A 57,671-nucleotide genomic window follows, 5' to 3' on the forward strand; every position below is an offset into this window, starting at 1 on the left:
TATTCCGCTCTTTGTACCGTTATTTTATGCTGACAAACGTGCTTTTTTTTGTTTATCTATAGTGAAAAGCAGAATATTATCTTTTCTTAATCGACTGAAATATAGAGATTTTAGTCTGATTTTGCTTAAAAAACTGCGCTAACCCATTAATGAGACTGGTAAAAATAGTGCAGTTCAAAAAAAGCACAGTCTGCTTTTTAACCACATAAATACAAAATATTAATTACGTCACGAATGGGGATTCAGTTAATGAAACGGAATGCGAAAACAATCATCGCAGGGGTGATAGCACTGGCAATGTCGCATGCTGTCATGGCAGAAGATATCAAGGTGGCTGTTGTCGGGGCGATGTCGGGTCCGGTCGCGCAGTGGGGTGATATGGAATTTAATGGCGCACGTCAGGCCATTAAAGATATCAATGCCAAAGGCGGGATCAAAGGCGACAAGCTGGTGGCCGTGGAATATGACGATGCTTGCGATCCAAAACAGGCCGTTGCCGTAGCAAACAAAATCGTCAACGACGGTATTCAGTATGTTATTGGCCACCTGTGCTCATCTTCGACTCAGCCAGCGTCAGACATCTATGAAGACGAAGGGATCCTGATGATTTCCCCGGGCGCCACTAACCCGGAACTGACACAGCGCGGTTACGCACACATTATGCGTACTGCGGGTCTGGACTCCTCTCAGGGACCAACCGCCGCGAAATACATTCTGGAGAAGGTGAAGCCGCAGCGCATCGCCATCATCCATGATAAACAGCAATACGGCGAAGGCCTGGCGCGTTCGGTACAGGACAGCCTGAAAGCGGGCAAAGCCAACATCGTCTTCTTTGATGGCATCACCGCCGGGGAAAAAGATTTCTCTGCGCTGATTGCCCGTCTGAAGAAAGAAAATATCGACTTCGTCTATTACGGCGGCTACTACCCGGAAATGGGGCAAATGCTGCGCCAGGCGCGATCCGTTGGCCTGAAAACGCAGTTTATGGGGCCAGAGGGTGTGGGTAATGCCTCTCTGTCTAACATCGCCGGTGATGCCGCAGAAGGCATGCTGGTGACGATGCCAAAACGCTATGACCAGGATCCGGCGAATAAAGCGATTGTCGATGCGCTCAAAGCTGACAAGAAAGATCCAAGTGGACCATACGTGTGGATCACTTATGCAGCCGTCCAGTCACTGGCGAGCGCAATGGATCGCAGCGGAAGCAAAGAGCCGCTGGATCTGGTGAAAGATCTGAAAGCACACGGGGCTGATACCGTGATTGGGCCGCTGAAATGGGACGAAAAAGGCGATTTGAAGGGATTTGAGTTTGGTGTCTTTCAGTGGCACGCAGATGGTTCATCAACCGTCGCGAAGTAATACCTGAAGACGAGTTATCCCACCGCCCGTGCAAAACGGGCGGGTTAAGAAAGGTTACCTTATGTCCGAGCAGTTCCTCTATTTCTTGCAGCAGATGTTTAACGGCGTCACGCTGGGAAGCACCTACGCGCTGATCGCCATCGGTTATACGATGGTGTACGGCATTATTGGCATGATCAACTTCGCCCATGGCGAGGTGTATATGATCGGCAGCTATGTCTCCTTTATGATCATCGCTGCGCTAATGATGATGGGGATTGATTCCAGTTGGCTACTGGTCGCGGCGGGTTTCGTCGGCGCGATTGTGATTGCCAGCGCCTACGGCTGGAGTATTGAACGGGTGGCGTATCGGCCCGTGCGCAGCTCCAAGCGCTTGATCGCGCTGATTTCCGCTATCGGGATGTCCATCTTCCTGCAAAACTACGTCAGCCTGACGGAAGGTTCACGCGACGTGGCGCTGCCCAGCCTGTTTAACGGCCAGTGGACTGTCGGCAGTAGTGATAACTTCTCTGCATCTATCACCACTATGCAGTTGGTTATCTGGATTGTAACCTTCCTCGCGATGCTGGCACTGACGCTGTTTATCCGCTATTCGCGTATGGGACGTGCCTGCCGCGCCTGTGCGGAAGATCTGAAAATGGCCAGCCTGCTCGGCATTAACACCGACCGTGTGATTGCGCTGACCTTTGTGATCGGTGCGGCAATGGCGGCGGTTGCGGGCGTGCTGCTCGGTCAGTTCTATGGCGTAATTAACCCTTACATCGGCTTTATGGCCGGGATGAAAGCCTTTACCGCGGCGGTACTGGGCGGCATTGGCAGCATTCCTGGCGCGATGATTGGCGGCCTGATTTTGGGCGTTGCCGAAGCGCTTTCCTCTGCTTATCTGAGTACGGAATACAAAGACGTGGTGTCGTTCGCGTTGCTGATTCTGGTACTGCTGGTGATGCCGACCGGTATTCTGGGTCGTCCGGAGGTAGAGAAAGTATGAAACCGATGCATTTTGCAATGGCGCTGCTCTCTGCCGCCATGTTCTTCATCCTGGCGGGCGTCTTCATGGGCGTCCAGTTAGAGCTGGACGGCACCAAACTGGTGGTGGACACCGCTGCGGATATCCGCTGGCAGTGGGTGTTTATCGGCACTGGCGTCGTGTTTCTTTTCCAACTGTTGCGTCCGGCGTTCCAGAAAGGTCTGAAGAGCGTCTCCGGGCCGAAGTTTATTCTGCCAGCGATTGACGGCTCCACCGTTAAACAGAAACTGTTTCTGGTGGCGCTGCTGGTGATTGCCGTGGCATGGCCGTTTATGGTCTCGCGCGGCACGGTCGATATCGCCACGCTGACGATGATTTATATCATCCTCGGCCTCGGCTTAAACGTGGTGGTGGGGCTTTCCGGCCTGCTGGTGCTGGGCTACGGCGGCTTCTATGCCATCGGCGCTTATACCTTTGCGCTGCTGAACCACTATTACGGCCTCGGTTTCTGGACCTGTCTGCCGCTGGCGGGGCTGGTTTCTGCCGCTGCGGGGTTCCTGCTCGGCTTCCCGGTCCTGCGTCTGCGCGGTGATTATCTGGCGATTGTGACCTTAGGCTTCGGCGAAATCGTCCGTATCCTGCTGCTCAACAACACCGAAATCACCGGCGGCCCGAACGGTATTAGCCAGATCCCGAAACCTACTTTTTTCGGTCTTGAGTTCAGCCGCAGCGCGCGTGAAGGCGGCTGGGATACCTTCAGCAACTTCTTTAACGTGAAGTATGACCCGTCCGATCGCGTGATTTTCCTCTATCTGGTGGCGCTGCTGCTGGTGGTGTTCTCGCTGTTTGTCATCAACCGTCTGCTGCGCATGCCGCTGGGACGTGCGTGGGAAGCGCTGCGTGAAGATGAAATCGCCTGCCGTTCGCTGGGCTTAAATCCTACACGCATCAAGCTGACCGCCTTTACAATCAGCGCCGCGTTCGCGGGTTTTGCCGGCACGCTGTTTGCCGCGCGGCAGGGTTTTGTCAGCCCGGAATCGTTCACCTTTGCCGAGTCGGCCTTTGTATTGGCGATTGTGGTACTGGGTGGAATGGGCTCGCAGTTTGCGGTCATTCTCGCAGCTATCCTGCTGGTGGTGTCACGCGAACTGATGCGTGATTTCAATGAATACAGCATGTTAATGTTGGGTGGTTTGATGGTACTGATGATGATCTGGCGTCCGCAGGGCTTGTTACCGATGACCCGTCCGCAGTTGAAGCTGAAAAACGGGGACGCAAAAGGAGAGCAGGCATGAGTCAGCCATTATTATCCGTTAACGGCCTGATGATGCGCTTCGGCGGTCTGCTGGCGGTGAACAACGTTGAGCTGGAACTGAGACCGCAGGAAATCGTCTCGTTAATCGGGCCGAACGGCGCGGGAAAAACCACGGTCTTTAACTGCCTGACCGGTTTTTATAAACCGACAGGTGGGACGATTAAGCTGCGCGACCAGCATCTGGAAGGGCTGCCGGGTCAGCAAATTGCGCGTATGGGCGTGGTGCGTACTTTCCAGCACGTACGCCTGTTTCGCGAAATGACGGTGATTGAAAACCTGCTGGTGGCGCAACATCAGCAATTGAAAACCGGTGTCTTTTCCGGTCTGTTAAAAACACCGTCGTTCCGTCGCGCGCAGAGTGAAGCCCTGGATCGCGCCGCTACCTGGCTTGCGCGTATTGGTTTGCTGGAGCATGCCAACCGCCAGGCCAGTAACCTCGCCTACGGTGACCAGCGTCGTCTGGAGATCGCCCGCTGCATGGTGACGCAACCGGAGATCCTGATGCTTGACGAGCCTGCCGCTGGCCTCAACCCGAAAGAGACCAAAGAGCTGGACGAGCTGATTGCCGAGCTGCGCAACCATCACAACACCACCATTCTGTTGATTGAGCACGATATGAAACTGGTGATGGGCATTTCCGACCGTATTTACGTGGTGAACCAGGGCACGCCGCTGGCGAACGGGACGCCGGAACAGATTCGTAATAACCCGGACGTGATCCGCGCCTATTTAGGTGAAGCATAATGGGGGCGAGGCATAATATGGATAAGGCGATGTTATCGTTCGATAAAGTCAGCGCCCACTACGGCAAAATTCAGGCGCTGCACGAGGTGAGCCTGTATATCAATCAGGGTGAAATCGTAACGCTTATCGGTGCCAACGGCGCGGGGAAAACCACCCTGCTCGGTACATTATGCGGCGACCCACGCGCGACCAGCGGACGCATTGTCTTTGATGGTAAAGACATTACCGACTGGCAAACGGCTAAAATCATGCGTGAAGCGGTGGCGATCGTCCCGGAAGGGCGTCGTGTGTTTTCGCGCATGACGGTGGAAGAGAACCTGGCGATGGGCGGTTTCTTTGCCGAGAAGGACCAGTTTCAGGAACGTATCAAATGGGTGTATGACCTGTTTCCGCGCCTGCATGAGCGTCGCATTCAGCGTGCGGGTACCATGTCCGGCGGTGAACAGCAGATGCTGGCGATAGGTCGTGCGCTGATGAGCCAGCCCCGGCTATTGTTGCTTGATGAGCCGTCGCTGGGTCTGGCGCCGATTATCATCCAGCAGATCTTTAATACCATCGAGCAGTTGCGCGAGCAGGGGATGACCATCTTCCTCGTCGAGCAGAACGCCAACCAGGCGCTGAAACTCGCCGACCGCGGCTACGTGCTGGAAAACGGTCATGTGGTACTGGAAGACACCGGCGATGCGCTACTGGCGAATGAAGCGGTGCGTAGCGCTTATCTGGGCGGTTAAGATTTCTCTTAAGAGTTAAGGGGCCTGATGGCCCCTTTTTATCGCGTTATGTTATTATTGAGAATGGTTATCAATAATAACATGAACATGGAGAAAGGATGATACGTTCAGGTACCTGCATGATGATTGGAACTCTGTTATTGGCGTTTGCATCTGGTGTTCAGGCACTGGAACCGCAAACGTTCGACCCGCGCGATCCGTCTATCTGGGAAGAGAAACCGGCCAACCCGTTGGCACAATCCAGCTCGCCCTGCGAAGTCTTCACCAGCTCGGTATGCCCTGGCTGGGAAGATGAAAAATCAGATATCCAACGTGAACGTGAGCGGCGGGAACAGCAGCGTTTACAGAATGAATTTGAGCGACGCTGGCGTCGGGATTAACGTTACCGGAGTCAATGGGCAGCGTGTCAGGTAACGTCGCTAGCTAAATCTGCAGGTATTGCGAGCCTTGTCCCAGCAAGTATAGGTTATTTGCTGCATAATCAAAGGCTTGATGTATATCTTGAGTCAATGGTAATTGAATGAATGATTTACCGCGTCAAACTGACGTGCTGCCCATGCCCGCAATAGACGGTGTCACGGTCTCTTTTAATGGACTGCACTATCTGCGCCCCGAGCTACTTCTGGATTTCGTGAGTATCAGTAGCGCGCCGTTGCTTGCCGTTACGCCTGTTGCATTGCTGTACTCTTCTGTTGGTGTGCTGCAGCAGGTCGACTTACGCAAGCTGCCGGTTGAAGTCGTTGGCCGTGTGGTTTATCCCATCACTTCGCTGAAGCTTCCTGCGTTACGAGGAAAGCTCATCATTAACGCCCAGTCGCGACGGCTCAAGTTTCTGGAAAGTCTGGTGGCGATATCGCCGGAAGATAATATCCACGGTATGCAGGTCCTGGGACTGGCGCTGGAGTTTACGTTCGCACAGCCTGAGTGATCTCATCTGTACGGCAAATCTTTTTATGGGCCGGGTAAGGCACCTCCCCGGCTTTGTTGTGCTCCACCCCGCATTTTCCTGTCACTCCGCTTTCACCGCCTTGCCATCTGTTTGTCGCCTTACTATCTTTTTTTTGTAATAAAAAAGTTATTTTTCTGTCATTCGAGCATGTCATGTTACCCCCGCGAGCATAAAACGCGTGATATCGCGCATCCGGCACAACAAGAGAGATAACCGATGATATCGTTACGACATACAGCTTTAGGACTGGCACTTAGCCTGGCATTTGCAGGTCAGGCGCTGGCAGTCACCACCATCCCGTTCTGGCACTCAATGGAAGGCGAACTGGGTAAAGAAGTTGATTCACTGGCGCAACGTTTTAATGCCGCCAATCCCGACTACAAAATTGTTCCACAGTATAAAGGCAACTATGAGCAAAGCCTGAGCGCAGGTATTGCTGCCTTCCGTACCGGAAACGCGCCTGCGCTGCTGCAGGTTTATGAAGTGGGGACGGCAACGATGATGGCCTCGAAAGCCATTAAACCGGTCTATGAAGTATTCAAAGAGGCCGGTATTAACTTTGATGAATCTCAGTTCGTGCCGACGGTTTCCGGTTATTACACTGACTCGAAAAGCGGACATTTACTCTCCCAGCCGTTTAACAGCTCCACGCCGGTGCTGTATTACAACAAAGATGCCTTCAAAAAAGCCGGTTTAGATCCTGAGCAGCCGCCAAAAACCTGGCAGGATCTGGCGGAATACACCGCGAAGCTGAAAGCCGCAGGTATGAAGTGTGGCTATGCCAGCGGTTGGCAGGGCTGGATCCAGATTGAAAACTTCAGCGCCTGGAACGGTCTGCCGGTCGCCACCAAAAACAACGGTTTTGACGGTACTGATGCGGTGCTGGAGTTCAATAAACCGGAGCAGGTGAAACACATTGCACTACTGGAAGAGCTGAATAAAAAGGGCGACTTCAGCTACTTTGGACGTAAAGATGAATCCACCGAGAAGTTCTACAACGGGGATTGCGCCATTACTACCGCTTCTTCAGGTTCTCTGGCCGACATCCGCCACTACGCCAAATTCAACTATGGCGTCGGCATGATGCCGTACGATGCCGATGTGAAGGGCGCACCGCAGAACGCGATTATCGGTGGAGCCAGTCTGTGGGTGATGCAGGGTAAAGACAAAGCCACCTACGAAGGTGTGGCGCAATTCCTTAATTTCCTCGCAAAACCAGAGATTGCTGCCGAATGGCATCAGAAGACCGGCTATCTGCCGATCACCACCGCCGCGTACGATCTGACTCGCGAGCAGGGCTTCTATGATAAGAACCCCGGGGCCGATATCGCCACCCGTCAGATGCTGAACAAACCGCCGTTGCCGTTCACTAAAGGGTTGCGTCTGGGCAACATGCCGCAGATCCGTACCATCGTGGATGAAGAGCTGGAAAGCGTGTGGACCGGAAAGAAAACCCCACAGCAGGCGTTGGATGCCGCGGTTGAGCGTGGCAATCAGTTACTGCGCCGCTTTGAGCAATCGACCAAATCGTAATGTGAAATGCCGGGTGGCGGCTGCGCCTTACCCGGCCTACAAATGCGCGTAGGTCGGATAAGCGTAGCGCCATCTGGCGCTGTTCAGGAATCAAACCTCAATGTCCTCATCCCGTCCGGTGTTTCGCTCGCGCTGGCTTCCCTATTTACTGGTGGCCCCGCAGTTGGTTATCACCGTTATTTTCTTTATCTGGCCCGCCGGTGAAGCGCTGTGGTACTCGCTACAAAGCGTTGATCCTTTTGGCCTTTCCAGCCAGTTTGTCGGACTGGAAAACTTTGTCGCGCTGTTCCATGACCCGTACTACCTTGATTCGTTCTGGACGACGATAAAGTTCAGTACGCTGGTTACGGTAAGCGGCCTGCTGGTGTCGCTGTTTTTTGCTGCGCTGGTGAATTATGTCGTGCGCGGTAGCCGTTTTTACCAGACGTTGATGCTGTTGCCCTACGCCGTTGCGCCCGCCGTTGCCGCCGTACTGTGGATCTTCCTGTTTAACCCGGGTCGCGGGCTGATCACCCATTTGCTCGCTGAGTTTGGCTATGACTGGAATCACGCGCAAAACAGCGGTCAGGCAATGTTTCTGGTGGTGTTCGCGTCGGTCTGGAAGCAGATTAGTTACAACTTCCTGTTCTTCTTTGCCGCACTGCAATCTATTCCCCGGTCGCTGATCGAAGCCGCCGCGATTGATGGCGCAGGACCGGTTCGCCGCTTCTTTAAATTAGCGCTGCCGCTGATTGCGCCGGTCAGTTTCTTTTTGCTGGTGGTGAATCTGGTGTATGCCTTCTTTGACACCTTCCCAGTGATCGACGCCGCCACGGCAGGTGGGCCGGTACAGGCGACCACGACGTTGATTTATAAGATCTATCGTGAAGGCTTTGTCGGCCTGGATCTCTCTGCGTCAGCCGCGCAGTCGGTGGTGCTGATGTTCCTGGTCATTATTTTGACGGTGGTGCAGTTCCGCTATGTGGAAAGTAAGGTGCGTTACCAATGATTGAGAACCGTCGTGGGCTGACAATATTCAGCCATACCATGCTGATGCTGGGAATCATGGTGATCCTGTTCCCGTTGTACGTCGCGTTTGTCGCGGCGACGCTGGACAACAAAGCGGTATTTGAAACGCCGATGACGCTGATTCCCGGCACGCAGTTGCTGGAAAACATGAAATACATCTGGGTCAACGGCGTGGGCGTCAACAGCGCACCGTTCTGGCTGATGATGCTCAACAGTTTCATCATGGCGTTCAGTATTACGGTGGGGAAAATCACCGTATCTATGCTCTCCGCATTCGCCATCGTCTGGTTTCGCTTTCCGCTGCGCAATCTGTTCTTCTGGATGATTTTTATCACCCTGATGCTGCCGGTTGAGGTGCGTATTTTCCCGACGGTAGAAGTGATCGCCAACCTGAAAATGCTCGACAGCTACGCGGGCCTGACGCTGCCGCTGATGGCGTCGGCTACCGCGACCTTCCTGTTCCGTCAGTTCTTTATGACCCTGCCGGATGAGCTGGTTGAAGCGGCGCGTATTGACGGCGCGTCACCGATGCGCTTTTTCCGCGATATCGTGCTACCGCTGTCAAAAACCAATCTGGCGGCGCTGTTCGTGATCACCTTTATTTACGGCTGGAACCAGTATTTGTGGCCGTTGTTAATTATTACCGATGTCAACCTGGGCACTGCGGTAGCGGGCATCAAAGGCATGATCGCCACCGGCGAAGGTACCACCCAATGGAATCAGGTGATGGCAGCCATGCTGCTGACGCTCATCCCTCCGGTAATCATCGTGTTAGCCATGCAGCGTGCCTTTGTGCGTGGTTTAGTGGACAGTGAGAAATAAAATGGCAGGACTCAAACTACAGGCAGTAACCAAAAGCTGGGACGGCAAAACCCAGGTGATTAAACCGCTGACGCTGGACGTTGCGGACGGGGAGTTTATCGTGATGGTCGGGCCATCCGGCTGCGGCAAGTCTACGCTGCTGCGGATGGTGGCCGGGCTGGAGCGGGTCAGCGGCGGCGATATCTGGATCGATAATAAGCGCGTCACCGAGATGGAGCCGAAAGATCGCGGCATTGCGATGGTGTTCCAGAACTATGCCCTCTACCCGCATATGAGCGTAGAAGAAAACATGGCCTGGGGGCTGAAGATCCGTGGAATGGGTAAGGAGCATATTGCCGAGCGGGTGAAAGAGGCGGCACGTATTCTCGAACTGGGTGAACTGCTCAAACGTCGCCCACGCGAACTTTCCGGCGGCCAGCGTCAGCGCGTGGCGATGGGACGGGCGATTGTTCGCGATCCGGCGGTATTCCTGTTCGATGAGCCGCTTTCTAACCTCGATGCCAAGCTGCGCGTCCAGATGCGTCTGGAGTTACAACATCTGCATCGCCGACTGAAAACCACCTCGCTGTATGTGACGCACGATCAGGTTGAAGCGATGACCCTTGCCCAGCGGGTGATGGTGATGAACAAAGGCATTGCCGAGCAGATCGGTACGCCGGTTGAAGTGTACGAGAAACCTGCCAGCCGCTTTGTGGCGAGCTTTATCGGCAGCCCGGCGATGAACCTGCTGGATGGGCGTATTAGCGCTTCGGGTACGCATTTTGAACTGGATGACGGCATGGCTTTGCCCATCGGCAGGAGCGTCCGGGAGTGTATTGGGCGTAACATGACGCTGGGTATCCGCCCGGAGCATATTGCGTTAAGCTCGCAGGCCGATGGCGGTGTGCCGTTGGTTGTCGACACGCTGGAAATGCTGGGTGCGGATAACCTGGCACACGGGCGCTGGGGCGAGCAAAAGCTGGTGGTGCGACTGGCGCATCAGCATCGCCCGACGGCAGGCAGTACGCTGTGGCTGCATCTGCCAGAAAATCATTTGCATCTTTTTGATGGCGAAACAGGACAACGCGTATGAGTAACTGGCCTTATCCCCACATTGTCGCCCATCGCGGCGGCGGTAAGCTGGCTCCGGAAAACACCCTGGCGGCGATCGACGTGGGGGCGCGATACGGGCATACCATGATTGAGTTTGACGCTAAGTTGTCGAAAGACGGCGAGATCTTTTTGCTGCACGACGACAATCTCGAACGGACCAGTAACGGCTGGGGCGTGGCGGGTGAACTGAACTGGCAGGATCTATTACGCGTGGACGCAGGCGGTTGGTTTAGCGGCGAGTTTAAAGGCGAACCGCTGCCGCTGCTCTCGCAAGTGGCCGCGCGCTGCCGTCAGCACGGCATGATGGCGAATATTGAAATTAAACCCACTACCGGCACCGGAACGCTAACCGGCAAAGTCGTGGCGCTGGCCGCGCGTGAACTGTGGGCGGGAATGACGCCGCCGCTGTTGTCGTCTTTTGAAATTGACGCGCTTGAAGCGGCGCAGCAGGCGGTTCCAGAACTGCCGCGCGGTTTACTGCTTGATGAATGGCGTGACGACTGGCGCGAACTCACTACCCGGCTCGGCTGCGTCTCGATTCATCTTAATCATAAGCTGCTGGATGAAGCGCGCGTGGATGCGTTGCGCGACGCGGGGCTACGTATTTTGGTTTATACCGTCAACCGACCCCAGCGCGCGGCAGAGCTGCTGCGCTGGGGAGTGGACTGCATCTGTACCGATGCTATTGATACGATAGGACCGGATTTTCAACCCTATTAAGGCCCAATCGTTTTTAACGGAACGTTAGGCTGCGGCGTGCTGGAGGGCTTCAGCATGTCGCCGTTCTTTTTCTCCGACAGCATATGTTGCTGTTTATTCAGCGAACTGTCCGGGTTGCGGGTTCCGTTCAACATGCCACCGTTGCTGTTGGGCAGCATCTGCTGTTGACCCGAATTCAACTCTCCAGGCTGGGACTGAAGGACTCGCTGGGAATTGGTGTTGATTTGGTTTTCCATGTGCTGTTGCTGCATGCGGGTTTGCGTTTGCAACTGCTGGTTGAGCATCCCTTTTTGCTGAATTTGCTGCGTTTGCATTTGGGTTTGCATACGCTGCTGGCTCGGGATCTGGTAACCCGGTTGATTCGGGTTATTCATGGTGTTGATGGGCTGTGCAAAGCCTGCAAACGGCAATAGCATGGCTAAAAGTAAGAGTCGTTTCATCGCTTTTCTCCTCTCGGGGATCGCTTAAGTTTACTCCTTTCTCGCCGTTACGATGATTATTTCAGAGTTATGCACCAGGCTTAGTGGGGGCCGACCCCATACATCTGGAGAATAACGATGATAAAACCGACGTTTTTACGCCGGGTAGCCATTGCTGCTCTGCTCTCAGGAAGTTGTTTTAGCGTTGCTGCCGCGCCGGCAGCGCCACCGCCGGTATCCTACGGTGTCGAGGAAGATGTGTTCCATCCCGTGCGTGCGCAGCAGGGAATGGTGGCCTCGGTGGATGCGTTAGCCACCCAGGTCGGGGTGGATATCCTCAAACAGGGGGGCAATGCCGTTGATGCCGCCGTCGCCGTTGGTTACGCGCTGGCGGTGACGCATCCTCAGGCGGGGAACCTGGGCGGCGGTGGTTTTATGCTGCTGCGCACCAAAGACGGTAACACTACGGCGATTGATTTTCGTGAAATGGCGCCTGCTGCCGCGACCCGTGATATGTTCCTCGACGATCAGGGTAACGCCGATGCGAAAAAGTCGCTGACGTCGCATCTGGCATCCGGTACGCCGGGTACCGTGGCGGGTTTCTCGCTGGCGCTGGAGAAATACGGCACGATGCCGCTGAATAAAGTAGTGCGTCCGGCGATGAAGCTGGCGGAAGAGGGTTTTGTGGTTAACGATGCGCTGGCCGACGACTTAAAAACTTACGGCAGCGAAGTGATCCCTAATCATGAGAACAGCAAAGCCATTTTCTGGAAAGACGGCGAGCCGCTGAAGAAGGGCGATAAGCTGGTCCAGAAGAATCTGGCGAAAAGCCTGGAAATGATTGCCGAAAATGGCCCGGATGCGTTTTATAAAGGGGCGATTGCCGACCAGATTGCCGGCGAAATGCAGAAGAACGGCGGTCTGATGACCAAAGAGGATTTAGCCAGCTATAAAGCCGTTGAGCGTACGCCCATCAGTGGTGACTATCGCGGGTATCAGGTCTTCTCCATGCCGCCGCCATCCTCGGGCGGTATTCACATCGTGCAAATTCTCAATATTCTTGAAAACTTCGACATGAAGAAGTACGGCTTTGGCAGTGCCGATGCCATGCAAATCATGGCGGAAGCGGAAAAATACGTCTATGCCGACCGTTCAGAGTATCTGGGTGACCCGGACTTTGTGAAAGTGCCGTGGCAGGCGCTGACCAACAAAGCCTATGCGAAAACGCTGGCCGATCAAATTGATATCAACAAGGCCAAACCTTCCAGCCAGATAAAACCGGGCAAGCTCGCCCCGTATGAAAGCAACCAGACCACCCACTTCTCGGTGGTGGATAAAGACGGCAATGCCGTGGCGGTGACCTATACCTTGAATACAACCTTCGGCACCGGGATTGTGGCGGGTAATACCGGTATTCTGCTCAATAATGAAATGGACGATTTCTCTGCCAAGCCGGGCGTGCCGAACGTATACGGACTGGTGGGCGGCGATGCCAACGCGGTCGGGCCGAAGAAGCGTCCGCTGTCGTCGATGTCGCCGACTATCGTGGTAAAAGACGGGAAAACCTGGCTGGTGACCGGCAGCCCTGGCGGGAGTCGAATCATCACTACCGTGCTGCAAATGGTAGTGAACAGCATTGATTTCGGAATGAACGTCGCCGAAGCGACCAACGCGCCGCGCTTCCATCATCAGTGGTTGCCGGATGAGCTTCGCGTCGAGAAGGGCTTCAGCCCGGACACGCTCAAGTTGCTGGAGCAAAAAGGACAGAAAGTGGCGCTGAAAGAGGCGATGGGCAGCACGCAAAGTATTATGGTTGGGCCGGATGGCGCCCTGTATGGCGCGTCCGACCCGCGTTCCGTGGATGACTTAACGGCGGGATACTAATTTTTACTACCAGGCCCGGTGTCAGGCACCGGGCTATTTGCAGATTATGCCGTGAGTAATCGGGCTGGATTATCAATACAGAGTTTGCGAAGAGTATCTTTGTCTACTCCACGGGCAGCCAGATAGGCGAGGAAGACATTCGGTACAAACCCCCAGCCATTTCCACCATTTTTCGCCCACATCTGTTTGAGAAAAACGTCATGGCTTAAAACGATTTGGTCGGCATAACCTAACTCAATCAGATGTGCTACCGCATCAGCTGTCTCCTGAACGCCCGGCGCGACACCTTCTTTTGGGAAGGTAATGTCCAGACCAATCATGTCAAATTCAAGCCATACGCCGCGGTCGAGCATTTTACGTTGATAGACGACATCTTTTCCTGAAGGGTCCGAATGCGCCAGCGAGACTTTTGCCGGAGAGACGTTCATTTCTTCCAGCACAATATCCAGCACCTCATCCCCCAGTCTCAGCCACCCCGGCATATGGATATTCATCGCCGTGTGGGGGTTGTTACATTGTGCCAGAGACGCTGCTCGCAGGCTGTTACGCTCCGCTTGGGTAAAAGCAGGTGATACGCCGATTTCACCGATCATGCCAGCACGAATATCCGTCTCGCCAATACCCTGATTCAGTTCTTTATCAATGAGTGAGGCTAACAGCTCGACAGGTTTATGGATCCGGGTGCTTTCAAATTTCTCCAGATAAGGCCCCGATGACGCAACGATATTCAAACCCGTTTTTAAGGCAACTTCTCGTAGCGCTGAGGCGTCCCGCCCAATGGATTCTGATCCCGTGGCGTCGACAATCGTCCTGCCGCCCAGGGACATAAAGTTATTGATTTCAAAGATAACATCATCAATCTCTTTTCGGTCCATGTTATCGGCGCAGCAGTAGGGGTCGTGTTTCAGCCCCCACTGCAGGTCAGCACTGACTTTCTTTCCCACCAGTTGCTGTGAAAAAGCATAATGTGGCTCGTCAACGACCGATGACAGATCGTTAAACAGATGTTCATGCGGTAGCGTCAGACCCATATCAGTATTCGCCACCGGGCCAGTTACGGTTTGCAGGAAACCTTTCATCCTGACACCTCCATTTTTTGCGCCATTTTGGATGCTCTGTATTCAGGTATGGTGGTAACAATCGCACCGACTAACGCGAACAGCGTACCGATGATGGTGACCAGATAGACCGTATTGCCTAATGAAGGGATCAATTCATCAATTAGCACAGAGCCAAGCAGTTGGCCCGCTGTTGACGCTACGCCCAGCATCAATAGCCCTAAGCCTCTCACCAGAATCGCCATTAGCCCGATGGACAGCAGACCGAGAGGACCACCGAGATACATCCACCATGTATCGGGTAACTGGACGGTGACATGGCCTAATGCGATACGGATCGCCAGCGCCGCGCCCAGGACACAAAAGCCGACAATGAAGTTCCATGTAATGGACACCAGCATGGAGCCTGTTGCCTCGGCGACTTTAGCATTCCCCGCAGGCTGCCACCCAGCGAGTAACCCTGCCAAAAAGGGAAGGATAGCGAGCAGGATAAACGAGGTTGAGTGCCACTGTGGCGACACGACAAAAACTGTGGCGATAACTGCGAACAATGCGCCAGTAATGCGCCATGGCGTAAAATATTTCTTCTCATCCACACCGACGCCAAAACGGTCGCACAGCAGGCCGGAAAGGAGCAGGGCGGAAATTAATGCCGTTTGAAAGGTGGCAACGCCCAGCGCGCTGGCGGATGCGCCTTCAGAAAATACGACCATCGCCCCGCATAATCCTGCAAACCAATTCCATAGCGGGATTTTTCTCTTTTTAATCAGAGTGGGTATTGAGGCGAATTGCTGGCGTGTTTCTTTGCGCGCAATAATAATAAAAAACATGACGACCAGACCGCTGGCAAACGAGATTACTGCGCAAGCATTACCGTCTTGTAACCAGTGTCCTAACTGTCCATTAACGGCAGACTGCATCGGGGAAAGCATACCGGCTAAGATGGTGGCAAGCATCAGTAAGGGGGTTGAGTACTTATTCTTGTTCATACATCAATCCTTATATTTTATAAAAGGAGTAACTTTCGTTACTCCATTGTTTTTTATTTTCTGGCGATGAATTGAAGCGTGTTGACCCACAGGTCGGTATAAAATGGCCATGACATAAACTGCTGGGTTCCCCAGTGTGGGGAGCAGTCACTCATAAAGCAGGCGGTTTTACCCTGTTGGTATTCACCGAACACTAACAATGGGTCATTATTTATTGTTAAGACGACATCGGCATCGTCTCTGGCGACGACCTGGTTATATCCCAGAAATACCGGATAATCTGAGAATCCGTTAACAACAGAATGTTCAGGTGAGGCAGCCTCAGCATAGATACCCTCTGGCTTTTCTACCCGGTCATCGCCATCAAGCATAATAACTGGCAGAACCTCAGCAAGAACGGTGTTCTTATAATTGGCTTTTGCCTCAATACCCATAAATGACAGATAGCCGCCAATCATGAGTAGTCCACCGCCATTTTTGACGTACTCTTTAATTGATTCCAGGGCATTTGGCTTTATTTTTAGCTGATAAAATGTCTCATTTTGCAACAGGAAGGTATTGCTACCAATGTCGCTGATAACAATAACATCGTAACGGTTTAACTCATTAATGTTCTCTGGAAATGCAATTTGTACCGTGTGGGCAGGCATGTAATCAATTTCAACGCCGCCTTTCCTCAAGCATTCCAGTAACCATGTGGCGCCTTCTTCATATTTACTGGAAGTGAAGCTGTCATAACCTTTTGAATGAATCATGTGAATATGCCAGGATTCTCCAATAAAGAGCACATTTAGTTTTTTCTGCGTATTGTTCATAGTCTGCCCCTTGATTTAGTGAGTAGAGATAGTTTGTTTGTAATGTGAACCCTGAATGCGATGAAGAACGGATTCGTTTTCCGGCATATCAGACGCATTCGGCGTTTCAACCGCAAGCGAGGCAAATGCGCTGGCGTAACACAATGCGGATGCCAGTGATTTCCCTTTAGCAAGGCCAGAGGCGAGAGCACCATTGAAAGCATCGCCAGCGGTGTTTTTTACTACTGCCGGAAATGCCGGGGAATAGATGAATTGTGTTCCGTCATAAGCGAGAGAACCTTTGCTACCTAACGTAATAATGGTATTTTTGACGCCTTTCTGATGAATAATTTTGGCTGCGCATTTGGCTGATTCGATATCATTAACCGCCATATTGGCCAGCAGGCCCGCTTCCGTTTCATTCGGCGTAATATAGTCAATGTTATCAATGATGGTGTTAACCATGTCATTGTATGGCGCTGGATTGATAATGACTGGTATGTCATTTTTTTGTGCGAGACGAATTGTTTGCTGCAGTGCTTCGTAATTCGTCTCCAGTTGTACAAGAACAATATCTGAATGAACAATGGCTTCTTTCTGAATGGTGATTTCATCAGGGGAAATTGTCATGTTGGCGCCAGGGTAGATAGCGATGACATTATCTCCGGTATCTCCATTCACCATGATGGTTGCTGTACCTGTTTGTGTTTCTTTGGTCTGGTAGATAACACTTTTATGGATTTTTGATGAGTTTATAAAATTAATGGCGTAATCACTAAAATGGTCTGAACCTACTTTAGTAATAAAATGCACATCAGAATCGGCATAGCTCGCGGCTAATGCCTGATTACATCCCTTACCGCCGGGTGAAAAAATAAATTTATCGGCAAGCAATGATTCTCCCGTTGAGGGTAATCTCGGTAGATAACTGATAATATCAACATTGAACGAGCCAATAACACATACATTATTTTTCATGGCAGAGAGACCTTTTTTTATTTTCTGTGCTGATTCATATTTTTCCAGCACATAAGCAATTTCATTTTTTGCGACGTTATCAAGAGAATCAAGGGTAATAAATGCACCACCATGACAGCGAGTAAGATATCCCTGTCCGGCAAGTTCATTGAGATCTGAACGAATAGTTTCCTTTGTTACCTTGAGACATTTCGCCAGATTTGAAACTTTTACAGCTCCCGAAATACTGAGTTCCTTCAATATTCTATGATGGCGTTCAAATTTCATTTTTTACCTCACCGTGGTTAAGTTAGTCCCGGGAGGAGTATATTGTTGTGATTGTCACCATAAAGTGACGGCAGAAACCAAAAAAAAACAAAAATGTAATATTAATTTTATTAAGGTTACGAAAAATAGAGATGAAGATAAAAAGTGAATAGCCATATAATTCAGAGGGTTGTTGGGCCTGAGCATGACGGCGGTGAGAAGATGGGCAGCAATCAATAACTTTATTTCAGGACAGGGTGGCGCTTCCGTTTCTGGATTTAACGGCGGGAAATTAAGAATAACGGCCTACAGTATTCTGAATGATGTAGGCCAGGTGGAGTGGTTATGGCACATATCCCTGAAGTGATTCAGACCAGTGGAATATTTGGCTGCTTTTATCCTGCAGGTTAACGCGTTCTAAATCATAAAATCCGTGCGTCTTTGCCGAGCGCATTTTGAGAATGTACTTACTTTCGTCGATGTCATGCTGCCTTGTGCCATCTTTATTCCAGTCTCCAGCGATGTCCGTATATTGATAAACAAGGTCAGAAAATATGTTGATTATCCTGTTGTCTTTGATCGCATAGAGTTCCAGTACTTCATAAAATGCGCCACCGCCGGAATACGCATCAGAGTATCCACCCCGCACCCCGAATGCCAGTGTATCGGGTGCTATCCGGTACGGTGCCAGATCCAGTTTTGTATAATAAGCCAGCGGTCTGGCGGACTCATCATCGCTCTCTTTTTCGGCGGCTTTATTCCACCCCGAGAGTTGGTTTAACGGTTTTTCCGAACGAGCAATCGGTGTTAGCCGTTGGTTCTGCCAGGAAAAAACGCCGAGATATAATTTATTAGCGCGTCCGTTGCTGTAGTTTTCCGGGCAGTTGTTATCTGCGTATTTCTTTGCCTGCCCGGCATCGGCCTGATTGTCAGCGAAACAGGCGACGCCAATATATTTGCCGTCTTTGCCCCAGGCTTTGGCACCCGTGAGGATCAGGTTGCCAGGATCTTCATTCGGCGCAACCCAGGCAATCCACTGGTTCTCAGATAATCCCTGTGGAAGCTCGCCAAATCCTTTCGCTGGTGTTGCTCCCGCCATTTGCTCAGCGAAAATTTGTTTACCTTCAGGATGTTGGATTGCACTGGGTACGGAATCGAGATTTTGTACGGTAGTGGCAAAAGCAGGGGAGAGCGAGGCCAGCAAAACCAGGAGAAGGTACTTTTTCACTATTGCGTCCTTTCAATAAGCAAGGCGAAAAATTCGCCCTGAGATTTATTTCACGCGCGCCATAAAGTAGGCATCAACATACTCACCGTTGCGCAGGCCGTATTTCTTACCAGTGCCTTCGATTTCAAAGCCGTACTTCTTATAGACCGCCACGGCGGGCTCATTATCAACAAATACCGTTAGCTCAATGCGGTCAACGCGCAGCCAGTTGTCGCACATGTCGATCATGGTGCGGATCAGCGCGCTGGCGACGCCGCGGTTTTGCCAACGAGCGTCAACGCAAATACCGAAATCAGCGACGTGGCTGCGGCGCGGGCGCTGGGCAACTGCAATGGAAAGATGTCCCACGACGATATCATCGATGCAGGCCACCAACTGTTTGATCCCCGGCTGATCGGCAAGTCGCGTTTGCCACATCTCCATGGAAGGATGAGGAACCTGTAGCGTGTTGTGGTACACCTCCGGCTGGGCGTGAATCTGACGAATGGCGTCGTAATCTTTCGGTTCAGCGTGGCGTATCACTATCTCACTCATTCCTTATCTCCTGCAGGGTTAATTGAGCATTTACACTCGCTGAGAAAGAAAATTCCGTCAACTGCATTTTTTTGCAAAAAGAAGTAGACAAGTGCGAATGAGAATGATTATTATTGCTCTGCGTTCAGGGGAACCCCTACGGAGAACCTGAAAGCACGACATTGCTCACATTGCTTCCAGTATTATTTTAGCCAGCTTTTGCTGGCTTTTTTTTGGGTTTTGTTTCAGCCTGGCTTACTTGCCATTTTGTCCCCGGCAAAGAATCCAACATTCAGTCTCCTCACGCTTTGCGCTATGGTGTAAACAATCACCTTCAAAAGGATCGTCTCATGACCTTACACTGCGCATTTATTGGATTCGGTAAAAGCACCACCCGTTACCATCTCCCTTACGTTCTGAATCGTAAAGATACCTGGCATGTCGCGCATATTTTCCGTCGTCACGCTAAACCGGAAGAGCAGGCGCCGATCTATTCCCACATTCACTTCACCAGCGATCTGGATGAGGTGCTGGGCGATCCACAGGTAAAACTGGTGATCGTCTGTACACATGCTGATAGCCATTTTGAATATGCCAAACGCGCGCTGGAGGCGGGTAAAAGCGTGCTGGTTGAGAAACCGTTCACGCCGACGCTGGCGGAAGCAAAAGTGTTGTTCGAACTGGCGCGAAGCAAAGGACTGACCGTCACTCCGTATCAGAATCGTCGTTTTGATTCCTGTTTTCTCACGGCTAAAAAAGCGATTGAGAGCGGCAAACTGGGTGAAATAGTGGAAGTTGAAAGCCATTTTGACTACTACCGACCCGTGGCGGAAACCAAACCGGGCCTGCCGCAGGACGGCGCATTCTATGGTTTGGGCGTACACACCATGGATCAGATTATCTCGCTGTTCGGGCGTCCCGACCATGTAGCCTATGACATTCGCAGTCTGCGCAACAAGGCGAACCCGGATGATACCTTTGAAGCGCAGTTGTTCTACGGTGACCTGAAAGCCATTGTGAAAACCAGCCATCTGGTGAAAATCGACTATCCGAAGTTTATTGTTCACGGCACCAAAGGCTCGTTTGTGAAGTACGGTATCGACCAGCAGGAAACCAGCCTGAAGGCCAATATTATGCCCGGCGAACCCGGTTTCGCCGCTGACGATTCTGTTGGTGTGCTGGAGTATGTCAATGATGATGGCGTTACGGTGAAAGAAGAGGTGAAACCGGAAGAGGGGGACTACGGTCGCGTCTATGATGCGCTGTACCAGTCGCTGACCGTCGGTACGCCTAATTACGTCAAGGAATCTGAAGTTCTTACCAACCTGGAAATCCTCGAACGGGCCTTCGAACAGGCGTCTCCCGCGACGATAACCCTTGCTAAATAGCCCTTACCGACTCCTCTGAGGTTGTTCATATTTTTTGAACAGAGGAGTCAATTTTCACCCTCTATGATCCCAGACGGATTGGGTCCACACTTAATCCATCGAAAACATCTGGGGGTGAACATAATGATCTATTTACGCAAAGCGAACGACCGTGGTCATGCGAATCATGGCTGGCTCGATTCCTGGCATACCTTTTCTTTTGCTAACTACTATGACCCGAACTTTATGGGGTTCTCGGCACTGCGCGTGATTAACGATGACGTGATCGACGCAGGTCAGGGCTTTGGCACTCACCCCCATAAAGACATGGAAATCCTGACCTACGTACTGGAAGGCGTGGTGGAGCATCAGGACAGCATGGGCAACAAAGAGCAGGTTCCGGCCGGTGAATTCCAGATTATGAGCGCCGGGACGGGGATCCGACACTCGGAGTACAACCCGAGCAATACTGAGAAACTACACCTGTATCAAATCTGGATCATGCCGCAGGAAAACGGGATTACGCCACGCTATGAACAGCGCCGTTTCGATGCGGTGCAGGGCAAACAGCTGGTGCTGTCGCCGGATGCCCGCGATGGTTCGCTGAAAGTGTACCAGGATATGGAGTTGTACCGCTGGGCGCTGCTCAAAGATGAGCAGTCGGTGCATCAGATTGCCGCCGAGCGCCGCGTCTGGATCCAGGTGGTAAAAGGCAATGTCACCATTAACGGAACTAAAGCCACCACCAGCGATGGTCTGGCAATCTGGGATGAGCAGGCAATTTCGATTCATGCCGATAGCGACAGCGAAGTGTTGTTGTTTGACCTGCCGCCAGTCTAAAAATACACGTCATCCTTCAAGCCGCATCTGTGTTGGCTTTCCTCGCTCACCCCGGTCGCGTACTTAATGTACGCTCCCGGGGATTCACTGCGTCGCCGCCTTGATGCAACTCGAATGATTTTGTGTATTTCTCACAATCAAAAACTCCTTTTTTCTCTGCGAAGGTTCACGCACGTCCGTGGTAAACTGGGGAAATCTATCCCTTTTTAACGCTTCAGGACGATGAAAAAGAAAAGACCCGTACTTCAGGATGTAGCCGACCGCGTGGGCGTGACCAAAATGACGGTCAGTCGCTTTTTGCGTAACCCGGAGCAGGTCTCCGTGGCGCTGCGGGGCAAAATTGCCGCTGCACTTGATGAGCTGGGTTATATTCCCAATCGCGCACCTGATATCCTGTCTAACGCCACCAGTCGCGCTATCGGCGTGCTGTTACCGTCTCTCACCAACCAGGTTTTTGCGGAAGTGTTACGCGGCATTGAGGCCGTCACCGACGCGCATGGTTATCAAACCATGCTGGCGCACTACGGCTATAAGCCCGAAATGGAGCAAGAGCGTCTGGAGTCGATGCTGTCGTGGAATATCGATGGTCTGATCCTCACTGAACGTAGCCATACACCCCGTACGCTGAAAATGATCGAAGTCGCGGGTATCCCGGTCGTCGAGCTGATGGACAGTCAGTCCCCGTGTCTGGATATCGCCGTCGGTTTTGATAACTTCGAGGCCGCACGTCAGATGACCGCCGCTATCATCGCCCGTGGGCACCGTCATGTTGCTTATCTTGGCGCGCGTCTTGATGAACGTACTATCATCAAACAGAGGGGCTACGAACAGGCTATGCGCGATGCCAATCTGGTGCCGTACAGCGTGATGGTGGAGCAGTCTTCATCTTACTCATCCGGCATTGAACTTATCCGTCAGGCGCGGCGTGAATATCCGCAACTGGATGGTGTGTTTTGTACCAACGATGACCTGGCGGTAGGGGCGGCCTTTGAATGTCAGCGTTTAGGGCTGAGAATCCCTGACGATATGGCGATTGCCGGTTTCCACGGCCATGATATCGGTCAGGTAATGGAGCCGCGTCTGGCGAGTGTGCTCACGCCGCGTGAACGAATGGGCAGCATTGGCGCAGAACGCCTGCTGGCGCGCATCCGAGGTGAAGCAGTCACACCTAAAATGTTAGATTTAGGTTTCACCTTGTCACCGGGTGGATCTATTTAAGCCAACAACTTTGAAGTAGCTCACACTTATACACTTCGGGCACGAATGGATATTGCTTCTCTATTTATCCGGCTGGACAATGTTACCGATAACAGTTACCCGTAACAATTTCCTGATTCTTGTACCAGTGGGGGCAACGCTTTGAGCACGACTAATCATGATCACCACGTTTACGTTCTGATGGGCGTATCAGGCAGCGGTAAATCTGCTGTCGCAAGTGAAGTGGCGCATCAACTGCAGGCCGCGTTTCTTGATGGCGATTTTCTCCATCCGCGCAGCAACATCATGAAAATGGCTTCCGGTGAGCCACTCAACGATGACGACCGTAAACCGTGGTTACAGGCGCTGAATGACGCCGCCTTTGCGATGCAGCGTACCAATAAGGTGTCGCTGATCGTCTGTTCCGCGCTGAAGAAAGTCTATCGCGATCAGCTGCGTGACGGTAACCCGAACCTCTCATTCATTTACCTGAAGGGCGATTTTGACGTAATCGAAAGCCGCCTGAAGGCACGTAAAGGGCACTTCTTCAAAACGCAAATGCTGGTAACCCAGTTCGAAGCGCTGGAAGAACCGGATGCGAATGAAAAAGATGTTCTGGTGGTTGATATTGATCAGCCGCTGGACGGTGTGGTAGCTAGCACCATTGAAGTGATTAACCAGGGCAGTAAGTAGTGACTACATTAACGCTTGTTTTAACAGCAGTAGGGTCTGTTTTATTACTGCTGTTTTTGGTGATGAAGGCACGTATGCATGCCTTTGTTGCTTTGATGGTGGTGTCTATTGGTGCAGGTCTCTTTTCCGGTATGCCGCTTGATAAAATCGCGGCGACCATGGAAAAAGGGATGGGAGGCACGCTCGGCTTCCTGGCGATTGTGGTGGCGCTGGGGGCGATGTTTGGCAAGATTCTGCATGAGACCGGCGCGGTCGATCAGATTGCCGTCAAGATGCTGAAATCTTTCGGTCACAGCCGCGCGCATTATGCGATTGGTCTGGCCGGCCTGATTTGCGCGCTACCGCTGTTCTTTGAAGTGGCGATTGTGCTGCTGATAAGCGTGGCGTTCTCAATGGCGCGTCACACCGGAACGAACCTGGTGAAGCTGGTTATTCCGCTGTTTGCGGGGGTGGCGGCCGCTGCGGCGTTCCTGCTGCCGGGACCTGCGCCGATGCTGCTCGCATCCCAAATGCACGCTGACTTTGGCTGGATGATCCTGATTGGCCTGTGCGCAGCCATTCCGGGCATGATTATTGCCGGGCCGTTGTGGGGCAATTTCATCAGCCGTTACGTTGAACTGCATGTGCCAGAAGACATTACCGAGCCGCATCTTGGCGAAGGCAAAATGCCCTCCTTTGGCTTCAGTCTGGCGCTGATCCTGCTGCCGTTAGTACTGGTTGGCCTGAAAACCATCGCCGCGCGCTTTGTGCCGGTCGGTTCTTCAACCTACGAATGGTTCGAGTTTATCGGTCACCCGTTTACCGCGATTCTGGTTGCCTGTCTGGTGGCGATTTACGGCCTGGCAGTGCGCCAGGGCATGGCAAAAGATCGGGTGATGGAGATTTGTGGTCACGCGCTGCAACCGGCGGGGATTATTCTGCTGGTGATTGGTGCGGGCGGCGTGTTCAAGCAGGTGCTGGTTGATTCCGGCGTTGGCCCGGCCCTGGGTGAAGCGTTAACCGGTATGGGGCTGCCCATTGCCATTACCTGCTTCGTGCTGGCGGCGGCAGTACGTATCATTCAGGGGTCCGCGACCGTGGCCTGCTTAACGGCGGTCGGTCTGGTCATGCCGGTGATTGAGCAACTGAACTACTCCGGCGCGCAGATGGCGGCGCTGTCTATCTGTATCGCAGGCGGCTCAATCGTCGTCAGCCACGTTAACGACGCTGGTTTCTGGCTGTTCGGGAAATTCACCGGCGCGACCGAAGCGCAAACGCTGAAGACCTGGACGATGATGGAAACCATCCTCGGTACGGTCGGCGCGATTGTCGGTATGATTGCCTTCCAGCTGTTGAGCTGAGTCTTGTTGCCCGGTGGCGCTGTGCTTACCGGGCCTGAAAACGGGCACATATCGACACCATAGGCCGGGTAAGGCGAGGCCGCCACCCGGCGAGCATATCACCCCTTCATCCACATCCGTACGCCATCGAGGAACATCTGGGTTGCCATCATCACCAGAATCAATCCCATCAGACGTTCCAGCGCGTTCACCCCTTTCTCACCCAGCAGGCGTAAAAACAGCGACGACTGCAGCAGAATCACAAATGTCCCGCCCCAGGCGATCAGCAGCGCAATCACCAGATGCCCCATCTGATTTGGGTACTGATGTGATAACAGCATCAACGAGGCCAGGATTGTCGGCCCGGCTACCAGCGGGATTGCCAACGGTACGATAAATGGCTCTTCGCCTGCCGGAAGGCCGGTGCTGTTCCCGGTGGCGCTGGGGAAAATCATCTTAATGGCGATCAGGAACAAAATGATGCCCCCGGAGATCGAGACGGTTTCTGCACGCAGGTTAAGAAATGCCAGAATTTTCTCGCCCGCAAACAGGAATATCAGCATCACCAACAGCGCAATGAACAGCTCGCGAATCATAATCGCGCGGCGGCGTTTTGGTTCGGTATGTTTCAATACGGACATGAAAATGGGCAGATTTCCGAGCGGATCCATAATCAGGATCAATAAAACTGCCGCTGAAATGATTTCATTCATAACTCAAATTCCCTGATAATTACCGCGGACTTTCTGCTTGCTTGCGCAGCGGGATAAGTCGCATTACTGATGGCTTCGCTATCATTGATTAATTTCACTTGCGACTTTGGCTGCATTTTGTATGGTGAAGGATATGCCACCAGGACACTGGCATACATACACAGCACACATCTTCGCAGGAAAAAAACGCTATGAAAAATGTTGGTTTTATCGGCTGGCGCGGTATGGTCGGCTCTGTTCTCATGCAACGCATGGTTGAGGAGCGTGACTTCGACGCCATTCGCCCTGTTTTCTTTTCTACTTCCCAGCTCGGGCAGGCGGCACCGACGTTCGGTGGAACCGCGACCGGCACGCTTCAGGACGCTTTTGATCTGGACGCGCTGAAGGCGCTCGATATCATCGTGACCTGTCAGGGCGGCGATTATACCAACGAAATCTATCCAAAGCTTCGTGAAAGCGGCTGGCAGGGTTACTGGATTGACGCGGCCTCCTCGCTGCGCATGAAAGACGATGCCATCATCATTCTCGATCCGGTTAACCAGGATGTGATTACCGACGGTCTGAACAAAGGTATTAAGACTTTTGTCGGCGGTAACTGTACCGTTAGCCTGATGCTGATGTCCCTCGGCGGCCTGTTTGCCAATGACCTGGTCGACTGGGTTTCCGTGGCGACCTATCAGGCGGCTTCCGGCGGCGGCGCGCGCCACATGCGTGAACTGCTGTCCCAGATGGGCCATCTGTATGGCCATGTGGCCGATGAACTGGCGACCCCTTCTTCTGCTATTCTCGATATCGAACGTAAAGTGACGACCCTGTCCCGCAGCGGCGAACTGCCGGTTGATAACTTTGGCGTACCGCTGGCCGGGAGCCTGATTCCGTGGATCGACAAACAGCTCGATAACGGCCAGAGCCGTGAAGAGTGGAAGGGACAGGCGGAAACCAACAAAATTCTCAACACGTCTGCTGTGATCCCGGTAGATGGTCTGTGTGTGCGCGTCGGCGCGCTGCGCTGCCACAGCCAGGCGTTCACCATTAAACTGAAAAAAGATGTGTCTATTCCGACCGTGGAAGAGCTGCTGGCGGCGCACAATCCGTGGGCCAAAGTGGTGCCAAACGATCGGGAGATCACCATGCGTGAGTTAACCCCGGCGGCCGTTACCGGTACGCTGACCACGCCAGTAGGCCGTCTGCGTAAGCTGAATATGGGACCGGAGTTCCTGTCAGCCTTTACCGTGGGCGATCAGTTGCTGTGGGGTGCTGCGGAGCCATTGCGCCGTATGCTGCGCCAGTTGGCGTAATAATTTGTTAACGATCAAGGGGTGAGGAATCACCCCTTTTTTTGCGTAATACAGGAGTAAGCGCAGATGTTTCATTTTTTACCAGGAGTAAGATAAAGCATTGGCTATTCTTTAAGGGTGACTTAGTACCGGAGGTATTAAGTTGTTGCCTGAAGGTGGGACGACGCAGAGAGGATGCACAATTGTGCTGCGCCGTTCAGGTCAAAAAAAGTGTCACTACCTGATGTCGAAAATCAGTTGGAAGGCGTGACACCATAAAACAGGATGACAACCATGTCCGTTCGTATCGATAGAGACGTGATTAATGCGCTAATTGCAGGCCATTTTGCGGATCCTTTTTCCGTACTCGGTATGCATCAAACTGACGCGGGACTTGAAGTCCGCGCCTTACTTCCAGACGCCACAGAAGTGTGGGTGATCGAACCCAAAACCGGACGTAAAGTCGGCAAGCTGGACTGCCTCGACTCTCGCGGTTTTTTCTGTGCTGTACTTCCCCGCCGTAAAAATTTCTTTCGTTATCAGTTAGCCGTTGTCTGGCATGGCCAGCAGAATCTTATTGATGACCCTTATCGTTTTGGTCCGCTAATCCAGGATATGGATGCCTGGCTGTTATCTGAAGGTACGCACCTGCGTCCTTACGAAACGCTGGGCGCGCATGCGGATACCATGGATGGCGTAACCGGTACGCGTTTCTCAGTCTGGGCGCCCAACGCCCAACGTGTTTCGGTGGTCGGGCAGTTCAACTACTGGGATGGCCGTCGCCACCCGATGCGTCTGCGTAAAGAGAGCGGTATCTGGGAGCTGTTTATCCCCGGCGCACAGCATGGTCAGCTGTATAAGTACGAGATGATCGATGCTAACGGTAAGCTGCGCATTAAAGCTGACCCTTACGCCTTCGAAGCGCAGATGCGCCCGGAAACCGCGTCGCTTATCTGCGGCCTGCCCGAAAAAGTGGTGCAAAGCGAGGAGCGCAAAAAAGCCAACCAGTTTGATGCGCCGATCTCTATCTACGAGGTGCACCTGGGTTCATGGCGTCGTCATACTGATAACAACTTCTGGCTGAGCTACCGCGAACTGGCGGATCAACTGATTCCTTACGCCAAGTGGATGGGCTTTACTCATCTCGAGCTGTTGCCGATTAACGAGCATCCGTTCGACGGCAGTTGGGGCTACCAGCCAACCGGCATGTATGCGCCGACCCGTCGTTTCGGGACGCGTGATGATTTCCGCTATTTTGTGAATGCCGCGCATCAGGCGGGGCTGAACGTCATTCTGGACTGGGTGCCGGGCCATTTCCCGTCAGATGATTTTGGTCTGGCAGAGTTTGATGGCACCAGGTTGTATGAGCACAGTGACCCGCGTGAAGGGTATCACCAGGACTGGAATACGCTGATCTACAACTACGGCCGCCGTGAGGTCAGCAACTATCTGGTGGGTAACGCCCTGTACTGGATTGAACGTTTTGGGATTGACGCGCTGCGCGTGGATGCCGTGGCATCGATGATTTATCGCGACTACAGCCGCAAAGAAGGGGAATGGGTCCCGAATGAATTTGGTGGTCGTGAGAACCTCGAAGCGATTGAATTTTTACGCAATACCAATCGTATTCTTGGCGAGCAGGTGCCCGGCGCCGTAAGCATGGCGGAAGAGTCAACCGACTTTGCCGGCGTATCAAGACCGCAGGACATGGGCGGTTTAGGGTTCTGGTATAAGTGGAACCTCGGCTGGATGCACGACACGCTGGACTACATGAAACTGGATCCGGTTTATCGTCAGTATCATCACGACAAGCTGACCTTCGGCATGCTGTACAACTACACCGAAAACTTTGTTCTGCCGCTGTCGCACGATGAAGTGGTGCACGGTAAAAAATCCATTCTCGACCGCATGCCGGGAGACGCATGGCAGAAGTTTGCCAACCTGCGCGCTTACTACGGCTGGATGTGGGCCTTCCCGGGTAAGAAACTGCTGTTTATGGGCAACGAGTTTGCTCAGGGACGTGAATGGAATCACGACGTCAGTCTGGACTGGCACTTACTGGAAGGCGGCGATAACTGGCACCACGGGGTGCAACGTCTGGTGCGTGACCTGAACCATACTTATCGCCATCACAAGGCGCTGCATGAGCTCGACTTTGACCGCTATGGTTTTGAATGGCTGGTAGTTGACGATAAAGAACGTTCGGTGCTGATTTTTGTTCGTCGTGACAAGGCCGGCAACGAAATTATCGTTATCAGCAATTTTACGCCAGTACCTCGCCACGGCTATCGCTTCGGTATCAATCAGCCGGGCAAATGGCGTGAAATCCTCAATACCGATTCGATGCATTACCACGGTAGCAATACCGGTAACGGCGGCGCGGTGCATAGCGATGAAATCGCCAGTCATGGCCGCCAGCACTCACTGAGCCTGACGTTGCCGCCGTTGGCGACGATCTGGCTGGTTCGGGAGGGGGAATGACGCATCTGGCAACCGGCAACGCCACCCCCCATGGTGCAACGTATGACGGCCATGGCGTCAATTTCACGCTTTTCTCGGCCCACGCCGAACGCGTTGAATTATGCGTTTTCGATGAGCAAGGCTGTGAACTCCGCTATGACCTGCCGGGGCGTAGCGGCGATATTTGGCACGGTTATCTGGCCAACGCCCGTCCGGGCCTGCGCTATGGCTATCGCGTACATGGTCCGTGGCAACCAGAGCAAGGCCACCGGTTTAACCCGGCGAAACTGTTGCTCGATCCTTATGCGCGCCGGGTGGATGGCGAGTTAAAAGATAACCCGCTGCTGCACGGCGGGCTAAATGAACCTGATCATCATGATAATGCCGCCATCGCGCTGAAGGGCGTGGTGGTGTCCGACCATTATGACTGGGAAGACGATGCCCCGCCGCGCACGCCGTGGGGCAATACCGTGATTTACGAAGCGCATGTCAAAGGACTGACGTATCTGCACCCTGAGCTGCCGGAAGAGCTTCGCGGAACCTATAAAGCGCTGGGTCATCCGGTGATGATCGACTATTTCAAACGCCTGGGCATTACTGCGCTTGAGCTGCTACCGGTGGCGCATTTCGCCAGCGAACCGCGTCTGCAGCGGCTGGGCTTGTCGAACTACTGGGGCTACAACCCGGTCGCTATGTTCGCGTTGCATCCGGCTTACGCCTGCTCGCCGGAGAGCGCGTTGGATGAGTTCCGTGATGCGGTGAAAGCGCTGCACAAAGCGGGGATTGAGGTCATTCTCGACATCGTTTTGAACCACAGCGCCGAGCTGGATCTTGAAGGCCCCGTCTTCTCGCTGCGCGGAATTGATAACCGTAGCTATTATTGGATCAGGGATGATGGCGATTACTACAACTGGACCGGTTGTGGGAACACCCTCAATCTGAGCCATCCCGGCGTTGTCGAGTATGCGTGTGAATGCCTGCGTTACTGGGTTGAAACTTGCCACGTGGATGGTTTTCGTTTTGATTTAGCGTCGGTTATGGGACGTACGCCTACGTTTCGTCAGGATGCGCCGTTGTTCACTGCAATCCAAAACTGTCCGCTGCTCTCACGCATCAAACTGATTGCGGAACCGTGGGATATCGGTGAAGGCGGGTATCAGGTGGGGAACTTTCCACCGCCGTTTGCCGAATGGAATGACCATTTTCGCGATGCGACGCGACGTTTCTGGCTCCAGCGTAATCTCTCTTTAGGAGAATTCGCCGGGCGTTTTGCCGCATCCAGCGACGTGTTTAAACGCAATGGCCGCAAACCCAGCGCCACGGTCAATCTGGTGACCGCGCACGACGGTTTTACCCTACGTGACTGTGTGTGCTTCACAAATAAGCACAATGAAGCGAATGGTGAGGAAAATCGCGACGGCACTAGCAATAACTACAGTGATAATCATGGTAAAGAAGGGTTAGGCGGCTCGCTGGACCTGATTGAACGGCGGCGCGACAGCATTCATGCGCTGTTGAGTACGCTGTTGCTCTCTCAAGGGACGCCGATGCTGCTGGCCGGTGACGAGCATGGCCATAGCCAGCACGGCAACAATAACGCTTACTGTCAGGATAACGCCTTAACCTGGCTGGACTGGCAGCAGGCAAACGGTGGGCTAACCACCTTTACCGCCGCGTTGATTCATCTTCGCCAGCAAATCCCCGCATTAACGGGCGATTGCTGGTGGGAAGAGGGCGATGGCAATGTTCATTGGCTGAATAAGTACGCACAACCCTTAAGTGCGGATGAGTGGCAAAACGGCCCGAGGCAGATGCAAATCCTGCTTTCCGACCGTTTCCTGATTGCAATAAACGCCACGCTTGAGGTGACAGATATCGTTTTACCTGAAGGGGAATGGCGAGCTATTCCCCCATTTGCCGGAGAGGACAATCCGGTGCTTACGGCTGTCTGGCAGGGACCTGCGCACGGACTGTGTGTGTTCCATAGAGGATAAAAAAGGAGTTAGTCATGGTGAGTTTAGAGAAGAACGATCGTGTTATGTTGGCGCGCCAGCTGCCATTAAAATCTGTTGCCCTGATCCTGGCCGGTGGCCGCGGTACCCGCCTGAAAGATTTGACCAATAAACGTGCCAAGCCGGCCGTGCACTTTGGCGGTAAATTCCGCATTATCGATTTTGCTTTATCCAACTGTATTAACTCCGGCATCCGCCGTATCGGCGTGATCACGCAATACCAGTCGCACACGCTGGTACAGCATATTCAGCGCGGCTGGTCGTTCTTTAGCGAAGAGATGAACGAGTTTGTCGATCTGCTGCCTGCGCAGCAGAGAATGCAGGGTGAAAACTGGTATCGCGGCACGGCGGATGCGGTAACCCAAAACCTGGACATCATTCGCCGCTACAAAGCGGAATATGTAGTGATCCTCGCAGGCGATCATATTTATAAGCAGGACTACTCGCGTATGCTGATCGACCATGTCGAGAAGGGCGCGCGTTGCACCGTGGCCTGTATGCCGGTGCCTATCGAAGAGGCCAGCGCGTTTGGTGTGATGGACGTGGACGACAGCGACAAAATTATCGAGTTCGTTGAAAAACCTGCCAACCCGCCAGCCATGCCGGGTGACCCGACCAAATCTCTTGCCAGCATGGGGATCTACGTTTTTAACGCCGATTACCTGTATGAGTTACTGGCGGAAGATGACCTCGATGAAAACTCCAGTCACGATTTCGGTAAAGACATCATCCCAAAAATCACCGAAGCTGGCATGGCGTATGCACATCCCTTCCCGTTGTCCTGCGTACAGTCTGACCCGGAATCCGAGCCGTACTGGCGCGATGTGGGAACGCTGGAAGCTTACTGGAAGGCCAACCTCGATCTGGCCTCGGTGACGCCTGAACTGGATATGTACGACCAGGACTGGCCAATCCGTACGCATATGGAATCTCTGCCGCCGGCGAAATTTGTGCAGGACCGTTCCGGTAGCCACGGAATGACGCTGAACTCGCTGGTCTCCGGCGGCTGTATTATTTCTGGTTCGGTGGTGGTGCAGTCCGTTCTGTTCCCGCGAGTGCGGGTGAATTCATTCTGTAACATTGATTCGGCAGTGTTGTTGCCTGAAGTATGGGTAGGACGTTCATGCCGGTTACGTCGTTGTATCATTGACCGCGCCTGCGTTATCCCTGAAGGCATGGTGATTGGTGAAAATGCGGAAGAGGATGCTCGTCGCTTCTACCGCTCAGAAGAAGGCATTGTGCTGGTCACGCGTGAAATGCTGCGCAAACTGCAAATCAAACAGGAGCGATAATGCAGGTTTTACACGTATGTTCAGAGATGTTCCCCCTGCTTAAAACCGGGGGACTGGCGGATGTTCTTGGGGCGTTACCGGCCGCGCAAATTGCGGACGGTGTAGATGCCCGCGTGCTGCTCCCGGCGTTTCCGGATATCCGTCGCGGCATTCCTGATGCTCAAGTGGTGACGCGTCGCGATACTTTTGCAGGCAGAATTACGCTGCTGTTCGGGCATTACAACGGCGTCGGCATTTACCTCGTGGACGCGCCGCATCTCTATGACCGTCCGGGTAGTCCGTATCACGACACCAACCTGTTCGCTTATACCGATAACGTCCTGCGTTTTGCGTTGCTCGGCTGGGCCGGATGTGAAATGGCCTGCGGGCTTGACCCATTCTGGCGCCCGGATGTGGTGCATGCGCACGACTGGCATGCCGGTCTGGCCCCGGCGTATCTGGCGGCCCGCGGCCATCCGGCGAAATCGGTGTTCACCGTCCACAACCTGGCGTATCAAGGCATGTTTTATGCAAAGCATATGGATGACATCCAATTGCCATGGTCGTTCTTTAATGTGCACGGGCTGGAGTTTAACGGGCAGATTTCGTTCCTGAAGGCCGGGTTGTACTACGCCGACCACATCACGGCGGTGAGTCCGACCTACGCGCGGGAGATTACCGAGCCGCAGTTTGCCTACGGCATGGAAGGCCTGTTGCAACAGCGTCATCGGGAAGGACGGCTTTCCGGCGTGCTGAACGGCGTTGATGAAAAAATCTGGAGCCCGGAAACCGATCTGCTACTGGCCTCGCGCTATACACGCGACACGCTGGATGAGAAGGCGGAGAACAAACGTCAGCTACAAATTGCGATGGGACTTAAGGTTAACGATAAAGTGCCGCTGTTTGCTGTCGTGAGCCGTCTGACCAGTCAGAAAGGGCTGGATCTGGTGTTGGAGGCTCTGCCGGGTCTGTTAGAGCAGGGGGGGCAACTGGCGCTGCTTGGCGCGGGCGACCCAGTATTACAGGAAGGCTTCCTGGCCGCTGCGGCGGAACATCCCGGACAGGTAGGGGTGCAAATTGGTTATCACGAAGCCTTCTCGCACCGCATCATGGGCGGGGCCGACGTCATTCTGGTACCCAGCCGTTTTGAACCGTGCGGCTTAACGCAGTTGTATGGGCTGAAGTATGGCACGCTGCCGCTGGTGCGGCGTACCGGTGGGCTGGCGGATACGGTCTCTGACAGTTCGCTGGAAAACCTGGCGGACGGTATCGCCAGTGGGTTTGTCTTTGAAGACAGTAATGCCTGGTCGCTGCTACGCGCGATCCGGCGTGCTTTCGTATTGTGGTCCCGGCCTTCGCTTTGGCGGTTTGTACAACGCCAGGCCATGACCATGGATTTTAGCTGGCAAGTCGCGGCGAAGTCTTACCGCGAGCTTTACTACCGCTTGAAATAGATATCCAGGAATCACCTATATGAACGCTCCATTTACTTATGCATCGCCCACACTCAGCGTCGAGGCACTTAAGCATTCTATTGCCTACAAACTGATGTTCACGATTGGTAAGGACCCGGTCATTGCCAACAAACATGAGTGGCTGAACGCCACGTTATTTGCGGTGCGCGATCGTCTCGTGGAGCGCTGGCTGCGTTCTAACCGTGCGCAATTATCCCAGGAAACCCGTCAGGTTTATTATCTGTCAATGGAGTTTCTGATTGGGCGCACGCTTTCCAATGCGCTGTTATCGTTGGGGATTTACGACGATGTTAAAAGTGCGCTGGAAGGTATGGGATTAGATCTGGAAGATCTGATCGACGAAGAGAATGATCCCGGTCTCGGTAACGGTGGCCTCGGACGCCTGGCAGCCTGCTTCCTCGACTCACTGGCAACGCTGGGTCTGCCCGGACGTGGCTACGGTATCCGTTATGACTATGGCATGTTTAAACAGAACATTGTCGATGGTCGACAAAAAGAGTCCCCGGACTATTGGCTGGAATACGGTAACCCGTGGGAATTCAAACGCCACAACACGCGCTACAAAGTGCGCTTTGGCGGCCGCGTGCAGATGGAAGGCAAGAAAACGCGTTGGATTGAGACCGAAGAGATCCTCGCAGTGGCCTACGACCAGATTATCCCCGGTTATGACACTGACGCCACCAACACGCTGCGCCTGTGGAATGCCCAGGCCAGTAGCGAAATCAACCTCGGTAAATTTAACCAGGGCGACTACTTTGCGGCGGTGGAAGATAAAAACCACTCCGAGAACGTCTCCCGCGTACTGTATCCGGATGACTCTACCTATTCGGGACGCGAGCTGCGGTTGCGCCAGGAGTATTTCCTCGTCTCCTCAACGGTGCAGGACATCCTGAACCGCCATTATCAACTGCATAAAACCTACGACAACCTGGCCGATAAAATCGCCATTCACCTTAACGACACCCACCCGGTGCTGTCGATCCCTGAGCTGATGCGCCTGCTGATCGATGAACACAAGTTCAGTTGGGACGACGCGTTTGAGGTGTGCTGTCAGGTTTTCTCGTATACCAACCACACCTTGATGAGTGAAGCGCTGGAAACCTGGCCGGTGGATATGCTGGGCAAAATCCTGCCGCGCCATTTGCAAATCATTTTTGAGATTAACGACTACTTCCTGAAGACGCTGCAGGAGCAGTATCCGAACGATACCGCTCTGCTGGGACGGACGTCGATTATCGATGAATCTAACGGTCGTCGTGTGCGTATGGCATGGCTGGCGGTGGTGGTGAGCCACAAGGTTAACGGTGTGTCTGAACTGCACTCCAACCTGATGGTGCAGTCGCTGTTTGCTGACTTTGCGAAGATTTTCCCGACCCGCTTCTGCAACGTGACCAACGGTGTGACGCCGCGTCGCTGGCTGGCGCTGGCGAACCCATCGCTTTCTGACGTACTGGATGAGAACATTGGCCGCACCTGGCGTACCGATCTCAGCCAGCTCAGCGAGCTTGAGCAGCACTGTGATTTCCCGTTAGTGAATCAGGCTGTGCGTCGTGCGAAGCTGGAGAACAAAAAGCGACTGGCAACGCTCATCGCCCAGCAGCTGAACGTGGTAGTGAACCCGAAATCGCTGTTTGATGTGCAGATCAAGCGTATTCACGAGTACAAACGTCAGCTAATGAATGTGCTGCATGTGATCACCCGCTACAACCGTATCAAGGCCGATCCAGACGCCGAGTGGGTGCCGCGCGTGAATATCTTCGCGGGTAAAGCGGCTTCAGCCTATTACATGGCGAAGCACATCATTCATTTGATCAACGATGTCGCGAAGGTGATCAACAACGATCCGCAGATTGGCGATAAATTGAAGGTCGTGTTTATCCCCAACTACAGCGTCAGTCTGGCGCAGGTGATTATTCCTGCTGCCGACTTATCTGAGCAGATTTCTCTGGCCGGGACCGAAGCCTCCGGAACCAGTAATATGAAATTTGCGCTCAACGGCGCGCTGACCATCGGGACGCTGGATGGCGCCAACGTTGAGATGCTGGAACATGTGGGTGCGGAGAATATCTTTATCTTTGGTAATACGGCGGAAGAGGTTGAGGCTTTACGCATTCAGGGCTACAAGCCGCGTGAGTATTACGAGAAAGATGAAGAGTTGCATCAGGTGCTGACGCAGATTGGCAGCGGCGTGTTCAGCCCTGAGGAGCCTGGACGTTATCGTGATCTGGTCGATTCGCTGATTAACTTTGGCGACCACTATCAGGTGCTGGCGGATTATCGCAGCTATGTCGATTGCCAGGATAAGGTTGATGAGCTGTATCGCCATCCGGAAGAGTGGACCACGAAGTCGATGATAAACATCGCCAATATGGGGTACTTCTCTTCGGACAGGACGATCAAAGAGTATGCCGAGAACATCTGGCATATTGATTCGGTGCGGTTGTAACATCCGAGGCCGGGGGCGTTTCGCTTGCCCGGCCTATGTTTATGCACTCTTGTAGGCCGGATAAGGCGTTAGCCGCCATCCGGCATTTTTATCAGGAGGCCAGCGACAGCTGGTGCTTCTCGACATACTCCGCCAGCCATTGGGTCATGCGGGACTGCTGTTCGGCATTCAGCCACATGCCTTCTTTCGTACGACGCCACAGCGCATCTTCTGCGCGACGCACCCACTCATGCTCAACCAGATACTTCAGCTCGGCCTCATAGAACTCATGGCCGAAGTCTTCGCCTAACTCGGCGATTGACGTGGCGTCGCCGATAATCCATTCAGTATTGCTGCCATAGGTACGCGAATAGTGGCGTGCCAGCGATTCGGTCAGGAACGGATAGCGACGGCGCAGTTTTGCCGCGTAATCTTCGCGATCGCCGCCAATATCACCGCCAGGCAGGATGCACTCTTTGGTCCATGCCGGGCCAATGCCCTGATAGTACGACGACAGTTTTTCCATCGCGTGCTCGGCCAGCTTACGGTAGGTTGTCAGCTTACCGCCAAAGACCGACAGCAGCGGCGCTTTGCCGTTTTCGTCGTGGATATCCAGCGTGTAATCACGGGTAATAGCCTGCGGCGAGTCGGACTCGTCATCACATAGTGGACGCACGCCCGAGTAAGTCCAGACGATATCGTCACGGCCAAGCTGTTTCTTAAAGTGCGCGTTGTAGACCTTCAGCAGGTAATTGATTTCGCTTTCATCAATTTTCACTGCTTTCGGGTCGCCTTTGTATTCGACGTCAGTCGTCCCGATGATCGAGAATTCGTCCATCCATGGGATAACAAACACAATACGTTTATCTTCATTTTGCAGAATATACGCTTGCTTCTGGGTATGTACGCGCGGCACCACGATGTGGCTACCTTTAATCAGACGAATACCGTACGGCGAAGGCAGATGCATGCCGTCATCAAAGAACTCTTTCACCCACGGACCGGTGGCATTGACCAGACCGCGCGCCTGCCAGGTGTGTTTTTTACCGGTATCGATATCTTCGGCTTCAACGATCCACAGGCCGTTTTCACGGCGAGCGGAGGTGGCACGGGTGCGGGTTAATACTTCACCGCCTTTGCGCACGACCATTTGGGCGTTTGCCAAAACCAGACGCGCATCGTCTACCCAGCAGTCAGAATATTCGAAACCGCGCACAATCTCAGGTTTCATTACGGAATCCGCGCCAAAACGCAAACCAGTAGAACCCGGCAAACTGGTGCGTTTGCCCAGATGATCGTACATAAACAAACCAATACGGATCATCCATGCCGGACGCAGGTGCGGGCGATGGGGCAGACGAAAGCGCATCGGGAAGGCGATATGCGGTGCCATTTTCAACAGCACTTCACGTTCTGCCAGCGCCTCGCTCACCAGGCGGAATTCGTAGTGTTCCAGGTAGCGCAGGCCACCGTGGATGAGTTTGGAGCTGGCGGAGGAGGTGGCGCAGGCTAAATCCTGTGCCTCCAGCATCAGCACGGATAAACCGCGTCCAGCGGCATCTGCCGCGATACCGGCACCGTTGATGCCTCCACCTATCACAATCAGATCTTTGGTTTCCATGTTGGCCTCTCGCACTTTCGTTATAGCTCATTAATGTTCGTTATCGAGCATAATAGCAAAGAATTGCGCCATTGGTAACATTGGATAAACAATTTACAGTGATACATATAACATTATGGCGTTTACCTGCGCAGGCAACGTACACTGGAGGGTAATATTGGTTACCTGCCAGAATATAAGTAGAACTTAACAAGAGAACGCCATGGATCAGTTTGAGTGTATTAATGTCGAAGAAGCCCATCAGAAACTCCTGCACGGAATGGCGGTGCTGGTGGACATCCGCGATCCGCAAAGCTATGCGATGGGCCACGCGCCGCAGGCCTTTCATCTGACGAACGACACGTTGGGGACGTTTATGCGTGACCATGATTTTGATACTGCCGTGATGGTGATGTGTTACCACGGCAACAGCAGTAAAGGCGCGGCGCAGTATCTTCTTCAGCAGGGCTATGATGCGGTTTACAGCGTTGACGGCGGCTTCGATGCCTGGCATCGACATTTTCCTGCAGAAGTGACATACGGTTCGTAAGCTAACAAAGATGCAGCCTGAAACGGACAGGATATATATACTGTCCTCTTTTGTGTGGAATAAGCGACAGCAATAATGTTGATGATTACCTCTTTTGCTAACCCCCGCGTGGCGCAGGCATTTGTTGATTATATGGCGACGCAGGGCGTTATCCTGACGATTCAACAACATCAGCAAACGGATGTCTGGCTGGCGGATGAGTCCCAGACTGAACGCGTGCGTGCTGAACTGGCGCGATTTCTCGATAACCCGGGCGATCCGCGTTACCTCGCGGCCAGTTGGCAGTCAGGTCATACCGACAGCGGTCTGCGCTATCAACGTTATCCGTTTCTGGCCACATTGCGCGAACGTGCCGGCCCGGTGACCTGGGCGGTAATGGCGGCGTGTGTGTTGGTGTTTATCGCGATGAATGTGCTGGGCGACCAGGCGGTAATGCTCTGGCTGGCCTGGCCGTTCGATCCTTCGCTGAAATTTGAGTTTTGGCGTTATTTCACCCACGCGTTTATGCATTTCTCGCTCATGCACATTTTGTTCAACCTGCTGTGGTGGTGGTATCTCGGCGGCGCGGTTGAAAAGCGCCTGGGCAGCGGAAAGCTGATTGTCATTACTGTGATCAGCGCCTTGCTGAGCGGTTATGTTCAGCAGAAATTTAGCGGCCCGTGGTTTGGCGGGCTGTCTGGCGTGGTATATGCGCTGATGGGCTACGTGTGGTTGCGCGGCGAGCGCGATCCGCAAAGCGGTATTTTCCTGCAGCGTGGTTTGATTATCTTTGCCTTGATCTGGATTGTTGCCGGCTGGTTTGATCTGTTCGGCATGTCGATGGCGAACGGCGCACATATCGCCGGGCTGGCCGTGGGTCTGGCAATGGCGTTTGCCGATACTATTCATGTGCGAAAACGAACTTGACTCAAGTTTTGTGGTGCCGGAAGGCGGTGTGCGTTTGGACCAATTTGTAGGCCGGGTAAGCGTCAGCGCATCCGGCAAAATTCCAGGGAACAATAATGAAGCAAACACAACGACATGACGCGATCATTGAGCTGGTAAAAAAACAGGGATACGTCAGTACCGAGGAGCTGGTGGAGCATTTCTCCGTCAGCCCGCAGACGATTCGCCGGGATCTGAATGACCTGGCCGATCAAAATATGATTTTGCGTCACCACGGCGGCGCGGCGTTGCCATCCAGCTCGGTCAATACCCCATGGCATGACCGTAAAGCGACGCAGACGGCGGAAAAAGAGCGCATTGCGCGCAAAGTTGCCACGCAGATCCCTAACGGTTCAACGCTGTTTATTGATATCGGCACCACACCGGAAGCGGTGGCTCATGCGCTGCTTAATCACAGCAACTTACGCATTGTGACCAATAATCTCAATGTGGCAAACACGCTGATGGCGAAAGAGGATTTCCGCATTATTCTGGCCGGGGGCGAACTGCGTAGCCGTGACGGCGGCATTATGGGCGAAGCGACCCTCGACTTTATTTCCCAGTTCCGTCTGGACTTCGGCATCCTGGGGATCAGCGGTATCGACAGCGATGGCTCCCTGCTGGAGTTTGATTATCACGAAGTGCGCACCAAACGCGCGATCATTGAGAATTCACGTCACGTCATGCTGGTAGTGGATCACTCGAAGTTCGGACGTAACGCGATGGTGAATATGGGTAGCATTAGCATGGTGGATGCGGTTTATACCGACACGCTGCCGCCAGCTGGCGTGATGCAGGTTATTGCCGACCACCATATTCAGTTAGAGCTGTGTTAAGTTAACTCCAGGCCTGATAAGCGTAGCGCATCAGGCATTAACTATACCCCATAGCCCATCATCTTCAGCAGTTTCTGCGCATGCTGCACCGCATCCTGGCGGTGGGCGACGCCGAGTTTTTGGTACAAATTGCGGATGTGCGTCTTAATGGTCGTGGCTGCAACGGCCAGCTCACCGGCGATCTGCTCGTTGCTGTAACCTGAATAAATCAGTCCCAGAACCTGCCATTCGCGCTGGGTCAGCGGGCTGGTGCGGATAAGCTCCGGCACTTCCGGATGGGTAAGCAGTCGCTCAACGAATCCTTCATCAAAGTGGGCGAATTTGTGGCGGTGGTGCTGGTTAATCTCCCGCAAAACGCGCTGGGCGCGGTGCTGGTCGAGTTCTGGCAGCGTATTGAGCTGAATCAGTTGGCGCAACTGCTGCGCCATCGCCTCACCTTCGATAACAAAGTGGCTGATAAATCCGGTACGGTTCGCCAGTTGCAGCGCTTCGAGTAAGACGCGCTGCGCGTCATTTTTGCGTCCTGCCTGCCAGTACAACTGATTAAGTAGCAACAGGTTACGGTTCAGATCGCTCATCAGGCGCAGGTTACGCGCATTTTCATTTAACTCTTCCAGTACGATTTCCGCCGGTTCAAACTCACCCAGCAGGATCTGCGCGCGGGCGATGTTGCGCCACTGACTTTGCAGGAAGTGGTTATTAGCGAACTCCGGCTTCGGCGTGTGGCGTAGCCAGTTGGCGGCCGAGTTTTTGTCACCCACCATTTGCCAGTAAATCACCCGGACTTTATCGGCGTTTGAGATCCAGTCGCTGTGATAGCGACCGTTGCCCAATAAGTTTTCCAGACGGTTGAGCAGGCTACGCGCGTTGTCTAAATCGCCCCGGGCCAGCGAACACTGAATCAGCAGCGCCAGGCACTGTAGCTGTTGCTGTGGCTGGAATGTGGAAAGCAACTCAATGCCCATGCGGGCAGACGCTTCAGCTTCGTCCAAACGTGCCCATGCCCACAGTAACTGCGCGCGGATACGTACCAGGAACTCATGCATCGGCAGCTGTTCCAGGTGCTGCTCTTTGATCAGCTGGAACGCTTTTTCCTGCGTCTCCCAGGCGGCCTGCAAAAAGCCCTGGGCAAATAAAATTTCGCTTTGCTGGATCAGACTCCACAGCGCGTAATGCCAGACATCATGATGGCGCGCCATTTGCTCGGTTTGCTGCATCAACGCCAGTGAACGCGTGAGATCACCCTTACAATGCAGGACTTCACCATGCACCGAGGTGGCAACGATACGGCTATAGAACCAGGCGATGGGTAATTCATCCAGCGCCAGTTTTGCCAGACGTTCTGCTTCGTCAGGGTTACCGTCGTTAATCGCTACCTGCGCACGCAGCGCGTTAAATTCAGCGTGCAGCGTCGGCTCCATGTCGCCTTTCATCTCTTGTTCCGCACGGGCCAGCAGGGTATTAACCTCGCTGTAGCGGTGCTGGCTTTGCATCAGCCAGGCTTGCAGCAGAACCAGACGCGGATTTTCCAGTAGGCTTTCCCACGGCAGGGCTTTCAGCGACTCTTCCAATAGCGCCAGTTCGCTGTGGTTAAACAGGCCCCACGCATGATTAAGTAGGATATCGCGCAGCATATGGGCGTCGCCTGCCGCCAGAGCGTGGTGGATAGCTTCGCTAGGGAAACCCTGCACCATCCAGCTTTCTGCGGCCGCGCGGTGTATTTCAGGCAGCTCGCTCGCCAGTTCCCACTGACAACGCTGGCGTAAAAAGCTGCCAAACAGCGGGTGATAGCTGAACCACTCGCCGACGTCATCCATTCGCTGCAGAAATAACCCCTGACGCTCAATTTCCTCAAGTCGCATTTGCCCGTTTTCTTCGCCGGTGACCCGAACGATCAGCGCATCGTTCATCGAACGCAGGATGGCGCTTTTGAGCAGAAAGTGACGGGTGCCGAGGTCAACGCTATCCAGCACTTCATCTACCAGGTAGTCGGATAAATGGCTGGCGTTGATCCCAGCGAGGCGTCGTGCCGACTGGTGCGCAGAGTTATTGTTCTGGCGGGCGGAAAGGGCAATCAGTTGTAACGCTGTGGCCCAGCCAGCAACGTCATCGCACATCCGGCTGCTTTCAGCCGCTTCAATCGGGGAGGATAAACGCCGATCGAAAAATTGTTTCGCTTCCTGATGGTTGAAGGCCAACTGTTGGCTGCCGATTTCCAGCAACTGATCGCGCACCCGCAGGTTGGCAATGCCCAACTGCGGCAGATTACGCGACAGCACGACCAGTGTGAGATTTTCAGGCTGGTGACGCAGGAAAAAGCGCATTGCTTCGTGAATGGCCGGATTGGAGATCAGGTGATAATCATCCACCACCAGGTAGAGTGGACGATGCCACTCGGCCAGTTCAATAAAAAGCTGCGCAAACAGTGACGTCAGGCTGGCATACTGGCGTTTTTGCACCAGCGCTTCGCTGGTGGTGCAATGCCCACCGGTCGCCTGCTGGATCGCGGCAATCAGATAGCTGGCAAAGCGCTCCTGCTGGTTATCGCCTTCATCCAGAGAGTACCAGCCTAACTCGGTCTTCCCCGCCGCCCATTGTGAAACAAGCGTTGTTTTTCCATAACCAGCAGGACTTGTGATCAGGGCGAGCCTGAAATTGTTCGCGCCGGAAAGTTTAGCCAACAGGCGCTCACGAACCACCGTATGGTCGAGACGAACCGGACGACTTAATTTAGACGGAATCAACATAAGTTAGTCACTTCACTGTGTGAAAATGGGGAAGAATGATTTTTTTTGCGCTTCGTAATTAATAGATATAAGGTCGGCCAGATTGGTATTTTATGCAAGCTAAGCGGGCTTTTTGTGTGTCTGATTTTGCACTATGTCACAAATCTATACATCTATTGCAATAATTTCTTTAAAGAGTCGCAACAGGCGTGGCGACTGGATCCAGCGTGACTTTCACCCAGCGGAAAGATTCCACTTTTTTATGTTGTTACTGTAACGTTTAATAAAAAGACGATGAGTTTTGTGCTCGACTTAAAACTTTCATGTGAAATAACTCAAGCAGAATGCGTATTTCAGGTGAGAAACTATTTCTCTGTTTACATATTTTTTCTAAATATCATCTTACTGTTTGATATTGTCTGGCTAATCTCTTTAGGTTAATGCGAAAACCGTGATGCATTTCAGGGGGATACGGGGGAAACCTACGTATTGACCGGCAATGCCTCTCTGCTTTAAGTGGCGGCGATCACACTTTTATGCTCATCCCCGCTCCTCCTCCCTCCCTAATCCGTGCCAGGATGAGGAAGGTCAACAACGAGCCTGGCAAACTAGCGATAACGTTGTTTTATTACCTAAGGACCTGGAATCCCTATGTCACAGCCAACCTTCAACAAAGATCAATTTCAGGCAGCCCTGACGCGTCAGTGGCAGCGTTTCGGTTTACTGTCGGCTCACGAAATGACGTCGCGCCAGTGGTGGCAGGCAGTGAGTGGGGCGTTGGCTGAGTTACTCAGCGCCCAGCCAGCGGTGAAACCGGCAAAAAATCAGCGCCATGTTAACTACATCTCGATGGAATTTTTGATTGGTCGTCTGACCGGCAACAACTTACTCAATCTGGGCTGGTATCAGGCGGTGAGCGATGAACTGAAAGCGCACGACGTCAACCTGACCGATCTGCTGGAAGAAGAGATCGATCCGGCGTTAGGTAACGGTGGATTGGGGCGTCTGGCGGCCTGCTTCCTGGATTCGATGGCGACGGTCGGCCAGTCGGCGACGGGCTATGGTCTCAACTACCAGTACGGCCTGTTCCGCCAGTCTTTTGCCGACGGTCAGCAGATGGAAGCCCCGGATGACTGGCATCGCGGTAGCTATCCGTGGTTCCGTCACAACGAGGCGTTAGATGTGCAGGTAGGCATTGGCGGTAAAGTCACCAAAGAGGGACACTGGGAGCCGGGATTTATCATCACCGGTCAGGCCTGGGATCTGCCGGTTCTCGGCTACCGTAACGGCGTGGCGCAACCGCTGCGTCTGTGGCAGGCCAGCCACGCGCATCCGTTTAACCTGACTAAATTTAATGACGGCGATTTCCTGCGCGCTGAGCAGCAGGGTATCGACGCTGAGAAACTAACCAAGGTGCTGTACCCGAACGACAACCACACCGCGGGTAAAAAGCTGCGCCTGATGCAGCAGTACTTCCAGTGCGCCTGCTCCGTAGCCGACATTCTGCGCCGCCATCATCTGGCCGGGCGTAAACTGCATGAGCTGGCCGATTTCGAAGTGATTCAGCTGAACGATACTCACCCGACCATTGCGATCCCTGAGCTGCTGCGTGTGCTGATTGATGAGCATCAGATGAGCTGGGACGATGCGTGGGCCATTACCAGCAAAACCTTTGCGTACACCAACCATACCCTGATGCCGGAGGCGTTGGAGTGTTGGGATGAGAAGTTGGTGAAAGCGCTACTGCCGCGCCATATGCAAATCATCAAAGAGATTAACGACCGCTTTAAGAAACTGGTCGATAAAACCTGGCCGGGTAATGCTGAAGTGTGGGCGAAACTGGCGGTGGTGCATAATAAACAGGTACGTATGGCCAATATGTGCGTGGTCAGCGGTTTTGCAGTTAACGGCGTGGCGGCGCTGCACTCCGATCTGGTGGTGAAAGATCTGTTCCCGGAATATCACCAGCTCTGGCCTAACAAATTCCATAACGTCACCAACGGGATTACCCCGCGTCGCTGGATCAAACAGTGCAACCCGGCGCTTGCCGCGCTGCTGGATAAATCGCTGAAAAAAGAGTGGGCCAACGACCTCGACCAGTTGATTAACCTGGAAAAATACGCCGACGACGCGAAGTTCCGTCAGACTTATCGTGACATTAAGCTGGCGAATAAAAAGCGCCTGGCAGAGTTTGTGAAAGTACGGACAGGTATTGAAATCAATCCGCAGGCAATCTTTGATATTCAGATCAAACGTCTGCATGAGTACAAGCGTCAGCATCTGAACTTGCTGCATATTCTGGCGCTGTACAAAGAAATTCGTGAAAACCCGCAGGCGGATCGCGTGCCGCGCGTCTTCCTGTTTGGCGCGAAAGCCGCTCCGGGTTACTACCTGGCGAAAAATATTATCTTCGCTATCAACAAGGTGGCGGAAACGATCAATAACGACCCGAAAATCGGCGACAAGCTGAAAGTCGTCTTCCTGCCGGATTATTGTGTCTCGGCGGCGGAAATGCTGATTCCGGCGGCGGATATCTCTGAGCAGATCTCAACCGCGGGCAAAGAGGCTTCCGGCACCGGTAACATGAAACTGGCGCTGAACGGCGCGTTAACCGTCGGTACGCTGGATGGCGCCAACGTCGAAATCGCCGAGAAGGTGGGCGACGAAAATATCTTTATCTTTGGTCATACTGTGGAAGAGGTGAAAGCCCTGAAAGCGAAAGGCTATGACCCGGTGAAATGGCGTAAGAAAGATAAGGTGCTGGATGCTGTTCTGAAGGAGTTGGAAAGCGGAAAATTCAGCGACGGCGATAAACATGCCTTTGACCAGATGCTGCACAGTATTGGTAAGCAGGGCGGTGATCCGTATCTGGTCATGGCGGACTTCGCGGCCTACGTTGCAGCCCAGAAGCAGGTTGACGTGTTGTACCGTGACCAGGACGCCTGGACCCGGGCGGCGATTCTGAATACCGCGCGTTGCGGCATGTTCAGTTCAGATCGCTCTATTCGCGATTATCAGGCTCGTATCTGGCAGGCGAAACGTTAAGGAAGCGCGATGGAAAGCAAACGTCTGGATAATGCCGCGCTGGCGGCGGGGATCAGCCCACATTACATTAATGCCCACGGTAAACCGCAGTCTATTGGTGCCGAAACCAAGCGGCGTTTGCTTGACGCCATGCATCGCACCACCGCCGCCACGAAGGTGGCGGTGACCCCGGTGCCGAACGTCATGGTTTATACCGCGGGCAAAAAAATGCCGTTGGCGGTTGAGGGAAGTGGAGAGTTTACCTGGCTGCTAACCACCGAAGAGGGTGTGCAGCACAAAGGGCATGCCGTTGGCGGTAAATCTTTCAACCTGCCGGCGAAACTGCCGGAGGGATATCACACGCTTACCCTGACCCAGGGGGAGTTGCGTACGCATTGCCGTATCATCGTGGCGCCGAAGCGCTGTTACGAACCGCAGGCGTTGTTGGCCGGGCAGAAGCTGTGGGGGGCATGCGTTCAGCTTTACACCCTACGTTCAGAAAAAAACTGGGGGATTGGCGACTTTGGCGATCTCCGCGCCATGTTGGTGGATGTGGCACAACGCGGCGGCGCGTTTATCGGCCTGAATCCTATTCATGCGCTGTATCCGGCGAACCCGGAAAGTGCAAGTCCATACAGCCCGTCGTCACGTCGCTGGCTGAATATTATTTATATTGATGTCAACGCAGTAGACGATTTCCACCACAGTAAAGAGGCACAGGCCTGGTGGCAGAAACCCACGACTCAGCAAGCCCTGCAAAAGGCGCGAGATGCCGTATGGGTGGATTACTCTACCGTTACCGCACTGAAGATGACGGCTCTACGTATGGCGTGGAAAAGTTTCTCTGCGCGTGATGATGAGCAGATGGCGGCATTTCGCCAGTTTGTGGCTCAGGAAGGCGATAGCCTGTACTGGCAGGCGGCCTTTGACGCCCTGCATGCGCATCAGGTGAAAGAAGACGCATTGCGCTGGGGCTGGCCGGTGTGGCCAGAGGCTTTCCAGTCGGTGGACTCGCCAGAGGTCAAACAGTTCTGCGAAGCGCATCGTGATGACGTGGACTTCTACCTGTGGCTTCAGTGGCTGGCGTATACCCAGTTCGCTGACTGCTGGGAAACGAGTCAGGGTTTTGCGATGCCTGTCGGGCTGTATCGCGATCTGGCGGTCGGCGTGGCAGAAGGGGGGGCGGAAACCTGGTGCGACCGTGAGCTGTACTGCCTGAAAGCCTCGATTGGCGCGCCGCCGGATATTCTCGGTCCGCTGGGTCAGAACTGGGGGCTGCCGCCGATGGATCCGCACATCATCACAGCCCGCGCTTACGAACCGTTTATCGAGCTGCTGCGCGCCAATATGCAGAACTGCGGCGCATTGCGTATCGATCATGTTATGTCGATGCTGCGTCTGTGGTGGATCCCCTACGGTGAAACGGCCGATCACGGCGCCTACGTGCATTATCCGGTCGACGATCTTCTTTCAATTCTGGCGCTGGAAAGTAAACGTCATCACTGCATGGTGATTGGTGAAGATCTGGGTACTGTACCGGTGGAGATCGTCAGCAAGCTGCGCGATAGCGGCGTGTACTCCTATAAAGTGCTTTATTTTGAGAATGACCATGAGAAAAACTTCCGTGCGCCGAAAGCGTACCCGGAACAATCAATGGCAGTCGCGGCGACGCATGACCTTCCTACGCTTAAAGGTTATTGGGATAGTGGCGATCTGACGCTGGGTAGAGCGCTGGGTCTGTACCCGGATGAGGTTGTGCTACGAGGGTTATATCAGGACCGGGAGTTGGCGAAACAAGGGCTGCTGGACGCGCTGCACAAATATGGCTGTCTGCCAAAACGCGCGGGTCACAAGGCCTCGCTGATGTCGATGACGCCGATGCTTAATCGTGGCATGCAACGCTACATCGCTGACAGCAACAGTGCGCTGCTGGGCCTGCAACCGGAGGACTGGTTAGGAATGGCGGATCCGGTCAACATCCCGGGGACCAGCGACCAGTACAAAAACTGGCGGCGTAAGCTCACCGCTACGTTGGAGCAGATGTTCGCCGATGACGGGGTGAACAAGCTGATTAAGGATTTGGATAAACGCCGAAAAGCCGCTGCGAAGAAGAAATAGTGTTAGTTGGCCGGATGGCGACGCAGAATGCGTCTTATCCGGCCTACAATGACTGCGGTAGGCCGGGTAAGCGAAGCGCCACCCGGCACCGTTTTATCAGACCACCATGCCCAGCAGCAGACAACCTACCAGACCGCAGACGGAGATAATGGTCTCCAGCATTGACCATGACTTGATGGTCTCACCGATAGTCAGGTTGAAATACTCCTTGAACAGCCAGAAGCCTGGATCGTTCACGTGGGAGAAAATGACGGAGCCGGAACCGACTGCAATAACCATCAGCTCAGGGCTTACGCCGGTCGTCGCAATCAGCGGCGCCACTATCCCACCTGCGGTGATAGCTGCAACGGTCGCGGAACCCAGCGCGATACGCAGTACCGCAGCGATAGACCATGCCATCAACAGCGGAGAAACGTTCGAGCCGTGCATCATGGAGGCGATGTATTTGTCCACGCCGCTATCAACCAGAACCTGTTTGAAGGCACCGCCACCACCGATGATCAACAGCATCATCGCGATGATTTTGATTGAGGACACCAGCGTGTCGTTAATCTGATCCATCGAACGTCCACGGTTCAGACCAAACGTGAACATCGCAATCAGCACCGCGATAAGCGTAGCCATGACCGGGTCGCCAAGGAATTCTGCAACCGTCAGGAAAGCATGACCTTTAGGCAGAATCATCTCCGCGACGGCGCGCATCGCCATCAGGATAACCGGAACCAAAGAGGTCCAGACGCTGACGCCAAAGCCTGGCATCTCTTCTTCGGTGAAGGTTTTTGCGCTGTACAAACCTTCCGGGATTGGCTTATCGATGCCTTTCAGGAAGCGCGCGTACACCGGACCGGCGAGAATAACGGTCGGGATGGCCAGAATCGTACCAAACAGCAGGGTTTTACCCATATCTGCGTGGAAAATGGTGGCGATAGCAGTCGGACCCGGGTGAGGCGGCAGGAAACCGTGCGTGACGGACAGCGCAGCAGCCATCGGGACACCAACGTACAGCAGCGGGATGTTTGCCGCCGCGGCAATCGTGAACACCAGCGGCAGCATCAGTACGAAGCCGACTTCGTAGAACAGGGCAAAACCGACGGTGAAACCGGTTAATACTACCGCCCACTGAATGTGTTTTTTGCCGAATTTAGCAATCAGCGTGGTGGCGATGCGCTGTGCGCCGCCGCAGTCCGCCAGCATTTTGCCCAACATGGCGCCAAAACCCATAATCAGGGCGAGGCTGCCAAGGGTTCCGCCGACGCCGGCTTTAATAGAACCGATGACTTTATCCAGCGGCATCCCTTGCATCAATCCGACAGCAAGCGCCACCAGGACGAGAGCGATGAAGCCGTTCATTTTGAAACGGATCATCAGGAGAAGTAACAAGATTACACCGATAGCAACGATGACTAATGGCATGATTTACCTGGCCTTTACTTTGTTATGGGTAACGTCAGTGTTTAGATGACAAATTCCGATTGTCCCGACCGGGAACCGAGTATTCACAGCACCAATGCTGATTACCGTCAAAACTAATTAGTTTAGCTGGCTGTTATGGGTGTGTTAGGTGCTGATATGAATGATACGGGTAACATGTGGCGCTTGAAAATCACCTGAGCAGGCAAAATTTAAATTATGAGAGGCGGGTCAAATTATAGCGGAGTTGTTGCAGGGGACATGCAGAGAAATGTAAGGGTGCAGGCCGGATAAAGCGTTTACGCTGCCATCCGGCATCAATGCCCGATGGCGACGCGGATGCGCCTGATCGGGCCTTGCAGGTCTGGTCGTTAGTAGTAAGAGTGCTCACCGCGCTGGTGTTCGGTTAAATCGCGAACGCCTTTCAGTTCAGGGAATTCAGCCAGCAGCTGTTTCTCGATACCTTCTTTCAGCGTTACATCTACCATTGAACAGCCGTTACAGCCGCCGCCAAATTGCAGAATGGCGTAGCCTTCATCGGTGATCTCCATCAGAGAGACGCGGCCACCATGGCCTGCCAACTGTGGGTTGATCTGCGATTGCAGCATGTACTCTACGCGTTCCATCAGCGGCGCATCATCGGCAACTTTACGCATTTTGGCGTTTGGCGCTTTCAGCGTCAGCTGGGAGCCTAACTGGTCGGTAACGAAATCGATTTCTGCATCTTCCAGATACGGTGCGCTCAGTTCATCAACATATGCGGTCAGCAGGTCAAATTTAATGGCGGTGTCGGTTGCTTCCACGGCGTCGGGCGGGCAATAAGAAACGCCGCATTCAGCGTTAGGCGTGCCGGGATTAATCACAAATACGCGAATTTGTGTCCCTTCTTCCTGATTTGCCAGCAGTTTGGCAAAGTGCGCTTGTGCAGCATCGGAAATATGGATCATAGTAATGGCCTAATAGTTGACTATTTTACTTGGTTATAATACGCCCATCATCGAGGCTCTACAAGGTTCGACACAGGCACCATACCTGGACAGTCGCCGCGCCGTTGCGTAAAAGCAGCTGCGCGATTTCCGCGACGGTACTTCCGGTAGTGACGACATCATCCACAATAACCATATGGAGTCCCTGCACCGGCAATTCAAGGCGAAAGGCATTTTTCAGGTTACGTTTGCGTAATCTGGCGCTGAGATAGTGTTGTGTGGCGGTGGCCCGAACCCGTGTGATGGCCTGCCTGTCCCAGTCGCAGCCAAGCCAGCGCGCCAAAGGGCGACACAGTAAATCACTCTGATTAAATCCTCTGCGCCAGTGTCGGCGTTGCCAGAGCGGGACGCTAACTATTCTGTCCGGCAGAGGAAGAGCGCTGACGCGCCGGGCCTGTAATACCTCCAGCAACAGTAAACGTGAAAGAGCACTGGCCATTTCGCTGCGGCGTGAAAACTTAAACTGGTGGATAAGTCCGCTCAGCGGAGGAATATAGTCGCTGACGGCGATCAGACGCTGCCACGGCGGGGGTTTTTGCAGGCAACGACCGCAGGGAAGCGAAGGATGTGCGGCAGGTAGTCCGCATTGAGGACACCGGCAGAGAGGCTGACGCGTTGCCCGCGTGCAAACCGAACAGATCCCCCAGTGCCCCAACGTCAACGGCATTCGGCATAGCCAGCACAATCCTGGTACTGTTAGCATAGATGCATCCTTTCAGGCTAAAAGAGAACAATAACTGATGAATGACATCTGGTGGCAGACCCAGGGTTCGGGAAATTGCCATCTTGTGCTGCTGCACGGATGGGGACTGAACGCGGAAGTATGGCATTGCATAAGTGAGGAACTGAGCTCGCATTTCACGCTGCATCTTGTCGACTTGCCGGGATTTGGTCGTAGCCAGGGGTTCGGCGCAATGTCGTTGGAAGAGATGGCCGGGCGGGTATTAAAACAGGCGCCGGAGAAAGCCATCTGGCTCGGCTGGAGTCTCGGGGGGCTGGTCGCCAGTCAGGTGGCGTTAACGCATCCTGAGCGTGTTCAGGCGCTGGTTACCGTGGCATCCTCACCTTGTTTTAGCGCGCGCGACGAATGGCCGGGCATTAAGCCGGAAGTACTGGCCGGTTTCCAGCAACAGTTGAGCGAAGATTTCCAGCGTACGGTTGAGCGTTTTCTGGCCTTGCAAACGATGGGTACTGAAACCGCGCGTCAGGATGCGCGAGCGCTGAAGAAAACGGTGCTGGCATTACCCATGCCGGACGTCGAGGTGCTTAATGGCGGGCTGGAGATCCTGAAAACGGTCGATCTGCGTGAGCCGTTATGTTCTGTGGATATACCTTTCCTGCGGATGTACGGTTATCTTGATGGTTTGGTTCCGCGCAAAGTCGTCCCGAGGCTGGATACCTTGTGGCCGCAAAGCGAGTCGTTGGTGTTTGCCAAAGCGGCGCATGCGCCGTTTATCTCACATCCGACGGAGTTCTGCTCAGTGCTGGTGGCGTTAAAACAGCGGCTATAAATCCGCTGTTTTGCCCGGTGGAATCATACTGCCGGGCTGGTGATTAATGGCTGCACGTAGCCAGATCCTCAGCGGTCAGGCCGGTGATTCTGCAGATGGTCAGCGGGTCTATACCATCTGCCAACATGGTTGTTGCAATGCGTAGAGCTTCCTCTCGTTTGCCTTGTTGCAAACCCTCTCGTAACCCCTGTAGTAACCCTTTCCTGTGACCTTCCTGAAGACCATTAAGGTGCCCTTCCTGACGTAATCTTTCGGCAATAGTCATCAACTTTTCCTTATGTTGAGGTAAACGTTCGGCGACCTGGTGAATAAATTCGCTAAAACGCGCGGTGTCACCGGCCTGCATCAGGTAATTAAACAGGGCTTTCAACTGGTTGTCATTAGCATGTCCTTTAACAAGCAGGATGGCGAGTTTTTCAACTAACCCCATCAAATCGCGTTTACGAATATGCTTTTGGATGAGCTCCAACAGCGCCATCCGGCGGTGCTGCATGATCTCGTCATCGGGCACAACGGTGATATCGACCAATGGAAATGCTGTGGCATAAAGTGGTCTGGCTGCCTCCGGGTCGTCAAATTCGTCCAGCCAGCAGAGTGAATATGGATATGGGCTGACGGTGCCATGATAAAAAAGTATGGGGATCACTAACGGTAGTTTCTTATGGCCCGCGTCCAAAATCTGGCCTGGATGTTTGCTGCCATTTGTAGGCCGGATAAGCGTAGCGCCATCCGGCAGGAGCGGCAAACTAGCGCAAAGCCCACCACTCGCGCAGGCAGGCTTTACCTTCGGGGCAACTCTTGCAGCTTCCGGACAGACACCCATCGGCATCTTCCTGAATCCGCACCGCTTTGCCCATCTTTTCTAACTGATTCAGCATGGCGTCAATCATTGGCTGCGGAGTATGCAGCGTGTGGCTAATTTGCTTTGCCTCCAAACGCCCCCGCAGCGCCAGTAAATCACGAACCTGAATAAGCGATGCCATCGTTGACGACCTTAGTGGCAATCGCCAGTGGTACTGGAACAGCAGGAGCTAGCCGTTCTGTTGGTTGACAGCAGTGAGAGATCCACCCGGCTGCGGGCACGGCGCAGCAGACCCAGCAACACGATGTTAAACAGAATGACGGCTAAGATGCACACCAGACTGTAAGTCGGATGCGCTTTGTAGCTGACGGTCTGATAAAACAGCGTTGACAGTGAATAGGCGATGTTCAGGCCCCACAGGATCGAGAAGCCCATCCAACCACGGCTGGATTCACGTGCGATAGCCCCCATCACTGAAATGCACGGGACATACAGCAGCACGAAAATCAGGTAGCTGTACGCGGCGGCGGCGCTGCCAAATTTCTCGCCCATCACGCCCATTGCGCCTGTAGCCATCTCGCCGTCGCCTTTGCTGGCTTCAATAGGGTTGGCCAGCACGCTCAGGCTGAAGGTGTCTTTCAGGCTTTGCCAGGTTTCATCCACCGCACTGAACAGCTCGTCACCGAGGTGGAAATCTGCCGGATTGAATTCTTCTTCCTGAATGTTTTCTGCGGTGTAAAGCGTGTTCAGCGTACCGACAACCACCTCTTTTGCCATCGCACCGGTGAACAGACCGACGGTTGCCTGCCAGTTATCTTCGTGGACGCCAATCGGCTTGAAGACCGGGGTGATGACGCGGCTGACGGAAGCCAGAGCAGAGTCGTTGATGTTATCGACGATTTTCCCGCTTAGCGAGAAGCTGTTAAAGGCGCTGAGGAAAATACTGACGATGATAATCACTTTACCGGCACGCAGCACGAAGCCTTTCAGACGTTGCCAGGTCTGAATAATCAGGCTCTTGATGTGCGGCACATGGTACACCGGCAGCTCCATGACGAACGGTGTTGCTTCGCCACGCATGATGGTGTGTTTGAGCATCAGGCCGGTCAGCACCGCCATGATGATACCCAGTACGTACAACGAGAAGACCGCCAGCGCGCCGTTCTGACCAAAGAAAGCCGCGGCAAAGACGGCGAAAATCGCCAGACGTGCGCCGCAGGACATAAACGGCGCCATCATGATGGTCATCAGACGTTCACGTGGCGCATCCAGCGTACGGGCGCCCATCACCGACGGTACGTTGCAGCCAAAGCCGACTATCAGCGGGACAAACGATTTGCCCGGCAGTCCCAGTGCCTGCATCAGACGGTCCATCACAAACGCAGCGCGCGCCATGTAACCGGAGTCTTCAAGGAAAGAGAGGAACAGGTACATCATGCCGATTTGCGGCACCAACGGCAGCACGGTGTTAATCCCGCCGCCAAGACCTTGCGCCAGGAAGATAGTGAGCCAGTCCGGGAAGTGCAGTGTATAGCCAATCCATTGAATACCATGAATAAACAGCGCCACGGAACCCACATCGAATAACGGCTGCAGTGCGCCGCCAATATTAATGGCGAGCAGGAACATCAGGTACATCACGAACAGGAAAATCGGCAACCCGAGGAAGCGGTTAAGGACGATTTTATCCACCGCGGTGGTGAAACGGCTCGGCTCTGCCGTCAGGGTATTACTGACGGTATCGCAGATTGCGGCGATGCATTGGTAACGCGCATCGGCGATATGCAGCGCCGGATCGTCCATTGTTTCACTCAGACGCGCAATGGCGGCATCAAGGTTTTGTGCGGCCTCACCGGCGTAGGCACGGCTGTAGATATCGCCTTCCAGCATCTGCAGGCCCAGCCAGCGGCGTTGTTTAAGCGGCATATCTTTGGCCATCGCATCGGCGAGGGAATCGGCTTCCTGCAACAACGGCTGGGCATAATGCACCAGTTCGACGGTGTCGTTTTCCTTGTAGCGATCGATCGCCAGCTTCAACGCTTCAATGCCGCGGGCGCGGGTGGAGACCAGCGGAACCACCGGGCAGCCAAGACGGGCGGAGAGGGCGTCGATATCGATACGGATTTGCTGTTTCTCAGCAATATCCAGCATGTTCAGCGCGACGATACAGGGAATGCCCAGCTCAAGCAGTTGCAACGTCAGGTAGAGGTTGCGCTCAAGGTTTGAGGCATCGACCACGTTGATCAACAGATCCGCGTCGCCGCTTAAAATGTAGTGGCAGGCGATTTGCTCATCAAGAGAGGTCTGCGACGAGATTGTCGTCAGTGAATAGGTGCCGGGTAAGTCGACCAGCGTGACCTGATGGTCCGTCGTGGCGAAATGACCTTCTTTACGCTCAACGGTAACGCCAGCCCAGTTGCCTACACGCTGACGCGCGCCGGTGAGCTGGTTGAATAAGGTTGTCTTGCCGGAATTAGGATTACCAATTAAACCAATGGTTAGTTTTTTCATTTTTATAGACTCACTGTATTAACAGGACACCGCTTCCACTTCTAATAACGCCAAATCCTTTTTACGCAATACCAGACTTACGCGACGCGTTTCAATATGGATAGGATCGCCGAGCGGGGCGACGCGAACCACGTTGAAGGATGAGCCGGGTAGCATGCCAAGTGACAACAGTTTCTGACGATAAGCCGGGCTGATTTCACGGGCAAAACCGGTAATTTTCCACGCACTGTCAGGAGTGAATTGCATAGGGGCCTACTTATATCTCGCTAACTGGGTGATTACCTCATGGGGCGACAGGGCGGCATGAGACCAGATGATTAGCCAACGTAAGGAAAGAGTAAATAATCAACAAACCAATGATAATGAGAATGGTTTCTATCATCAATAGAATAAGTGTGACGGAATGTACAATTAGATAATAATTTGAGCCAATTTTGATATTCCTCAATATTTATTCTGGTTGGGGACGAATGATTCGCGCTAGCAATTATTGAAATCCTTAATGTTTAATTAAGGTTTCATCTGTTAATGAAGTGATAAATATAATGAGGAAGAGAGAAGATAATATAGTAAATATGCCGGATACGGTATTTACACCGCTATCCGGCACATGGTTTAAACTTAGCGCTTTTTACCCATTGCCGCTGCCAGCGCATCCATCATGGCGCTGTTGCCCGCAGGCTGAGCGTCACGGCCACGAGGTTTCGCGGCTTTTGGGGCCGGGCGATTGCCCTGAGTACGATCGTTATTTCCACCACTGCGACGCGCGTTGGTTTCACTTGGCTGCTCATCCAGACGCATAGTCAGCGCGATACGCTTACGCTGCAGGTCTACTTCCAGCACTTTCACTTTCACAATGTCGCCCGCTTTCACCACGGTGTGGGGATCTTCGACGAACTTATTCGACAGTGAAGAGATATGCACCAGACCGTCCTGGTGTACGCCGATATCGACAAACGCGCCGAAGTTGGTGACGTTGGTGACGGCCCCTTCCAGAATCATCCCCGGTTGCAGATCGTTCATGGTTTCTACGCCATCAGCAAACTGTGCGGTTTTGAATTCAGGACGCGGGTCGCGACCCGGTTTTTCCAGCTCTTTGATGATGTCGGTGACGGTCGGTACCCCGAAGCGCTCGTCAGTAAAATCGGCGGCTTTCAGATTGCGCAGTTCGCTGCTGTTGCCCATCAGATCGCGCAGCGATTGCTCGGTGGCGGCCAGAATGCGTTCCACAATCGGATAGGCTTCCGGGTGAACGGTGGAGGCATCCAGCGGATTATCGCCGTGATTGATACGCAAGAAGCCCGCGCACTGTTCAAAGGCTTTAGGGCCCAGACGGCTGACTTTGAGCAGTTGCTGACGGTTCTGGAACTGGCCGTTCTCGTCACGCCAGGCCACGATGTTCTGCGCCATCATGCGCGTCAGGCCCGCCACGCGGGTCAGCAGCGGTACGGAGGCGGTGTTCAGATCCACGCCGACGGCGTTTACGCAGTCTTCCACTACCGCATCCAGCTTACGCGCCAGCTGCGTCTGGCTTACGTCGTGCTGATACTGGCCCACGCCGATAGATTTCGGATCGATTTTCACCAGCTCAGCCAGCGGATCCTGCAGACGACGGGCGATAGACACCGCCCCACGCAGCGAAACATCAAGGTCCGGGAACTCCAGCGCCGCCAGCTCAGAAGCGGAGTACACTGACGCGCCGGCTTCGCTGACGATTACTTTCTGCGCGGTGACTTGCGGGAACTGTTTCTGTACGTCGAGGAAGAAACGCTCGGTTTCGCGCGACGCCGTACCATTACCAATCGCCACCAGCTCAACGTTGTATTTTTCACACAACGCCGCAACGGCGACGGCGGCTTTGGCGGCCTGACCGGTATGCGGGTAAATGGTATCGGTAGCGACCAGTTTGCCGGTACCATCAACCACAGCCACTTTTACCCCGGTACGCAGACCCGGATCGAGGCCCATTGTGGCGCGCAGTCCAGCTGGGGCGGCCATCAGCAGGTCATGCAGGTTGCGGGCAAAGACGTTAATCGCTTCATCTTCCGCACGTTCGCGCACGGTACCCATCAGCTCGGTTTCAAGGTGCATCAGCACTTTGATGCGCCACGTCCAGCTCACCACGCCTTTACGCCAGCTGTCGGCAGGTGCGTTATTCAGGCGCAGTCCCAGATGTTCCTGGATAATTTGCTCGCCGTGGCTCTCTTTTGGCGGCTCATCGAATTGCGGATCGGCATTCAATGAAAGCTGTAACATGCCTTCGTTACGACCACGG

The 57,671-nt window shown here is 53.5% G+C and carries 47 protein-coding genes and 2 pseudogenes (1 of these 49 only partly in view); 30 read left to right on the forward strand and 19 right to left on the reverse strand.

The features are described 5' to 3' along the window. The first annotated feature begins 249 nt into the window (after nucleotides 1–249). The 12 genes from livK (at nucleotide 250) to ugpQ (ending at nucleotide 11,240) form a co-directional block, all read left to right on the forward strand. Nucleotides 250–1,359, forward strand: a complete 1,110-nt coding sequence (livK, locus tag OOJ59_RS07525; protein ID WP_085049032.1) for a high-affinity branched-chain amino acid ABC transporter substrate-binding protein LivK — start codon at nucleotides 250–252, stop codon at nucleotides 1,357–1,359. Nucleotides 1,360–1,420: 61 nt separating this feature from the next. Next, nucleotides 1,421–2,347: a high-affinity branched-chain amino acid ABC transporter permease LivH gene (gene livH / locus OOJ59_RS07530; RefSeq protein WP_003827575.1), complete on the forward strand. Its 927-nt coding sequence runs from the start codon at nucleotides 1,421–1,423 to the stop codon at nucleotides 2,345–2,347. Next, complete coding sequence (gene livM / locus OOJ59_RS07535) at nucleotides 2,344–3,621, forward strand: branched chain amino acid ABC transporter permease LivM (RefSeq protein WP_087856270.1); 1,278 nt, start codon at nucleotides 2,344–2,346, stop codon at nucleotides 3,619–3,621. The genes livH and livM overlap by 4 nt, the downstream gene beginning before the upstream one ends. Further along, nucleotides 3,618–4,385 (forward strand): high-affinity branched-chain amino acid ABC transporter ATP-binding protein LivG, encoded by a 768-nt coding sequence (gene livG, locus OOJ59_RS07540; RefSeq protein ID WP_003827578.1) that lies wholly within the window; start codon nucleotides 3,618–3,620, stop codon nucleotides 4,383–4,385. Before livM ends, livG begins: the two co-directional genes overlap by 4 nt. A 17-nt stretch (nucleotides 4,386–4,402) precedes the next feature. Then, nucleotides 4,403–5,116, forward strand: coding sequence for a high-affinity branched-chain amino acid ABC transporter ATP-binding protein LivF (gene livF, locus OOJ59_RS07545; protein WP_087856271.1), 714 nt, complete (start codon nucleotides 4,403–4,405; stop codon nucleotides 5,114–5,116). 98 nt (nucleotides 5,117–5,214) lie between these two features. Further along, nucleotides 5,215–5,496, forward strand: a complete 282-nt coding sequence (locus OOJ59_RS07550; RefSeq protein WP_069323776.1) for a hypothetical protein — start codon at nucleotides 5,215–5,217, stop codon at nucleotides 5,494–5,496. Between the two features lie 140 nt (nucleotides 5,497–5,636). Further along, nucleotides 5,637–6,044 carry a hypothetical protein gene (locus OOJ59_RS07555; protein WP_038634978.1) on the forward strand — a complete coding sequence of 136 codons (408 nt, stop codon included), beginning with the start codon at nucleotides 5,637–5,639 and terminating at the stop codon, nucleotides 6,042–6,044. A gap of 237 nt (nucleotides 6,045–6,281) precedes the next feature. Then, the gene (gene ugpB, locus OOJ59_RS07560) at nucleotides 6,282–7,598 is read left to right on the forward strand and encodes a sn-glycerol-3-phosphate ABC transporter substrate-binding protein UgpB (protein ID WP_016154831.1); all 1,317 of its coding nucleotides are present in this window, start codon (nucleotides 6,282–6,284) and stop codon (nucleotides 7,596–7,598) included. A 100-nt stretch (nucleotides 7,599–7,698) separates the two neighbouring features. Next, the gene (gene ugpA / locus OOJ59_RS07565; RefSeq protein ID WP_085049029.1) at nucleotides 7,699–8,586 is read left to right on the forward strand and encodes a sn-glycerol-3-phosphate ABC transporter permease UgpA; all 888 of its coding nucleotides are present in this window, start codon (nucleotides 7,699–7,701) and stop codon (nucleotides 8,584–8,586) included. Then, nucleotides 8,583–9,428 (forward strand): sn-glycerol-3-phosphate ABC transporter permease UgpE, encoded by an 846-nt coding sequence (gene ugpE, locus OOJ59_RS07570; protein WP_006687455.1) that lies wholly within the window; start codon nucleotides 8,583–8,585, stop codon nucleotides 9,426–9,428. The genes ugpA and ugpE overlap by 4 nt, the downstream gene beginning before the upstream one ends. 1 nt (nucleotide 9,429) lies before the next feature. Next, complete coding sequence (locus OOJ59_RS07575) at nucleotides 9,430–10,500, forward strand: sn-glycerol-3-phosphate import ATP-binding protein UgpC (RefSeq protein WP_160955338.1); 1,071 nt, start codon at nucleotides 9,430–9,432, stop codon at nucleotides 10,498–10,500. Continuing rightward, on the forward strand, nucleotides 10,497–11,240 hold the full coding sequence (gene ugpQ / locus OOJ59_RS07580; RefSeq protein WP_087856273.1) for a glycerophosphodiester phosphodiesterase: 744 nt from the start codon (nucleotides 10,497–10,499) through the stop codon (nucleotides 11,238–11,240). Before OOJ59_RS07575 ends, ugpQ begins: the two co-directional genes overlap by 4 nt. On the opposite strand, the gene OOJ59_RS07585 is transcribed toward ugpQ, so the two are convergent. Continuing rightward, complete coding sequence (locus OOJ59_RS07585) at nucleotides 11,237–11,680, reverse strand: DUF2756 family protein (RefSeq protein WP_038634965.1); 444 nt, start codon at nucleotides 11,678–11,680, stop codon at nucleotides 11,237–11,239. The two genes, ugpQ and OOJ59_RS07585, sit on opposite strands and share 4 nt — an antisense overlap. Before the next feature lie 117 nt (nucleotides 11,681–11,797). Here OOJ59_RS07585 and ggt point away from each other — a divergent pair, with 117 nt between their 5' ends. After that, nucleotides 11,798–13,543 (forward strand): gamma-glutamyltransferase, encoded by a 1,746-nt coding sequence (gene ggt, locus OOJ59_RS07590; protein ID WP_193157148.1) that lies wholly within the window; start codon nucleotides 11,798–11,800, stop codon nucleotides 13,541–13,543. Between the two features lie 44 nt (nucleotides 13,544–13,587). Here ggt and OOJ59_RS07595 read toward each other — a convergent pair whose 3' ends face one another. The 6 genes from OOJ59_RS07595 to yhhY form a co-directional block, all read right to left on the reverse strand. Beyond that, nucleotides 13,588–14,622 (reverse strand): phosphotriesterase family protein, encoded by a 1,035-nt coding sequence (locus tag OOJ59_RS07595; protein ID WP_069323782.1) that lies wholly within the window; start codon nucleotides 14,620–14,622, stop codon nucleotides 13,588–13,590. After that, on the reverse strand, nucleotides 14,619–15,590 hold the full coding sequence (locus OOJ59_RS07600) for a DMT family transporter (protein ID WP_069323783.1): 972 nt from the start codon (nucleotides 15,588–15,590) through the stop codon (nucleotides 14,619–14,621). Before OOJ59_RS07600 ends, OOJ59_RS07595 begins: the two co-directional genes overlap by 4 nt. Nucleotides 15,591–15,643: 53 nt before the next feature. Then, a complete protein-coding gene (locus OOJ59_RS07605; RefSeq protein ID WP_160955336.1) occupies nucleotides 15,644–16,405 on the reverse strand; it encodes a glutamine amidotransferase in 762 nt (253 codons plus the stop codon). Nucleotides 16,406–16,420: 15 nt separating this feature from the next. After that, complete coding sequence (locus tag OOJ59_RS07610; RefSeq protein ID WP_160955335.1) at nucleotides 16,421–17,629, reverse strand: PfkB family carbohydrate kinase; 1,209 nt, start codon at nucleotides 17,627–17,629, stop codon at nucleotides 16,421–16,423. Nucleotides 17,630–17,951: 322 nt separating this feature from the next. Next, the gene (locus OOJ59_RS07615) at nucleotides 17,952–18,836 is read right to left on the reverse strand and encodes a hypothetical protein (RefSeq protein WP_087856277.1); all 885 of its coding nucleotides are present in this window, start codon (nucleotides 18,834–18,836) and stop codon (nucleotides 17,952–17,954) included. Nucleotides 18,837–18,881: 45 nt separating this feature from the next. Continuing rightward, the gene (yhhY, locus tag OOJ59_RS07620; RefSeq protein ID WP_006687445.1) at nucleotides 18,882–19,370 is read right to left on the reverse strand and encodes an N-acetyltransferase; all 489 of its coding nucleotides are present in this window, start codon (nucleotides 19,368–19,370) and stop codon (nucleotides 18,882–18,884) included. 329 nt (nucleotides 19,371–19,699) lie between these two features. Between yhhY and OOJ59_RS07625 the strand changes: the two genes are divergently transcribed. From OOJ59_RS07625 to gntU, 5 genes are all read left to right on the forward strand, one after another. Then, on the forward strand, nucleotides 19,700–20,737 hold the full coding sequence (locus OOJ59_RS07625) for an oxidoreductase (protein WP_121529653.1): 1,038 nt from the start codon (nucleotides 19,700–19,702) through the stop codon (nucleotides 20,735–20,737). Nucleotides 20,738–20,860: 123 nt separating this feature from the next. Then, nucleotides 20,861–21,556 carry a quercetin 2,3-dioxygenase gene (gene yhhW, locus OOJ59_RS07630; RefSeq protein WP_085049023.1) on the forward strand — a complete coding sequence of 232 codons (696 nt, stop codon included), beginning with the start codon at nucleotides 20,861–20,863 and terminating at the stop codon, nucleotides 21,554–21,556. A 222-nt stretch (nucleotides 21,557–21,778) separates the two neighbouring features. Further along, entirely contained in the window at nucleotides 21,779–22,774 is a 996-nt protein-coding gene (gene gntR, locus OOJ59_RS07635; RefSeq protein WP_038634949.1) for a gluconate operon transcriptional repressor GntR, read from the forward strand. 141 nt (nucleotides 22,775–22,915) lie between these two features. Continuing rightward, on the forward strand, nucleotides 22,916–23,446 hold the full coding sequence (gntK, locus tag OOJ59_RS07640) for a gluconokinase (protein ID WP_038634945.1): 531 nt from the start codon (nucleotides 22,916–22,918) through the stop codon (nucleotides 23,444–23,446). Continuing rightward, nucleotides 23,446–24,786, forward strand: a complete 1,341-nt coding sequence (gene gntU, locus OOJ59_RS07645) for a gluconate transporter (protein ID WP_032940610.1) — start codon at nucleotides 23,446–23,448, stop codon at nucleotides 24,784–24,786. Before gntK ends, gntU begins: the two co-directional genes overlap by 1 nt. On the opposite strand, the pseudogene OOJ59_RS28195 reads toward gntU, so the two are convergent. Further along, nucleotides 24,709–24,876 (reverse strand): annotated as a pseudogene (locus OOJ59_RS28195) (MarC family protein); the annotation flags it as partial. The gene gntU and the pseudogene OOJ59_RS28195 sit on opposite strands and share 78 nt — an antisense overlap. 8 nt (nucleotides 24,877–24,884) lie before the next feature. Further along, on the reverse strand, nucleotides 24,885–25,478 hold the full coding sequence (yhgN, locus tag OOJ59_RS07650; protein ID WP_003023480.1) for an NAAT family transporter YhgN: 594 nt from the start codon (nucleotides 25,476–25,478) through the stop codon (nucleotides 24,885–24,887). Between the two features lie 191 nt (nucleotides 25,479–25,669). Here yhgN and asd point away from each other — a divergent pair, with 191 nt between their 5' ends. The 6 genes from asd to glgP all read left to right on the forward strand — a co-directional run bounded on the left by asd (nucleotide 25,670) and on the right by glgP (nucleotide 36,419). Continuing rightward, on the forward strand, nucleotides 25,670–26,776 hold the full coding sequence (asd, locus tag OOJ59_RS07655; RefSeq protein ID WP_069323790.1) for an aspartate-semialdehyde dehydrogenase: 1,107 nt from the start codon (nucleotides 25,670–25,672) through the stop codon (nucleotides 26,774–26,776). A 273-nt stretch (nucleotides 26,777–27,049) separates the two neighbouring features. Next, nucleotides 27,050–29,236: a 1,4-alpha-glucan branching enzyme gene (gene glgB / locus OOJ59_RS07660; RefSeq protein ID WP_137351182.1), complete on the forward strand. Its 2,187-nt coding sequence runs from the start codon at nucleotides 27,050–27,052 to the stop codon at nucleotides 29,234–29,236. Then, nucleotides 29,233–31,209: a glycogen debranching protein GlgX gene (gene glgX, locus OOJ59_RS07665; RefSeq protein WP_160955334.1), complete on the forward strand. Its 1,977-nt coding sequence runs from the start codon at nucleotides 29,233–29,235 to the stop codon at nucleotides 31,207–31,209. Before glgB ends, glgX begins: the two co-directional genes overlap by 4 nt. 14 nt (nucleotides 31,210–31,223) lie before the next feature. Further along, complete coding sequence (gene glgC / locus OOJ59_RS07670) at nucleotides 31,224–32,519, forward strand: glucose-1-phosphate adenylyltransferase (protein ID WP_006687433.1); 1,296 nt, start codon at nucleotides 31,224–31,226, stop codon at nucleotides 32,517–32,519. Then, complete coding sequence (glgA, locus tag OOJ59_RS07675) at nucleotides 32,519–33,952, forward strand: glycogen synthase GlgA (RefSeq protein WP_038634926.1); 1,434 nt, start codon at nucleotides 32,519–32,521, stop codon at nucleotides 33,950–33,952. The genes glgC and glgA overlap by 1 nt, the downstream gene beginning before the upstream one ends. 19 nt (nucleotides 33,953–33,971) lie before the next feature. Next, the gene (gene glgP / locus OOJ59_RS07680; protein WP_038634923.1) at nucleotides 33,972–36,419 is read left to right on the forward strand and encodes a glycogen phosphorylase; all 2,448 of its coding nucleotides are present in this window, start codon (nucleotides 33,972–33,974) and stop codon (nucleotides 36,417–36,419) included. 91 nt (nucleotides 36,420–36,510) lie between these two features. Here the strand turns inward: glgP and glpD are convergent, their stop codons facing one another. Next, the gene (glpD, locus tag OOJ59_RS07685) at nucleotides 36,511–38,019 is read right to left on the reverse strand and encodes a glycerol-3-phosphate dehydrogenase (protein ID WP_085049018.1); all 1,509 of its coding nucleotides are present in this window, start codon (nucleotides 38,017–38,019) and stop codon (nucleotides 36,511–36,513) included. Between the two features lie 202 nt (nucleotides 38,020–38,221). Here glpD and glpE point away from each other — a divergent pair, with 202 nt between their 5' ends. The 3 genes from glpE (at nucleotide 38,222) to OOJ59_RS07700 (ending at nucleotide 40,308) form a co-directional block, all read left to right on the forward strand. Then, nucleotides 38,222–38,548 (forward strand): thiosulfate sulfurtransferase GlpE, encoded by a 327-nt coding sequence (glpE, locus tag OOJ59_RS07690; RefSeq protein WP_042311890.1) that lies wholly within the window; start codon nucleotides 38,222–38,224, stop codon nucleotides 38,546–38,548. A 75-nt stretch (nucleotides 38,549–38,623) separates the two neighbouring features. Further along, the gene (gene glpG, locus OOJ59_RS07695) at nucleotides 38,624–39,454 is read left to right on the forward strand and encodes a rhomboid family intramembrane serine protease GlpG (RefSeq protein ID WP_121529651.1); all 831 of its coding nucleotides are present in this window, start codon (nucleotides 38,624–38,626) and stop codon (nucleotides 39,452–39,454) included. Between the two features lie 95 nt (nucleotides 39,455–39,549). Continuing rightward, entirely contained in the window at nucleotides 39,550–40,308 is a 759-nt protein-coding gene (locus OOJ59_RS07700) for a DeoR/GlpR family transcriptional regulator (RefSeq protein WP_003023499.1), read from the forward strand. A gap of 41 nt (nucleotides 40,309–40,349) precedes the next feature. Here OOJ59_RS07700 and malT read toward each other — a convergent pair whose 3' ends face one another. Then, entirely contained in the window at nucleotides 40,350–43,055 is a 2,706-nt protein-coding gene (gene malT, locus OOJ59_RS07705; protein WP_160955333.1) for an HTH-type transcriptional regulator MalT, read from the reverse strand. A 630-nt stretch (nucleotides 43,056–43,685) separates the two neighbouring features. On the opposite strand from malT, the gene malP reads away from it, so the two are divergent. After that, a complete protein-coding gene (gene malP / locus OOJ59_RS07710; RefSeq protein WP_087856283.1) occupies nucleotides 43,686–46,079 on the forward strand; it encodes a maltodextrin phosphorylase in 2,394 nt (797 codons plus the stop codon). Nucleotides 46,080–46,088: 9 nt separating this feature from the next. Further along, on the forward strand, nucleotides 46,089–48,176 hold the full coding sequence (gene malQ, locus OOJ59_RS07715) for a 4-alpha-glucanotransferase (protein WP_160955332.1): 2,088 nt from the start codon (nucleotides 46,089–46,091) through the stop codon (nucleotides 48,174–48,176). Between the two features lie 96 nt (nucleotides 48,177–48,272). Here malQ and gntT read toward each other — a convergent pair whose 3' ends face one another. The 3 genes from gntT to gntX form a co-directional block, all read right to left on the reverse strand. Next, nucleotides 48,273–49,589, reverse strand: a complete 1,317-nt coding sequence (gene gntT, locus OOJ59_RS07720; protein WP_003023507.1) for a gluconate transporter — start codon at nucleotides 49,587–49,589, stop codon at nucleotides 48,273–48,275. 368 nt (nucleotides 49,590–49,957) lie between these two features. Further along, on the reverse strand, nucleotides 49,958–50,533 hold the full coding sequence (gene nfuA, locus OOJ59_RS07725; RefSeq protein WP_003023509.1) for a Fe-S biogenesis protein NfuA: 576 nt from the start codon (nucleotides 50,531–50,533) through the stop codon (nucleotides 49,958–49,960). Between the two features lie 58 nt (nucleotides 50,534–50,591). Continuing rightward, complete coding sequence (gene gntX / locus OOJ59_RS07730) at nucleotides 50,592–51,275, reverse strand: DNA utilization protein GntX (protein WP_085049013.1); 684 nt, start codon at nucleotides 51,273–51,275, stop codon at nucleotides 50,592–50,594. Nucleotides 51,276–51,312: 37 nt separating this feature from the next. Between gntX and bioH the strand changes: the two genes are divergently transcribed. Further along, nucleotides 51,313–52,083 carry a pimeloyl-ACP methyl ester esterase BioH gene (bioH, locus tag OOJ59_RS07735; RefSeq protein WP_160955331.1) on the forward strand — a complete coding sequence of 257 codons (771 nt, stop codon included), beginning with the start codon at nucleotides 51,313–51,315 and terminating at the stop codon, nucleotides 52,081–52,083. A 43-nt stretch (nucleotides 52,084–52,126) separates the two neighbouring features. Here the strand turns inward: bioH and OOJ59_RS07740 are convergent. The 5 genes and pseudogenes from OOJ59_RS07740 to OOJ59_RS07760 form a co-directional block, all read right to left on the reverse strand. Further along, nucleotides 52,127–52,759, reverse strand: a pseudogene (locus tag OOJ59_RS07740) (Rpn family recombination-promoting nuclease/putative transposase); the annotation flags it as partial. A 70-nt stretch (nucleotides 52,760–52,829) separates the two neighbouring features. Continuing rightward, nucleotides 52,830–53,066, reverse strand: coding sequence for a [Fe-S]-dependent transcriptional repressor FeoC (gene feoC / locus OOJ59_RS07745; protein WP_069323799.1), 237 nt, complete (start codon nucleotides 53,064–53,066; stop codon nucleotides 52,830–52,832). A gap of 11 nt (nucleotides 53,067–53,077) precedes the next feature. Continuing rightward, on the reverse strand, nucleotides 53,078–55,396 hold the full coding sequence (gene feoB, locus OOJ59_RS07750) for a Fe(2+) transporter permease subunit FeoB (RefSeq protein WP_038634892.1): 2,319 nt from the start codon (nucleotides 55,394–55,396) through the stop codon (nucleotides 53,078–53,080). Nucleotides 55,397–55,414: 18 nt separating this feature from the next. Continuing rightward, complete coding sequence (feoA, locus tag OOJ59_RS07755) at nucleotides 55,415–55,642, reverse strand: ferrous iron transporter A (RefSeq protein ID WP_003023519.1); 228 nt, start codon at nucleotides 55,640–55,642, stop codon at nucleotides 55,415–55,417. Between the two features lie 375 nt (nucleotides 55,643–56,017). Next, nucleotides 56,018–57,671, reverse strand: the 3' portion of a protein-coding gene (locus OOJ59_RS07760) for a Tex family protein (RefSeq protein ID WP_160955330.1). The gene runs 680 nt beyond the window's last position; the window shows 1,654 of its 2,334 coding nt (coding positions 681–2,334); its start codon lies beyond the right edge, outside the window — the gene reads right to left on this strand; it ends in the stop codon at nucleotides 56,018–56,020.

Source organism: Citrobacter sp. W9 (assembly GCF_026719375.1).
Taxonomy (GTDB): domain Bacteria; phylum Pseudomonadota; class Gammaproteobacteria; order Enterobacterales; family Enterobacteriaceae; genus Citrobacter; species Citrobacter werkmanii.

Excerpts from the sequence above, each read along its gene's own strand:
- gntT (WP_003023507.1), bottom strand. The coding sequence starts at position 49,589 with ATGCCATTAGTCATCGTTGCTATCGGTGTAATCTTGTTACTTCTCCTG.
- OOJ59_RS07700 (WP_003023499.1), top strand. The coding sequence starts at position 39,550 with ATGAAGCAAACACAACGACATGACGCGATCATTGAGCTGGTAAAAAAA.
- livM (WP_087856270.1), top strand. The coding sequence starts at position 2,344 with ATGAAACCGATGCATTTTGCAATGGCGCTGCTCTCTGCCGCCATGTTC.
- OOJ59_RS07595 (WP_069323782.1), bottom strand. The coding sequence starts at position 14,622 with ATGAAAGGTTTCCTGCAAACCGTAACTGGCCCGGTGGCGAATACTGAT.
- OOJ59_RS07575 (WP_160955338.1), top strand. The coding sequence starts at position 9,430 with ATGGCAGGACTCAAACTACAGGCAGTAACCAAAAGCTGGGACGGCAAA.
- bioH (WP_160955331.1), top strand. The coding sequence starts at position 51,313 with ATGAATGACATCTGGTGGCAGACCCAGGGTTCGGGAAATTGCCATCTT.
- nfuA (WP_003023509.1), bottom strand. The coding sequence starts at position 50,533 with ATGATCCATATTTCCGATGCTGCACAAGCGCACTTTGCCAAACTGCTG.
- livF (WP_087856271.1), top strand. The coding sequence starts at position 4,403 with ATGGATAAGGCGATGTTATCGTTCGATAAAGTCAGCGCCCACTACGGC.
- glgA (WP_038634926.1), top strand. The coding sequence starts at position 32,519 with ATGCAGGTTTTACACGTATGTTCAGAGATGTTCCCCCTGCTTAAAACC.
- feoA (WP_003023519.1), bottom strand. The coding sequence starts at position 55,642 with ATGCAATTCACTCCTGACAGTGCGTGGAAAATTACCGGTTTTGCCCGT.
- glgC (WP_006687433.1), top strand. The coding sequence starts at position 31,224 with ATGGTGAGTTTAGAGAAGAACGATCGTGTTATGTTGGCGCGCCAGCTG.
- ggt (WP_193157148.1), top strand. The coding sequence starts at position 11,798 with ATGATAAAACCGACGTTTTTACGCCGGGTAGCCATTGCTGCTCTGCTC.
- ugpE (WP_006687455.1), top strand. The coding sequence starts at position 8,583 with ATGATTGAGAACCGTCGTGGGCTGACAATATTCAGCCATACCATGCTG.
- OOJ59_RS07625 (WP_121529653.1), top strand. The coding sequence starts at position 19,700 with ATGACCTTACACTGCGCATTTATTGGATTCGGTAAAAGCACCACCCGT.
- asd (WP_069323790.1), top strand. The coding sequence starts at position 25,670 with ATGAAAAATGTTGGTTTTATCGGCTGGCGCGGTATGGTCGGCTCTGTT.
- OOJ59_RS07550 (WP_069323776.1), top strand. The coding sequence starts at position 5,215 with ATGATACGTTCAGGTACCTGCATGATGATTGGAACTCTGTTATTGGCG.
- feoB (WP_038634892.1), bottom strand. The coding sequence starts at position 55,396 with ATGAAAAAACTAACCATTGGTTTAATTGGTAATCCTAATTCCGGCAAG.
- malP (WP_087856283.1), top strand. The coding sequence starts at position 43,686 with ATGTCACAGCCAACCTTCAACAAAGATCAATTTCAGGCAGCCCTGACG.
- livK (WP_085049032.1), top strand. The coding sequence starts at position 250 with ATGAAACGGAATGCGAAAACAATCATCGCAGGGGTGATAGCACTGGCA.
- gntR (WP_038634949.1), top strand. The coding sequence starts at position 21,779 with ATGAAAAAGAAAAGACCCGTACTTCAGGATGTAGCCGACCGCGTGGGC.
- livH (WP_003827575.1), top strand. The coding sequence starts at position 1,421 with ATGTCCGAGCAGTTCCTCTATTTCTTGCAGCAGATGTTTAACGGCGTC.
- yhhY (WP_006687445.1), bottom strand. The coding sequence starts at position 19,370 with ATGAGTGAGATAGTGATACGCCACGCTGAACCGAAAGATTACGACGCC.
- feoC (WP_069323799.1), bottom strand. The coding sequence starts at position 53,066 with ATGGCATCGCTTATTCAGGTTCGTGATTTACTGGCGCTGCGGGGGCGT.
- OOJ59_RS07600 (WP_069323783.1), bottom strand. The coding sequence starts at position 15,590 with ATGAACAAGAATAAGTACTCAACCCCCTTACTGATGCTTGCCACCATC.
- gntX (WP_085049013.1), bottom strand. The coding sequence starts at position 51,275 with ATGCTAACAGTACCAGGATTGTGCTGGCTATGCCGAATGCCGTTGACG.
- malQ (WP_160955332.1), top strand. The coding sequence starts at position 46,089 with ATGGAAAGCAAACGTCTGGATAATGCCGCGCTGGCGGCGGGGATCAGC.
- glgX (WP_160955334.1), top strand. The coding sequence starts at position 29,233 with ATGACGCATCTGGCAACCGGCAACGCCACCCCCCATGGTGCAACGTAT.
- OOJ59_RS07555 (WP_038634978.1), top strand. The coding sequence starts at position 5,637 with ATGAATGATTTACCGCGTCAAACTGACGTGCTGCCCATGCCCGCAATA.
- glpD (WP_085049018.1), bottom strand. The coding sequence starts at position 38,019 with ATGGAAACCAAAGATCTGATTGTGATAGGTGGAGGCATCAACGGTGCC.
- ugpQ (WP_087856273.1), top strand. The coding sequence starts at position 10,497 with ATGAGTAACTGGCCTTATCCCCACATTGTCGCCCATCGCGGCGGCGGT.
- glpG (WP_121529651.1), top strand. The coding sequence starts at position 38,624 with ATGTTGATGATTACCTCTTTTGCTAACCCCCGCGTGGCGCAGGCATTT.
- OOJ59_RS07585 (WP_038634965.1), bottom strand. The coding sequence starts at position 11,680 with ATGAAACGACTCTTACTTTTAGCCATGCTATTGCCGTTTGCAGGCTTT.
- OOJ59_RS07610 (WP_160955335.1), bottom strand. The coding sequence starts at position 17,629 with ATGAAATTTGAACGCCATCATAGAATATTGAAGGAACTCAGTATTTCG.
- ugpB (WP_016154831.1), top strand. The coding sequence starts at position 6,282 with ATGATATCGTTACGACATACAGCTTTAGGACTGGCACTTAGCCTGGCA.
- glgB (WP_137351182.1), top strand. The coding sequence starts at position 27,050 with ATGTCCGTTCGTATCGATAGAGACGTGATTAATGCGCTAATTGCAGGC.
- yhgN (WP_003023480.1), bottom strand. The coding sequence starts at position 25,478 with ATGAATGAAATCATTTCAGCGGCAGTTTTATTGATCCTGATTATGGAT.
- ugpA (WP_085049029.1), top strand. The coding sequence starts at position 7,699 with ATGTCCTCATCCCGTCCGGTGTTTCGCTCGCGCTGGCTTCCCTATTTA.
- livG (WP_003827578.1), top strand. The coding sequence starts at position 3,618 with ATGAGTCAGCCATTATTATCCGTTAACGGCCTGATGATGCGCTTCGGC.
- OOJ59_RS07605 (WP_160955336.1), bottom strand. The coding sequence starts at position 16,405 with ATGAACAATACGCAGAAAAAACTAAATGTGCTCTTTATTGGAGAATCC.
- malT (WP_160955333.1), bottom strand. The coding sequence starts at position 43,055 with ATGTTGATTCCGTCTAAATTAAGTCGTCCGGTTCGTCTCGACCATACG.
- glpE (WP_042311890.1), top strand. The coding sequence starts at position 38,222 with ATGGATCAGTTTGAGTGTATTAATGTCGAAGAAGCCCATCAGAAACTC.
- yhhW (WP_085049023.1), top strand. The coding sequence starts at position 20,861 with ATGATCTATTTACGCAAAGCGAACGACCGTGGTCATGCGAATCATGGC.
- glgP (WP_038634923.1), top strand. The coding sequence starts at position 33,972 with ATGAACGCTCCATTTACTTATGCATCGCCCACACTCAGCGTCGAGGCA.